Source organism: Microbacterium sp. 70-16 (assembly GCF_001898315.1).
Classification (GTDB): Bacteria; Actinomycetota; Actinomycetes; order Actinomycetales; family Microbacteriaceae; genus Microbacterium.
Genome location: NZ_MKTQ01000010.1, coordinates 1 through 57,671, shown reverse-complemented (window position 1 = coordinate 57,671; position 57,671 = coordinate 1). Strand labels below are relative to the sequence as shown.

The 57,671-nt window shown below is 68.6% G+C and carries 47 protein-coding genes and 1 tRNA gene (1 of these 48 running past the window's edge); 15 read left to right on the top strand and 33 right to left on the bottom strand.

The features are described 5' to 3' along the window. The 4 genes in view from cobA to BGO46_RS03130 are tightly spaced (at most 26 nt apart) and all read left to right on the top strand, a layout consistent with a single transcriptional unit that may run on beyond the window. Positions 1-738, top strand: partial view of a uroporphyrinogen-III C-methyltransferase gene (gene cobA, locus BGO46_RS03145; protein ID WP_292673459.1) — the 3' portion only. The gene continues 165 nt to the left of window position 1, outside the view; 738 of the gene's 903 nt are visible here — the last part of the coding sequence; the start codon falls outside the window, past its left edge; its stop codon occupies positions 736-738. Between the two features lie 26 nt (positions 739-764). Next, positions 765-2,150: an FAD-dependent oxidoreductase gene (locus BGO46_RS03140; RefSeq protein WP_292673561.1), complete on the top strand. Its 1,386-nt coding sequence runs from the start codon at positions 765-767 to the stop codon at positions 2,148-2,150. Then, positions 2,147-2,473: a ferredoxin gene (gene fdxA / locus BGO46_RS03135; protein WP_292673461.1), complete on the top strand. Its 327-nt coding sequence runs from the start codon at positions 2,147-2,149 to the stop codon at positions 2,471-2,473. The genes BGO46_RS03140 and fdxA overlap by 4 nt, the downstream gene beginning before the upstream one ends. After that, complete coding sequence (locus BGO46_RS03130; RefSeq protein WP_292673464.1) at positions 2,466-3,485, top strand: NAD(P)/FAD-dependent oxidoreductase; 1,020 nt, start codon at positions 2,466-2,468, stop codon at positions 3,483-3,485. The genes fdxA and BGO46_RS03130 overlap by 8 nt, the downstream gene beginning before the upstream one ends. Positions 3,486-3,730: 245 nt before the next feature. On the opposite strand, the gene BGO46_RS03125 is transcribed toward BGO46_RS03130, so the two are convergent. The 15 genes from BGO46_RS03125 to BGO46_RS03055 form a co-directional block, all read right to left on the bottom strand. Then, positions 3,731-4,630: a PfkB family carbohydrate kinase gene (locus BGO46_RS03125; protein WP_292673466.1), complete on the bottom strand. Its 900-nt coding sequence runs from the start codon at positions 4,628-4,630 to the stop codon at positions 3,731-3,733. Then, positions 4,627-6,090 (bottom strand): glycoside hydrolase family 32 protein, encoded by a 1,464-nt coding sequence (locus BGO46_RS03120; RefSeq protein ID WP_292673468.1) that lies wholly within the window; start codon positions 6,088-6,090, stop codon positions 4,627-4,629. The genes BGO46_RS03125 and BGO46_RS03120 overlap by 4 nt, the downstream gene beginning before the upstream one ends. Further along, positions 6,087-7,580, bottom strand: a complete 1,494-nt coding sequence (locus BGO46_RS03115; RefSeq protein WP_292673470.1) for a glycoside hydrolase family 32 protein — start codon at positions 7,578-7,580, stop codon at positions 6,087-6,089. Before BGO46_RS03115 ends, BGO46_RS03120 begins: the two co-directional genes overlap by 4 nt. Further along, the gene (locus BGO46_RS03110; protein ID WP_292673472.1) at positions 7,577-8,617 is read right to left on the bottom strand and encodes an ABC transporter ATP-binding protein; all 1,041 of its coding nucleotides are present in this window, start codon (positions 8,615-8,617) and stop codon (positions 7,577-7,579) included. The genes BGO46_RS03115 and BGO46_RS03110 overlap by 4 nt, the downstream gene beginning before the upstream one ends. Continuing rightward, positions 8,614-9,531, bottom strand: coding sequence for an ABC transporter ATP-binding protein (locus tag BGO46_RS03105; protein WP_292673474.1), 918 nt, complete (start codon positions 9,529-9,531; stop codon positions 8,614-8,616). The genes BGO46_RS03110 and BGO46_RS03105 overlap by 4 nt, the downstream gene beginning before the upstream one ends. Next, positions 9,528-10,499 carry an ABC transporter permease gene (locus BGO46_RS03100; RefSeq protein WP_292673476.1) on the bottom strand — a complete coding sequence of 324 codons (972 nt, stop codon included), beginning with the start codon at positions 10,497-10,499 and terminating at the stop codon, positions 9,528-9,530. Before BGO46_RS03100 ends, BGO46_RS03105 begins: the two co-directional genes overlap by 4 nt. 12 nt (positions 10,500-10,511) lie before the next feature. Beyond that, positions 10,512-11,489, bottom strand: coding sequence for an ABC transporter permease (locus tag BGO46_RS03095; protein WP_292673477.1), 978 nt, complete (start codon positions 11,487-11,489; stop codon positions 10,512-10,514). A 61-nt stretch (positions 11,490-11,550) separates the two neighbouring features. Further along, the gene (locus BGO46_RS03090) at positions 11,551-13,218 is read right to left on the bottom strand and encodes an ABC transporter substrate-binding protein (RefSeq protein WP_292673479.1); all 1,668 of its coding nucleotides are present in this window, start codon (positions 13,216-13,218) and stop codon (positions 11,551-11,553) included. A 62-nt stretch (positions 13,219-13,280) separates the two neighbouring features. Continuing rightward, entirely contained in the window at positions 13,281-14,267 is a 987-nt protein-coding gene (locus BGO46_RS03085; protein WP_299985261.1) for a LacI family DNA-binding transcriptional regulator, read from the bottom strand. Positions 14,268-14,641: 374 nt separating this feature from the next. After that, positions 14,642-15,247: a dCTP deaminase gene (gene dcd, locus BGO46_RS03080; protein WP_292673483.1), complete on the bottom strand. Its 606-nt coding sequence runs from the start codon at positions 15,245-15,247 to the stop codon at positions 14,642-14,644. A gap of 118 nt (positions 15,248-15,365) precedes the next feature. After that, the gene (locus BGO46_RS03075; RefSeq protein WP_292673486.1) at positions 15,366-16,433 is read right to left on the bottom strand and encodes a glycosidase; all 1,068 of its coding nucleotides are present in this window, start codon (positions 16,431-16,433) and stop codon (positions 15,366-15,368) included. Between the two features lie 27 nt (positions 16,434-16,460). Then, positions 16,461-17,297: a carbohydrate ABC transporter permease gene (locus tag BGO46_RS03070; RefSeq protein WP_292673488.1), complete on the bottom strand. Its 837-nt coding sequence runs from the start codon at positions 17,295-17,297 to the stop codon at positions 16,461-16,463. Further along, positions 17,294-18,205: a sugar ABC transporter permease gene (locus BGO46_RS03065; RefSeq protein WP_292673490.1), complete on the bottom strand. Its 912-nt coding sequence runs from the start codon at positions 18,203-18,205 to the stop codon at positions 17,294-17,296. The genes BGO46_RS03070 and BGO46_RS03065 overlap by 4 nt, the downstream gene beginning before the upstream one ends. Positions 18,206-18,267: 62 nt before the next feature. Further along, complete coding sequence (locus BGO46_RS03060) at positions 18,268-19,602, bottom strand: extracellular solute-binding protein (protein ID WP_292673493.1); 1,335 nt, start codon at positions 19,600-19,602, stop codon at positions 18,268-18,270. Positions 19,603-19,731: 129 nt separating this feature from the next. Further along, complete coding sequence (locus tag BGO46_RS03055; protein ID WP_292673495.1) at positions 19,732-20,775, bottom strand: LacI family DNA-binding transcriptional regulator; 1,044 nt, start codon at positions 20,773-20,775, stop codon at positions 19,732-19,734. A gap of 149 nt (positions 20,776-20,924) precedes the next feature. Between BGO46_RS03055 and BGO46_RS03050 the strand changes: the two genes are divergently transcribed. Next, positions 20,925-20,998 (top strand) — tRNA-Gly (locus BGO46_RS03050). Positions 20,999-21,041: 43 nt separating this feature from the next. On the opposite strand, the gene BGO46_RS03045 is transcribed toward BGO46_RS03050, so the two are convergent. The 3 genes from BGO46_RS03045 to BGO46_RS03035 all read right to left on the bottom strand — a co-directional run bounded on the left by BGO46_RS03045 (position 21,042) and on the right by BGO46_RS03035 (position 23,696). Further along, positions 21,042-22,343: a HipA domain-containing protein gene (locus tag BGO46_RS03045; RefSeq protein WP_292673498.1), complete on the bottom strand. Its 1,302-nt coding sequence runs from the start codon at positions 22,341-22,343 to the stop codon at positions 21,042-21,044. A 1-nt stretch (position 22,344) separates the two neighbouring features. Next, positions 22,345-22,575 (bottom strand): helix-turn-helix transcriptional regulator, encoded by a 231-nt coding sequence (locus BGO46_RS14610; RefSeq protein WP_366246785.1) that lies wholly within the window; start codon positions 22,573-22,575, stop codon positions 22,345-22,347. A 122-nt stretch (positions 22,576-22,697) separates the two neighbouring features. After that, positions 22,698-23,696, bottom strand: coding sequence for a LacI family DNA-binding transcriptional regulator (locus tag BGO46_RS03035; RefSeq protein ID WP_292897734.1), 999 nt, complete (start codon positions 23,694-23,696; stop codon positions 22,698-22,700). A gap of 111 nt (positions 23,697-23,807) precedes the next feature. On the opposite strand from BGO46_RS03035, the gene BGO46_RS03030 reads away from it, so the two are divergent. Then, entirely contained in the window at positions 23,808-25,100 is a 1,293-nt protein-coding gene (locus BGO46_RS03030) for an MFS transporter (RefSeq protein WP_292673503.1), read from the top strand. Further along, entirely contained in the window at positions 25,097-26,410 is a 1,314-nt protein-coding gene (locus BGO46_RS03025; RefSeq protein WP_292673506.1) for a carboxylesterase family protein, read from the top strand. Before BGO46_RS03030 ends, BGO46_RS03025 begins: the two co-directional genes overlap by 4 nt. Before the next feature lie 172 nt (positions 26,411-26,582). Here BGO46_RS03025 and BGO46_RS03020 read toward each other — a convergent pair whose 3' ends face one another. Together BGO46_RS03020 and BGO46_RS03015 are read right to left on the bottom strand one after the other, a co-directional pair. Continuing rightward, positions 26,583-33,020: a DUF4011 domain-containing protein gene (locus tag BGO46_RS03020; protein ID WP_299985253.1), complete on the bottom strand. Its 6,438-nt coding sequence runs from the start codon at positions 33,018-33,020 to the stop codon at positions 26,583-26,585. 2 nt (positions 33,021-33,022) lie between these two features. Continuing rightward, positions 33,023-36,205, bottom strand: coding sequence for a type I restriction endonuclease subunit R (locus BGO46_RS03015; RefSeq protein WP_292673511.1), 3,183 nt, complete (start codon positions 36,203-36,205; stop codon positions 33,023-33,025). An 87-nt stretch (positions 36,206-36,292) separates the two neighbouring features. Between BGO46_RS03015 and BGO46_RS03010 the strand changes: the two genes are divergently transcribed. Together BGO46_RS03010 and BGO46_RS03005 are read left to right on the top strand one after the other, a co-directional pair. Next, on the top strand, positions 36,293-37,123 hold the full coding sequence (locus BGO46_RS03010) for a hypothetical protein (protein ID WP_292673514.1): 831 nt from the start codon (positions 36,293-36,295) through the stop codon (positions 37,121-37,123). Beyond that, a complete protein-coding gene (locus tag BGO46_RS03005) occupies positions 37,120-37,992 on the top strand; it encodes a DUF3037 domain-containing protein (RefSeq protein ID WP_292673516.1) in 873 nt (290 codons plus the stop codon). The genes BGO46_RS03010 and BGO46_RS03005 overlap by 4 nt, the downstream gene beginning before the upstream one ends. 64 nt (positions 37,993-38,056) lie before the next feature. Here BGO46_RS03005 and BGO46_RS03000 read toward each other — a convergent pair whose 3' ends face one another. From BGO46_RS03000 to BGO46_RS02975, 6 genes are all read right to left on the bottom strand, one after another. Continuing rightward, positions 38,057-39,205, bottom strand: coding sequence for a GTPase (locus tag BGO46_RS03000; protein WP_292673519.1), 1,149 nt, complete (start codon positions 39,203-39,205; stop codon positions 38,057-38,059). A 16-nt stretch (positions 39,206-39,221) separates the two neighbouring features. Further along, positions 39,222-39,884, bottom strand: a complete 663-nt coding sequence (locus BGO46_RS02995) for a hypothetical protein (protein WP_292673521.1) — start codon at positions 39,882-39,884, stop codon at positions 39,222-39,224. 145 nt (positions 39,885-40,029) lie between these two features. Beyond that, entirely contained in the window at positions 40,030-40,536 is a 507-nt protein-coding gene (locus tag BGO46_RS02990; protein WP_292673522.1) for a hypothetical protein, read from the bottom strand. A 47-nt stretch (positions 40,537-40,583) separates the two neighbouring features. Continuing rightward, positions 40,584-41,657, bottom strand: coding sequence for a restriction endonuclease subunit S (locus tag BGO46_RS02985; RefSeq protein ID WP_292673525.1), 1,074 nt, complete (start codon positions 41,655-41,657; stop codon positions 40,584-40,586). 118 nt (positions 41,658-41,775) lie between these two features. Further along, positions 41,776-43,437 carry a class I SAM-dependent DNA methyltransferase gene (locus BGO46_RS02980; RefSeq protein ID WP_292673527.1) on the bottom strand — a complete coding sequence of 554 codons (1,662 nt, stop codon included), beginning with the start codon at positions 43,435-43,437 and terminating at the stop codon, positions 41,776-41,778. An 8-nt stretch (positions 43,438-43,445) separates the two neighbouring features. Continuing rightward, positions 43,446-45,449, bottom strand: a complete 2,004-nt coding sequence (locus BGO46_RS02975; RefSeq protein WP_292673529.1) for a hypothetical protein — start codon at positions 45,447-45,449, stop codon at positions 43,446-43,448. Positions 45,450-45,647: 198 nt separating this feature from the next. On the opposite strand from BGO46_RS02975, the gene BGO46_RS02970 reads away from it, so the two are divergent. From BGO46_RS02970 to BGO46_RS02960, 3 genes are all read left to right on the top strand, one after another. Further along, positions 45,648-46,280, top strand: coding sequence for a hypothetical protein (locus BGO46_RS02970; protein WP_292673531.1), 633 nt, complete (start codon positions 45,648-45,650; stop codon positions 46,278-46,280). Between the two features lie 93 nt (positions 46,281-46,373). Then, entirely contained in the window at positions 46,374-47,423 is a 1,050-nt protein-coding gene (locus BGO46_RS02965) for a TM2 domain-containing protein (RefSeq protein ID WP_292673533.1), read from the top strand. A 102-nt stretch (positions 47,424-47,525) separates the two neighbouring features. Beyond that, a complete protein-coding gene (locus BGO46_RS02960; RefSeq protein ID WP_292673535.1) occupies positions 47,526-47,924 on the top strand; it encodes an arsenate reductase ArsC in 399 nt (132 codons plus the stop codon). 132 nt (positions 47,925-48,056) lie between these two features. Here the strand turns inward: BGO46_RS02960 and BGO46_RS02955 are convergent, their stop codons facing one another. Both BGO46_RS02955 and BGO46_RS02950 read right to left on the bottom strand, forming a co-directional pair. After that, positions 48,057-48,944: an EamA family transporter gene (locus tag BGO46_RS02955; RefSeq protein WP_292673537.1), complete on the bottom strand. Its 888-nt coding sequence runs from the start codon at positions 48,942-48,944 to the stop codon at positions 48,057-48,059. After that, complete coding sequence (locus BGO46_RS02950) at positions 48,941-50,164, bottom strand: serine hydrolase domain-containing protein (protein ID WP_292673539.1); 1,224 nt, start codon at positions 50,162-50,164, stop codon at positions 48,941-48,943. The genes BGO46_RS02955 and BGO46_RS02950 overlap by 4 nt, the downstream gene beginning before the upstream one ends. A 214-nt stretch (positions 50,165-50,378) precedes the next feature. Here BGO46_RS02950 and BGO46_RS02945 point away from each other — a divergent pair, with 214 nt between their 5' ends. Beyond that, positions 50,379-50,690 carry a DUF2470 domain-containing protein gene (locus tag BGO46_RS02945; RefSeq protein WP_292673541.1) on the top strand — a complete coding sequence of 104 codons (312 nt, stop codon included), beginning with the start codon at positions 50,379-50,381 and terminating at the stop codon, positions 50,688-50,690. Between the two features lie 86 nt (positions 50,691-50,776). Further along, the gene (locus BGO46_RS02940) at positions 50,777-51,430 is read left to right on the top strand and encodes a biliverdin-producing heme oxygenase (RefSeq protein WP_292673542.1); all 654 of its coding nucleotides are present in this window, start codon (positions 50,777-50,779) and stop codon (positions 51,428-51,430) included. Positions 51,431-51,699: 269 nt separating this feature from the next. Here the strand turns inward: BGO46_RS02940 and BGO46_RS02935 are convergent, their stop codons facing one another. Continuing rightward, positions 51,700-53,103, bottom strand: a complete 1,404-nt coding sequence (locus BGO46_RS02935) for an AAA family ATPase (protein WP_292673544.1) — start codon at positions 53,101-53,103, stop codon at positions 51,700-51,702. A gap of 35 nt (positions 53,104-53,138) precedes the next feature. Here BGO46_RS02935 and BGO46_RS02930 point away from each other — a divergent pair, with 35 nt between their 5' ends. Beyond that, the gene (locus tag BGO46_RS02930) at positions 53,139-54,263 is read left to right on the top strand and encodes a hypothetical protein (protein ID WP_366246780.1); all 1,125 of its coding nucleotides are present in this window, start codon (positions 53,139-53,141) and stop codon (positions 54,261-54,263) included. A 24-nt stretch (positions 54,264-54,287) separates the two neighbouring features. On the opposite strand, the gene BGO46_RS02925 is transcribed toward BGO46_RS02930, so the two are convergent. The 4 genes from BGO46_RS02925 to rpmG form a co-directional block, all read right to left on the bottom strand. After that, positions 54,288-56,276: a cytochrome c oxidase assembly protein gene (locus BGO46_RS02925; RefSeq protein ID WP_292673546.1), complete on the bottom strand. Its 1,989-nt coding sequence runs from the start codon at positions 56,274-56,276 to the stop codon at positions 54,288-54,290. Positions 56,277-56,442: 166 nt separating this feature from the next. Continuing rightward, positions 56,443-56,721 (bottom strand): HU family DNA-binding protein, encoded by a 279-nt coding sequence (locus BGO46_RS02920; protein WP_292856178.1) that lies wholly within the window; start codon positions 56,719-56,721, stop codon positions 56,443-56,445. Between the two features lie 503 nt (positions 56,722-57,224). Further along, complete coding sequence (rpsN, locus tag BGO46_RS02915) at positions 57,225-57,530, bottom strand: 30S ribosomal protein S14 (protein WP_005051773.1); 306 nt, start codon at positions 57,528-57,530, stop codon at positions 57,225-57,227. 4 nt (positions 57,531-57,534) lie between these two features. Next, positions 57,535-57,671 (bottom strand): 50S ribosomal protein L33 (gene rpmG / locus BGO46_RS02910; protein WP_299985354.1); only part of this gene is annotated, 137 nt, incomplete at its 5' end.

Below are 57,671 nucleotides of genomic sequence, written 5' to 3'. Positions count from 1 at the left end.
CGCGCCCTCGAGGCGGCCGACGTCATCGTCGCCGACCGACTCGGCGCGCGCGGAGTGCTCGATGGGCTTGCCGCCGAAGGCATCCATCTCACAGCCGACATCGTCGACGTCGGCAAGCTGCCCGGGCACCACGCCGTGCCGCAAGACGCGATCAACGCCCTGCTCGTCCAGCTCGCGCAGGACGGCAAGACCGTCGTGCGGCTCAAGGGCGGCGACCCGTACGTGTTCGGCCGCGGCGGCGAAGAGCTGCACGCGTGTCAGGCGGCGGGCATCGCGGTCGAGGTCGTGCCCGGCATCACGAGCGCCATCTCGGTGCCGGCGATCGCGGGCATCCCGCTCACGCATCGCGGTGTCGCGACGGCGTTCACGATCGCTACGGCACACGACCAGATCGCCGCGCTCGGCGGCGCGCGCGACCACACCGTGGTGCTGTTGATGGGCATCGGCACCCTCGCGCACTCCGCGATCACGCTCGCGCGCGGCGCGCGCGGCGAAGACTGCCCCGTCGCCGTCATCGAAGACGGCTACGGTCCGCGCCAGCGCGTCACGGTCGGCACGCTCGCGACGATCGCGCACCAGGCGGCCGAGCGCGGCATCCGTTCGCCCGCCGTCGTCGTCATCGGCGATGTCGTGCGTCTCAGTCCCTACGCCCCGGCATCCTTCGCCATCCTCGACCTCGAGAACTTCGACCCGCTCGCCGCCCCCGGCGGCACCACCCGGAAGGCCCCCGCCCTGTGACCTCCTCCACCTCTGCGACCTCGACCCTGCAGAACCTCCGCGTCGCGATCGTCGGCGCCGGCCCTGCCGGAATCTACGCGGGCAACATCCTCACGAATGCCGTGGTCGAGGCCGGCGGCGCGGTCGCGATCGACCTGTTCGAGTCTCTGCCCGCGCCGTATGGCCTGATCCGCTACGGCGTCGCGCCCGACCACCCGCGCATCAAGGGCATCGTGAACTCGCTGCACGAGATGCTGGATGCCGGCACCACGCGCTTCATCGGCAACGTCGAGGTCGGCCGCGACATCTCGATCGACGACCTGCGCGAGCGCTACGACGCCGTGATCCTGGCGACCGGCGCGATCCGCGACGCCGACCTCGCGATCGGCGGCATCGACCTGCCGCGCTCGTTCGGCGCAGCCGACTTCGTCGCCTGGTACGACGGGCACCCCGACGTGCCGACCGATTGGCCGCTCGATCAGCGCGAGGTCGCCGTGATCGGCAACGGCAACGTCGCGCTCGACGTCGCGCGCGTGCTCGCCAAGCACGCCGTCGACCTGCGCCCCACCGAGATCGCCGACAACGTGCTGGCCGGGCTCGAGGCATCCGCCGTCACCGACGTGCACGTGTTCGGACGCCGCGGCCCCGCCGACATCAAGTTCACGCCGATCGAGCTGCGCGAACTGGGCGAGGTGCCGAACGTCGACATCGTCGTGCACGACGAGGATTTCGCCGACGCCGATCCCGCGAACGCCGCCAACAACCAGCTGAAGGTGATGCTGCGCGTGCTGAACAGCTGGCGCACGCGCGAGTCGACGGGAGCGTCGCGGCGCCTGCATCTGCACTTCTACCACTCCCCCGTCGAGGTGCTCGGCTCGCCTGAGACCGGCGTCGAGGGCATCCGCTTCGAGCGCACCGAGCCGATCGGTGACGGTCGCGTGCAGGGCACCGGACAGTTCCGCGAGATCGCGGTGCAGCAGGTGTACCGCGCCGTCGGCTACTTCGGCTCGCCGATCATCGACGTGCCGTTCGACGCCGCCGCCGGCGTGATCTCGAACGTCGAGGGGCGGGTGCGGGATGCCGCGGTGTCGGGCGACCCGTCGACTCCCGTCGTGGCGGGCCTCTACGCGACCGGCTGGATCAAGCGCGGCCCCGTCGGCCTCATCGGACACACCAAGTCGGATGCCATGGAGACGATCGCGCACCTGGTCGCCGACGTCACGTCGGGCGCGCTCATCGCGCCGACCGTCGATGGCGACGTGCTCGCGCTTCTCGACGAGCGCGAGGTCGAGTACACGACGTGGGACGGGTGGCTCGCCCTCGACGCGCACGAGCGCGAGCTCGGCGCGACGCACGAGCACACGCGTGAGCGCGTCAAGGTCGTGCCGCGCGACGAGCAGGTCGCGATCTCGCGTGGAGCGCTCGTCTCGTGACGTACGTGATCGCGCTTCCGTGCGTCGATGTGAAGGACCGTGCCTGCATCGACGAGTGCCCCGTCGACTGCATCTACGAGGGTGAGCGCTCGCTGTACATCCACCCCGACGAGTGCGTCGACTGCGGTGCGTGCGAACCGGTGTGCCCCGTCGAGGCGATCTACTACGAAGACGACCTGCCCGACGAATGGCAGGACTACTACACCGCCAACGTCGAGTTCTTCGACGACATCGGCTCACCCGGCGGTGCCGCCAAGACCGGCGTGATCCCGAAGGACCACCCGCTGATCGCCGCGCTGCCGCCGCAGGCCCAACATGGCTGAGTCGGCATATACCGACGCGGCAGGTTCGACCGGGGCTGGGTCAGCACCGTTTGCGCCCTCCGCGGTCGATGTCGTCGTGATCGGCGGCGGGCCGGCCGGACTGTCGGCTGCGCTGAATCTGGGCCGGGCGCGGGCATCGGTCGTGCTCGTGGATGCCGGTCGCCCGCGCAACGCGGCGACGCTGCGCTCACACGGATACCTGACGCGCGACGGCATCCCGCCCATCGAGCTGCGCAAGCTCGCACACGCCGAGCTCGCCCCCTACACCAACGTGCGGGTGCTCGACCGTACGGTCGCGACGCGTGTGTCACAGGTGGATGCCGCAGACGGCATGCGCTTCACGGTGGCACTCTCCGGGCGCGGCGCGGCGACGCTCTCCGGCGGCGGCGCGGGGGCACCGGTCGTCGCCGCCCGTGCGGTAGTCATCGCGACGGGGCTGCGCGAGACGCTGCCCGACATCACGGGCATCCGCTCGTTCTACGGCATGTCGCTGTTCAGCTGCGCCGCGTGCGATGCGTGGGAGCTGCAGGGGCGACGCCTCGCGCTCATCGGCGAGACGCCCGATCTCGCGTCGCGGGCGCGGCTGATCGCGCGATGGACCGATCACCTCACGGTGTTCACGAACGCTGCGCCTGTCATCGACGCGGCCGACGAGGCTGAACTGGTCGCGTCGGGGGTCACCGTCGAACGCCGAGCCGTCGCCGAGCTTGTCGGCGAGCGCGGCGACCTGAGCGCGGTCGTGCTCACCGACGGGGGTCGCGTCGCGATCGAGGGCGGGTTCGTACGGCCGCACTGGGAGCCGGCGCTGGACTTCCTCGACACCATCGACGTCGACCGCGACGAGGCTGGCCACCTGCGAACCGACCGGTCGGGTCGCACGTCGGTGCCGGGACTCTACTCGGCAGGCGATGCGTCGTCGGGGCCGCAGCAGCTCATCGTCGCCGCAGGCCAGGGCGCGCGCGTCGCGGCCGTCCTCGTGCACGACCAGGTCGGCGTGACGACCTCCCACTGAGCCGGCCCGGGCCGCTCTCTCGACGGCTTCTCTCCGCTCGGGCCCCGGCGGCTGCAGCACGCCGCCGCAATAACTCAGGAGTCGCGCGCCTCGCGGCGCGCGACCGCGCCGTGTTTCCGCGGCGCGCCAGCCCGCCGGGCGTCAGGACTCCTGAGTTATTGCGGCGCGAGCGCCGGGAGCCCCCTCGAGTCGCGCCCGCCGGTCGCCGGCGCGACCGTCGCGAGACGACACGCCGGATCCACCCGTCAGGCCCGGAGGGCCGCGGCGACTTCGTCCACGCGCGGAAGGTCTGCGCCGACGCGCTGCACGGTGAGGGCGGCGGCAGCGGCCGCGTACGCACCGATCGTCGCCAGCCGCTCCGCGGTCGGCGCCCCGAGCACGTCGGTGGTTGCCAGTACCTCACGGATCAGCGCGGCCATGAACGTGTCGCCCGCCCCAACCGTGTCCTGCACGCGCACGACCGGTGCAGCAACGTCGACGGTGACCCCCGCCGCATGCAACAGCGCACCTGCTCCGCCGCGCGTGACCGCCACCAGCCGAGGCCCGCGCTGCGCGACCTCCGCGATCACCTCAGCGAGCGATGCGCCCGGGTAAAGCCAGGAGGCGTCCTCATCGCTCAGCTTGACGACGTCGGCCACCGCGGCCAGTCGTTCGAAGCGGGCGACGGCCTCGCGGCGATCGGGCAGCAACGCGCCGCGGATGTTCGGATCGAACGAGACCAAGGTGTCCGTCCCACCGAGGACGTGCTCGACGACCGACGCTCCGGGCTCGAGGAAGGCGGCGATCGAGCCGACATGCACGAGCGTGGCGTCGCCCACCCGCGGAGTGACCGGCAGCGCCCACTCGAGATCGAACGTGTACCGCGCCGCACCATCCGCGGCGATCTCGGCGAGGGCGGTCGATGTCGCCGCAAGTGACCAGGATGCCTCGACAAGCTCGACGCCCTCGCCCCTGAGCTGAGCCGCGATGCGAGCGCCGCGCTCGTCACGGGCCAGCGCCGTGTGGAATCGCACTGCGACACTCTGGCGCGCGAGGCCGAAGGCGACGTTCGCGGGCGATCCTCCGACGACTTCGGTGACCGTCCCATCTGCGCGCTGCACGATGTCGATGAGGCTCTCGCCGATCACGAGCACGTCCGCCGTCATCGCGAGGCTCCCATCGGTGTCGACAGCTCGCGGACCGTCACGTCACGGAATCGCGCTGCCGTGCCGCGCGCAGTGAGGCGGATGCCCTGGTCGCCGGCGATCGGGAACACCCGATGCGATTGCACGTCGTCACCGACGAACAACTCCACGCTCGTCCGGTCGACCAGCACCCGGATCGCAACGTGACCTGCCGATGGATCGAACGGCAGCTGCGTGACGCCGCCCGTGGGACTCACGGTCGCCGTCCGATCAAGACGTACGAGCTGTCCAGGCAGGTCCAGTGTCGCCGTCACTCTTCGGGTGCCGCCGCGCGCACGGCACACCTCGACGCCGATCTCACCGATCGTGGCATCCCACTCGATCTCACACGTCAGGTCGTACGCTTCGGCCCGCACGTCGAGATCGACCTCACCGTCGACCGCAATGTCTCCCAGCCGGTGCGTCTGTGTGACGTAGTCGGCGAGCGCAGCCGTCGGTGCGGATGCCAGGCGGTATCCGTCGACGCCCCGCACCAGACGTAGATCGCGAACGATCATGTCGTCGCCGTTGTAGCCGTCAGTGACGATGGTCGGGGTGTTGTGCGGGTAGTCCCAGAAGTTCGCCCAGCCGATCGTGTGCCGCAGCGTCGGATCTTCCGCTCCGGAGTCGTCGTGGTGCGGGTAGGTGACCGCGCCGTAGAAGTCGAGGCCCCCGTCGAGCCATCGGGGCTCGTGCTCGTCGGGTACGAACCCGCTGCCGTCGAACGCGCCCGTCCAGTACGCGTACGTCGCCGGCAGTCCGCGCGCCTTCGCGTTCGCGCTCACGCCGAGCACCCAGTGCCGTGTTCCGTCGTCGGCCGTCATCTCGAAGATGTCGGGGCATTCCAACAGACCGAGATCGTCGCGGGCGTACTCTCCGACCTTCGTCCACGTGCGCAGCTCGGGCGACACATAGAAGCCGAGCCGGTCGCCCTCCGCGAGGGCCATGAACCAACGCGCGCGACCGGCGTCCCAGATCACCTTCGGGTCGCGGAAGTCGGGCCGATCCGGATCGGCCAGCACCGGCTCATCGCCGCCCGATCGGAACGATCGCCCGCCATCCGTGGAGTACCAGAGGAACTGCGCTTGGCCGCCCTCGGGCACCCTGTCGACGGTCACCTGGGTGACCAGCGCGATGACCGCCCCGCGGCCATAACCGGCCGTGTCCTCGGTGTCGACCACGAGCGAGCCCGACCAGCAGTCGCCGTTGCCGTTCGTGAACTTGCCGATCGCCTCGCCCTGGTCGTGGAACACGACGTGATCCCGGGTCGTTGCCCGGCGCCACGATGTCCCGAGGCCGCCATCGAGGTAGTCGGCGTTGTAGAGGTAGTAGTAGTGGTACTCACCGTCGACGAAGATCGGCCGCTGCGGGTCGTTCTTCCAGTTGTCGGGAACGCTGAAGTGGAATTTCGGACGCATGCTCGGCACGGTGTGCACGCTCATGCTCCCGGGGCCCCGTGCCGACCGGCCCCCGCCATCGCCCACGCGCGAACATCGGCGCGCGCCGCATCGCCCGACAGCCATACGCCCAGCGCGTCGCGGCGCGTCGGGTACACGCGTGCGGTAAGCGGGATGCCTCCGGCGAAGACCTCGAGTGCGGAGTGATCGATCAGGATCCGGACGTCGATCGCGCCGTCGCCCCCGACCGGCACGGAACCCGCGCGCGGGTCCGCGTCAACGGCGGCATCGAGGCTCGCCCGGCTGCGGTCGAGGCTGAGTTCGGCCGTCCGCCCCGTGCGGCGCAGGCGCAGCAGGGTCTGCTCGGCGCCGTCATCGGTCGCGCGTACGGCAATCGTCGCCGCCGCGCCGTCGGCAAGCACCAGCCGCAGCTCGATGTCGAGTTGGTCGCCCGCGGTGATGTGCTCAGGCTCCTCGTCCAGCACCACCGCCTTGTCGAGGAGCAACTCGGCACGAAGAGCGTCGACCTCGGGGGCCGGTGACTGCCCGATCGATCCGTCCGGCGCGGCGGTGACCACACGCGGCAGCGACATGACACCCGACCACCCTGCCTCGACGGCGGCGCTGTCCGGCCGCCCCTCCTGCAGCCATCCGAACAGCAGACGCCTGCCCGACTCGTCGCGCATCGACTGCGGCGCGTAGAAGTACCGGCCACCCAGATCCAACCGGTGCAGCGCGGACGGGGCGAACCGGTCGCCTTCATAGCGTCCCGACCAGTACAGCGGGTGATGCGTGACGCCGTCGTCCCAGGCGGAGAAGATGAGGATGTCGCGGCCCGCGGCGTCGTCATCGCCGATGCGGAACATGTCGACGCACTCCCACATCGTGCCGGTCCAGTCCGGGGCGCCGGGCTCGCCGTCGCTGCTGTCACCGACCAGCAGCGGGCCGACGTAGGTCCAGGCGCGCAGGTCCGGCGACTCGTACAGGAACGCTGTTCCACCCTGACCGCGGATGCCTGAGCCGATGAGCTGGCGCCAGACGTCGCCTTCGCGCCACACGCAGTGGTCGCGGAACGCCGTGACGTCGACCCCCGCCGGGGGCGCGGCGATCACAGGGTTCGCGGGTTCCTTCGTCCATTCGACGAGGTCGGCGCTACCGGTCGCGACGCACGGCAGTTCCCGGTCGCCGTGGCGACCGGAGTACACGATGGTCGGCACCGCGCCGTCGTAGACGAGCACGCCCGACCAGCAGCCGTCCTCGTCGGGACCGGCGCTCGGCGTCAGCGCGATCGGCAGATCGCGCCAGTTCACGAGGTCGGTGCTCACCGCGTGACCCCAATGGATGCGGTGGTGCACCGGGGCATCCGGATTGAACTGGTAGAAGAGGTGGTACTCGCCATCACGCTGCGTGAGCCCGTTGGGGTCATTGAGCCATCCGGCGGGAGCGGTGAAATGGAAGGCGGGTCGGTGCGGGTCGCGCGCCGCGCGAGCGGCGAGCTCGGCGGAGACGAGTTCGAGTGCGGGGAGCGCGGTCATGCTGCGGGACTTTCCTGGGCTGCGTGCGGAACATCGGGGACTTCGAGTGCGGTGCCGGGAGCGTCGGACGGCGGGGCATACCGGCCGCATCGCACCCAGTGCTCCGGGCTCTCGCCGATCGCGTGGAAGACCGCGTGGTCTGTCGCGCACGGGGTGTCGGTCTGACCCTCGAAGGCGCACGACGTCGGGTGCATGACCTCTCGACGCAACTCCGCACGCTCGACGGGGTCGAACGTTCCTCGCCGCGTCGGGTCGGGCACGGCCGAGATGAGCAGACGGGTGTAGGGATGCCTCGGCTCTGCGAGCAGCGTCAGGGCCTCACCGCCTTCGACGAACTCACCCGCGAACATGACGACGATCCGGTCGGCGAGGTAGCGCGCCGACGCGAGATCGTGCGTGATGTAGAGCATCGAGATGCCCTGCTCTTCGCAGAGGCTGCGCATGAGGTTGAGCACGCCGATGCGCACCGAGACATCGAGCATCGACGTCGGCTCATCGGCGAGGATCAGACGCGGATCGACGGCGAGCGCACGAGCGATGGCGATGCGCTGGCGCTGCCCGCCGGACAGCTCGTGGGGGTAGCGATCGAGAAGTTCGGCCGGCAGGTCGACCTTCTGCATCAGGCGACGCTTGGCACGCTCGATGTCGGCGCGACCACTGGCCGCGTCATGCAGACGCAACGGGCGCTCGAGGAAATGGCCGACACGGTGGACGGGGTTCAGCGACCCGAACGGGTCCTGGAAGATCATCTGCACAGCCGAGCGGTACGCCTTGCTGGCACGCCGCGGCTCTTTCTTGAGGATGTCCTGCCCCTCGAACAGGACGGTACCCGCCGATGGCTGCTCGAGCCGGGCGAGGCAGCGCGCCAGGGTGGACTTGCCGCTGCCGGACTCGCCGACGAGCGCCACGATCTCGCCGGGCGCAATGTCGAGGTCCACGCCACCGAGGGCACGGACGTGATCGCGCGAGAACATGCCGCCGATCGGGAAGGTCTTCGCCAATCCGCGGATCGACATCACGGGAGTCTGTGTGCTCATCGGGTCACCTCGGCAGAGAGAGCGTCTTCGCCAGCTGGCGCGACCCAATGGTCGGGGCCCACGGAGACGAGGTCGGGGATGTGGTGGAAGCGCACGCCTTCGCCCAGGCCGCGCAGAATGGTGCGCGGCCCATTCATCGGCGGGAAGGCGTTCATGAGCGCGCTCGTGTAGGGGTGTTGCGGCTGCTCGAAGATCGTCAGGGCGGGGGCGGTCTCGACGAACCGGCCGGCGTACATGACGGCCATCCGGTCGCTGAGTTCGACCATGAGCGACATGTCGTGCGTGATGAACAGGATCGCGAACCCGAGCTCGCGCTGCAGATCCTTGATCTGGGCCATGATCTCCTGCTGCACGACGACGTCGAGCGCCGTGGTGGGCTCGTCCATGATCAGCAGCGGGGGACGCAGCGCCGTCGCCATCGCGATGACGACGCGTTGCCGCATGCCCCCGGAGAGCTGGTGCGGATATGCGCGCAGGCGATCGTGCGGGATGCCGACGAGGTCAAGCAGCTCGTCGCCGCGGCGCAGGGCCTGCTTCTTGGTGAGCCCCTCGTGGGTCGTATAGATGTCGGCGATCTGGTCGCCGATCGTCATGACGGGGTTGAGCGAGTTCATCGCGCTCTGGAACACCATCGCCACCTGCCGCCAGCGGAACGCACGCAGTTCGTCCGGGCTCAGCGCGAGCACGTCTGTGCCGCGGAACCGGATCGATCCACCCGCGATGACCGCCGGGTCGCGCAGCAGCCGCAGGACGGCGTTCGCGATCGTCGACTTGCCGCAGCCGGACTCTCCGGCCAGGCCGAACACCTCGCCCTCACCGACGGTGAAGCTCACGCGGTCGACGGCGCGCACCGTACGGGCATCCGTCACGTATTCCACCGAGAGGTCGGCGACTTCGAGCAGGGGAGCACTCATCGGGCATCCTCCTTCGTCGTGCCGGTCGCGGTGACCGGGCGGCGCCGTGGGCGGCGCAGGCGGGGGTTGGTGGTCTCGTCGACGCCGTAGTTGACCAGGGCGAGCGCGAAGGCGACGAGGGCGATGCACAGGCCGGGCGGGACGAAAACCCACCACGAGCCGGTCAGCAGCGCGCCGTCGTTGCTGGCCCAGTACAGGTTCGTGCCCCAGCTGACCGTCGAGATGTCACCGAGGCCGAGGAACTCCAGGCCGGCCTGGGCGCCGATGCCGAAGATGACGCACGCGAGGAGCGTGCTCATCACGATGGATGCCATGTTGGGCAGCATCTCGCGGAACATGATCCGCAGCGGCGACTCTCCGGTGACCTGCGCGGCCGCGACGAAGTCTTTGCCGCGGATCGACAGCGCCTGCGAGCGCAGCACGCGCGCCGACCCCGCCCACCCGGTGATGACCAGAACGATGATGACGGTGCCGATGCCCTGCGGCAGGAATGCCGCGAGGATCACGAGCAGCGGCAGTCCCGGCAGCAGCAGGAACACGTTCGTGACGAGCGACAGCAGGTTGTCGACGAACTTGCCCAGGTAGGCCGAGGCGAGGCCGACGAGAAGTCCGACGAGCGTCGCGAGGATGCCGACGGTGAAGCCGACGAACAGCGACGAGCGCGCACCCCAGATGTTGAGGGCGAGGACGTCCTGCCCCTTCGCCGTCGTGCCGAGCAGGTGCTCAGCCGACGGGGGCTGCGCGCCGAGGCCCTGGATGAGCGTCGGGTCACCGGGCGCGAGCATGGGGGCCAGCAGCGCGACCGCCGCGAAGACGACGAGGATGATGAGGCCCGCGACGGCCTTGCCGTTGCTGAGCAGGCCGCGCAGCAGCCCGTCGCGCCCGGCGCGTCGGCGCGGAGCCGGGTCACCGGGCTCTTCAGCCAACTCGAGTTCGGCGAGAGCCGTGGGGTCTTGAGCGAGAGACATGACGGCTCCCTTTCAGCTGACGCGCACGCGCGGGTCGAGCCGCACGTACACGATGTCCACGAGGAAATTGGCCACCAGCACGGCGGTCGTGATGGTGAGGAACAGCCCCTGCATGAGGGGATAGTCGAGGTTCTGCACGGCGGAGAGCAGCTGGTAGCCGACGCCGGGATAGGCGAAGACGACCTCGGTCAGCAGCGCACCGCCGACGATGAAGCCGAGTGACATGCCGAAGGCTGTGACCGACGGCAGCATCGCGTTGCGCGCCGCGTAGGCGAGCATGATGCGGTTCGGGCGCAGGCCCTTCGCCTCGGCCATCGTGATGTAGTCCTCGGCGTTGGTGGAGATCATCGTGTTGCGCATGCCCAGCATCCAGCCACCGATCGAGACGAGGACGATCGAGGTGGCGGGCAGGAACAGGTGATAGGCGACGTCGCCGATGAACGCGAGCGAGAACTCGGGCGTCGACCCCACAGAGAACGCGTGCCGCAGAGGGAACCAGCCCAGCGTCACGCCGAACAGGTAGAGCAGGCCCATCGCGAGCCAGAAGTACGGGAACGATCCGATGAAGACGAGCACGGGCGGCAGTACGGAGTCGAGCGCACTGCCGCGGCGCCAGGCGGCGAGGATGCCAAGCAGGTTGCCGATCAGGACGGCGATGATCAGCGAGGTCAGTCCGAGCAGGATCGTCCAGCCGATCTGGGTTGCGATCACCTGCGTCACGGGCGTCGGGAATCGCGAGATCGAGAACCCGAAGTCGCCGGAGAGGATCTGCCCCAGGTAGCGGAAGTACTGCTCCCACAGCGGGGCGTCGTCGAGGCCGAACGAGCGGCGCAGCGCTTCGATCTGATCGGGGCGGATCGAGCCCTGGAGCCTTGCGACCATGCGCGTGACGGGGTCGCCGGGCATCAAGCGCGGAAGCATGAAGTTCAGCGTGATCGAGACCCAGAAGGCGGCCAGGTAGAAGCCCAGGCGCCGAAGGATGTATCCCATGGTGTTCTCCTCGGCGGCACATCGGGCCGCCCACGCGGGGCGGCCCGATGGCCGTCGTTGATCAGCCCTTGACGGGCTCGAGGGTGGTGAGGATGAGAACCGCGCTGCGGGCGCGGACCGCACCGAGCGAGGCGTACGGGTTGTCCGCGTCCGGCCAGCCGGTGAAGCGCAGCGTGCTCGCCGCACCGAACTCCGGCCCGGGGAACAGCGCCACAACGGGTGCTTCCTCGGCGAACAGTGCCTGAAGATCGTTCATGATCGACTGCTGCTCGGCTTCGTCGGAGGTCGCCGCGAACTGTGCCAGCAGGGTGTCAGCCTCGGGCACGCCGAACCGGTGGTAGTTCTCGAAGGCCTGCTCGCCGACCGGCTTGACCGTCTCGGTCGACATGATGCCGCGGTAGAACTGGTACGGGGTCGGGGCGTTGTTGCTCCACACGATTCCCGAGTCGAACGTGCCGTTCTCGTAGCTCGACACGACTTCGGCCCAGTCACGCGCCGCGACGTTGACCGTCACGCCGATCTCGGCGAGGTTCTGCGAGATCACGTTGCCGACCGACACCCAGTCGCTCGAGGTCGTCCCGACCGAGAAGTCGAACGCGAACGGCGTGCCGTCGGGCAAGACGCGCTTGCCGTCGGCGCCGAGGGTGATGCCCGCGGCATCCAGCAGTGCGCCGGCGGCATCGAGGTCTCGCTTGGTCCACGTGCACGAGTCGACGACGGCCTGATCGCGCCACGTGTCGTAAGCGCCCGACAGGCCGGTGCAGTCGGCCGGCACCGTGTAGCCCTGCATGCCGATGGAGGTGACCTGATCGCGGTCGACGGCCATCGACAGTGCCTTGCGCACGTTGGCGTCGTCGAACGGCGCCTTCGTCGTGTTGAACTGCCGGCTGACCATCGAGCCCGTCGTCGGGAACCAGAAGAAGCGGTGCTCCGGGTCCTTCGCGACGAACGCTTCTTCGATGTTCGGGATGAACTGCGGCGACCAGTCGACGTCGCCGTTCGCGGCGGCGAGGTTCGCCCCGTCGTTGCCCGCGAAGGCGAGCATGCGGATGCCCTCGATCCTCTGCTTCTCGGGCTGCCAGTAATGCGGGTTCTTGAGCAGGTCGAACGACTGCGCCTGGAAGTTCGTGACCTCCGTGTACGGTCCGGTGCCGACGGGCTCGGGGTTGGTAAACTTGGAGGGGTCGTCCTGCGCGTCCCAGATGTGCGCGGGTGCGATGACCTGCTGGCCGACATCGAGCAGCGCCGGCGAGAACGGCGTGTTGAAGTCGAACTCGACCGTCAGATCGTCCACGGCCGTCACGTTCTCGATGTAGTCGAAGCCGCCGCGGATCTCGCGTTGCAGGGCGAAGCTGGTGACGACGTCATCGGCCACGAGCGGCTCGCCGTCGGACCACTGCACGCCGTCGCGCAGGTGGAAGGTGATGCCGGTGCCGTCTGCCGCGACGTCCCAATCGGTCGCCAGCCACGGCGTCGTGGTGCCGTCGGCAGGGTTGAACACGAGCATCGACTCGTAGATCGCGACCTGGGTCATCGGGAAGTCCGGGTTGGAGAACGGGTTGAAGTTCTGGTCGAACGTGCCCATGTCCTCGCGCGGGATCGTCAGCAGCTGCGTGCCGTCGAGTTCTGTCGTCGAGGTGGTGCCGCCGCCCGAGCAGCCGGCGAGGAGGATCGCCCCCGCGGCCGCGATGGCCGTGATGACGGCCATCCGTCCTCTGTGAAGTGCCATGATTGGTGCTGTTCCTTTCTTCTGCGTTGAAGCCGAAGGTCTGCTCGTCGAGAGATGTCCAGTCACACCGACGAGCGTTCGAGGAGCGGGCAGTCGACCGTCACGATCTTCGTGTCGGTCGACTCTCCCGCCGTGATTGCGGCGAGGATATCCACGCCGAGGGCGCCCATCTGTTCGAAGGGCAGTGCAACCGTGGTCAGCCCCGGCCTCAGGTAGCCCGCGATGAGCTCCTGATTGTCGAAGCCGATGACGGCGACATCGTGAGGAATGCGGAGGCCGCGCTCCTTGATCGCGTCGTACGCGCCCATGGCCATGCGGTCATTGGCGCAGAAGATCGCGGTCGGCGGCTCGGCGAGGTCGAGCAGCTGCTGCGCGGCGTCGAACCCGCTGTCGGCGGTCGCGTGACCGCTGACCTCGAGCTCGTCGTCGACGGTGATCCCCGCTTCGCGCAGGACACTGTGGTAGCCCTCAGCCCGCCCGATCGCCGCGGGGATGCCCGGGTCGAGATTGATGAAGCCGATCCGGCGGTGGCCCGCCGACAGCAGCCGCTCAGTCGCGCGTCGACCGCCGGCCCGCTCGTCCGGGACGACGGCGGGGAACCGGCCCTCGACGTCGAAGCAGTTCACCAGGACGGTGGGCACCTCGCGCGCGATCTCGGGGACGACGACGCCGCGGTGCCAGGTGGCGGCGTAGATCAGGCCTTCGACGCGCTGTTCGAGCAGGCGCTCGATGGCCGCGGTCTCGGCCGCGGCATCCGACTCCGTCGACGCGATGAGCAGGTACTTGCCGTCGTCCATCGCGCGGTCCTGCGCGCCCTTGATCACGTCGACGGCGAACGGTGCCGTCACGATCTCGGTGACCAGTCCGTACCAGTCGCTGCGCTGCTGGGCGAGGGCGCGTGCACCCGCGTTCGGGCGATAGCCGAGCTCGGCCGCGGACTCGAGCACGCGGCTGCGCGTCTCTTGCGCGAGAGTGACGTCGTGTCGGTCGTTGAGCACGAGCGAGACCGCCGTGCGAGAGACGCCGGCGTGCTCTGCGACGTCGCGCATCGTCACCGCTCGTGCTCTCGGGGTCTGCTTCGACACGGGGGTCCTCATCTTCGTCGATTCACACCTAACCCGCGTTAGGTCATGACGGGATGATGCTAACGCGGGTTAGGACGGTGCGTCAAGCACCAACTTCGCGCGGGCGCGTCACCACGTGGCCACTGCAACAACTCAGGAGTCGCGCGCCTCGCGGCGCGCGTCGACCCCGGTTTTCCGCGGCGGGGCGGCGCGCCGGGCGCCAGGACTCCTGAGTTAATGCGGTGCGGGGGTCGAGAGCCACCACGAGCCGCCCCGGTCAGGCGCCCGCGCGAGCGCGGAGCGGCGCGGCAACGCCCGCCGGGCGCCCCCGGCGAGCGCAGCGAGACGAAACGCCGGCGTCAGGCCCCGCGGGCTCCCGCGTCGGTCGAGCCGACGTCGGTGCGGTGGAAGTTCTGGAACGAGCGGGATGCCGTCGGGCCGCGCTGCCCGTGATAGCGGTTCAGGTACGGTCCTGTCCCGTAGGGGTTCTCGGCCGCCGACGACAGCCGGAAGAAGCACAGCTGCCCGATCTTCATGCCGGGCCAGAGCTTGATCGGCAGGGTCGCGACGTTGGACAGCTCGAGGGTCACGTGTCCCGAGAATCCCGGGTCGATGAACCCCGCGGTCGAGTGGGTCAGCAGCCCCAGGCGCCCGAGCGAGGACTTGCCCTCGAGGCGCGCGGCGATGTCGTCGGGCAGCGTCACCTGTTCGAACGTCGAGCCGAGCACGAACTCGCCGGGGTGCAGGACGAACGGCTCGTCGGGCGCGACCTCGATGAGGTGCGTGAGGTCAGGCTGGTCTTCGGCGGGATCGATGAACGGGTACTTGTGGTTGTCGAACAGCCGGAAGTACCGGTCGAGACGCACGTCGACACTCGACGGCTGCACCATCGACGGGTCCCACGGGTCCAGGCCGACTCGGCCAGTGGAGATCTCGGTACGGATATCGCGGTCGCTCAGCAGCACGCGGCCAGCCTACTGGTCGGCGGGCGCCGATCCACGGCCGCCGTCACAGAGCGACCCCGGGCCGCCAAGCTCCAAGCCGCCAAGCCCCGAGCCCCAAGCCCCAAGCCGCAAGGGCGGCTCACACCGTGCGCACGAGCCGCGCAACGCCGATCTTCGAGTCGGCCATGCCGTAGAACACGAAGTCCTCGCCGTCGATCCGCTCGATCGCGGTCGGGAAGACGACGTTGCCCACGGTGCCGACGACCTCCTCGGCGGTCTCAGGTGCGATGAGCGGCGCGTCGGTGCGCGCCAGCACCCGCGCCGGGTCGGCCGCGTCGAGGATCATCGCGCCGGCGGAGTAGAACACGGTGTTCTGCGGCGTGAACGCGCTGCCGACGACCTCGCCGCTGACCCCGTGGTGGATGAGCAGCCAGCCCTCGTCGACGCGCAGCGGCGCGGGGCCGGCGCCGATCTTGAGCCTCTCCCAGTCGTACGCGGGGCCCGCGACGAAGCGGTGCCCGATCGGCCGAGCCAGCGCCGCGAGGTCACGCTCGACGTCCGCCACGGGCATGTACGAGATCCAGATGCTCGCCCGGTCATCGGTGACCCCGGCCGGCAACGGCGCGCGCTCACCCGCTCGCGCGAACTCGAGGTCCCACATGGGCCGGTGCAACAGCGCGAACGCCGGCTCCCCACCCGGGCCGGGCACGGGCTCGGGAAACAGCAGCACGTCCTTGTTGGGGAACAGGTTCAGGTCGGTGTCGAGGGCATCCTCGTACCCGAACTGGATCGGCCCGAGCCGCCGCCACGACCGGGCATCCTCCGACACGGCGAGGGCAGGCCGGGGCCCGAGCGGCCCGAACGCGACGTACGTCATGACGTGCAGGCCGAGGGCCGGGATCGTCGTGATCCGCGGATCCTCGACTCCACCGTGCGAGGTGCCATGCTCCCAGCCCCGGTCGGCTTCGAGGACGACGCCGAGTCGCTCGACGCCAGTGGGGATGCCATCGGCAAGCTCCACCCGGCCGATCCCGATCCGCGACACGTTTCCGGCCGAGACCAGCCTCGGATAGATGTACAGCTCGCCGTCGGCGCCGCGGGCGGTCGCGGGATTGAGCACTCCTTCGATCTCGAGCGGGTTGCCCGGCTCGGGGCTCATGATGACGCCGAGCCGTTCCAGAGCGAACGGGAAGGGGGTAGTGGTCATGGGGACCCTCCTGGGGGATGCGGGCGTTCAGCCCTTGACGGCGCCGAGGACGCCGTTGACGAGGTAGCGCTGGATGAAGATGTAGCCGACGATCAGAGGCGCGGCGACGATGAACGTGGCGGCGGCGAGCAGGGGCCAGTTGTTGGAGTACGTGCCCTTGAAGGCGTACAGCCCGACGGTGACGGGGAACTTCGCGGGGTCTGCCAGCAGAACGGTCGCGAGGATGATCTCGTTCCAGATCCAGACGGCCTGCAGGATGAACACCGTCGCCAGCGCGGGCTTGGCCAGCGGGAAGACGAACCGGAACAGATATCTCCAGTAGCCGATACCGTCGAGCGCCGCGGCCTCGTCGAGTTCGTACGGGATGGACTTCGCGAACCCGCTGAACAGCAGCGGCCCGATGCCCACGCCGACGCCCACCATCAGGATGTAGCCGAGGCGGTTGTCGTACAGCCCGAGCCGCAGAAGCAGCTGGAACTGCGTGATCAGTGCGTTCGGCAGGAACAGGACGACGACGAACAGCACCGTCCAGAGCCTGCCGCCGGCGATGTAGCCGCGCGCGACCGGGAATCCCATCACGAGAGCGATGAAGGTGCCGATTGCGGAGCCGACCATCGTGTACAAGACGCTGTTGAGGATGTAGGCGCCGAAGTTGCCCTGGTTCCACGCTTGCAGGAAGTTGCCCCACTGCGGATCCGTGACGATGCCGACCGGGTCGGCCGCGAACTCGGCGGTGGTCTTGAGGGCCGTGTTCAGGAGGTACAGCAGCGGGAACAGGAAGACGACCAGCAGGACCGCCGCACACACGTAGGCGCCCCACGGCACCCGCATCGGCCCGCGGCCGCGTCGCAGTATCGAGCTCACAGCTTCGCCTCCCGTCGGCGCAGGTACCAGAGCGCGACGATCGTGACGACCCCCACCAGCAGGAACTGGATGATCGAGATCGCCGCCGCGTAGCCCTGCGACTGCGACAGGGTCGTGCCCGACTTTCCGCCGAAGCCCTGCACGTAGATCAGCAGGCTCAGCACCTGCGTGGACTTGTTGTTCGGGCCGGTCAGCACGTAGGTGAGCTGATAGCTCTGCAGCGCATTGACGATACCCAGCAGCACGTTGGCCGTGATCGAGGGAGCCAGCAGCGGAATCGTGACGTTGCGGAAGCGCTGCCAACCGGATGCCCCGTCGATCGCGGCGACTTCGTAGAGTTCGGCGGGGATGGCCTGCAGCCCCGACAGGAAGATGATGACGGAGATGCCCATCACCATCCAGATCTGGACGATGATCACGAGCGCCAACGCCAGTCGTGGGTCACCGAAGAACGCTGAGCTCGTCCCGAACCAGCTCAGCACGGCGGCGGCAGGACCACCCGTGACGTTGAACATCAGCGACCACACGAGGCCGGTGACGGTGACGCCCAGGACGGTCGGCATGAACACGACCGCCCGATAGAAGTTGCGGCCGCGCAGGCGCAGGTTCAGCAGCAGGGCGACGCCGAGCGCGAGCACGATCTGCACGGTCGTGCTGACGACGGCGAAGACGATCGTGTTCCACAGCGCGTTCATGCTGTCGGCGCGCTTGGCCGGCGAGAAGAACGAGATGTAGTTGTCGAGTCCGACCCAGTTCACCGGCAGGTAGGGCAGCCCGCGCAAGTCGGTGAACGAGACGACGAAGACGGCGACGGCGGGAACGAGCCCGAAGACGGTGAGCAGGATGAGCCCGACAGCGAAGCTCACCCGCACCGGCGCACGGCCGGGGAACGGGAATGTCTGTGCCACGTGAGAACCTCAGTGAGATCCTTCGCCGCCGCAGATCGCTGCGGCGGCGAAGGATGGGTCGGTCAGAATGCCGCGGCCCACGCCGACTGCGCGGCGTCTGCGGCTTCCTGCGGGGTGCTCGTGCCGAGCGGCGCGAGCGCGGGGTAGTTGAACGGGTACACGGCATCCTGCCCGGCGTCGTTGTTGGCGATCCAGACCTGCTCCCACGCGGGCTGGAACTCTTCCGTGTACTGGGCGATCGAGTTCAGGAAGTCGGTGCCCTCGATGCCCTGCTGGGCCGGCGAGAAGCCGGAGTCGGCGACGAACTGTGTGTACGTTGCCGGGTCGGAGAAGAAGTCCAGCCACGCCAGCGCGGCGGCCTGGTTCTTGCTGGAGGCGGCGACACCGAGCTGCAGCTCGATCTTGCCGTTGAGGCTGGCGTTGTCGGCGGCATCGTCACCGCCGGGCAGCGGGAAGTACCCGAACTCGAACGCGTCGCCGACCGCTGCCGCGATCGTCGGCGAGTTCCACGTGCCATCGGGCGTCATCGCGAAATCGCCCGCGGCGAAGCCTGCGGGGATCTCGTCGTAGCCCGCGCCGGCGAAGTTGGGCTGTGCGTTGTCGAACACCTCTTGGGTCTTCTGCAGGATCGTCAGCGGCACACCGCTGTCGAGCGTCGCCGACTGGTCCCAGAGCGCCGCGGCGAGGTCTTGCTTGTCGGCCGTCGTCGGCAGTTCGCCGCCCGCGACTCCCAGCATGACCAGCCCGCCCGGCCAGCCGTCCTTGCCGCCGATTCCGAACGGGGCGATGCCCTCGGACTTCAGCGTCGTCATCACGTTCTCGAGCTCAGACCACGTCGTGGGCACGTCGAGTCCCGCGTCAGCGAACATCTGCTTGTTGTAGTACACGCCGGTCGAGTAGCTGAGCCCGGTCGGCACCGCGTACTGCTTGCCGTCGATGGCTTGCGCATCCAGCACGGACGGGGTGTAGTTGCTGAGGAACGACTCTCCGGTGAGGTCGAGCAGGCCCCCGGAGCGCGCGAGCAGCACGTCATCCGAAACCGAGTCAGCCGCGTAGTCGGGCGCCTCGGTGAGGTTCTTCACGACGAAGACGTCGACGTTGCCTGCGGTGAGCCGAGAGGACTTCGTCGCCGGATAGTTGTCGTTCGACACCGACGACAGCACGACATCGACATTCGGATACTTCTTCATGAACGCGTCGTTGACCGCAGCGAACGCCGCGTCCGACGCCGCGGCGCTCGACACGAGGATCTGCAGCTCGCCGGAGATCCCGTCGCCGGTGGGCTGTTCTGCAGCGTTGCCGGAGCACGATGCGAGGGAGATCATCGCCACGGCGAGCCCAGCCGCGGCGATGGTACGACCGATGGTGCGCGTCGAGCGCAACTTCTTCGTTGCCATGTGAGATTCACTCTCCATTGAGGGCGAGGAACGGGTTCCTCGCGGTGGGGTTCGGCGAAAGCCGTAACCGAAACGTTTCGGTTGTTGCAGTCAAGCACGTCTGCGCCGGTGATGCAAGAGATGGATGCCTCAGAAAGAGCGGGTCGAGTCGCGCAAGACCAGTTCGGCGGGCTCGACATCGGCATCCTGTGCCGTACCCGACTCGATCGTCGCCAACAGCAGCCGCGCGGCTTCGTACCCGATGCGGCGCGGTGCTGTCCGCACCGTCGTCAACGCTGGGTGGACATACTCTCCCAACTGGATGCCATCGAACCCGGCGACCGACACGCGGTCCGGGACGCTGATGCCACGGCGTTCGAGACCGGCGATCAATCCGAGCGCTGACAGATCGTTGGCGCAGAAGACCGCGGTGCTCGCAGCGTCCGCGGCGATGGTGGCCGTGGCCGCGAGGCCGCCTTCGTAGGTGAACTCGCCGGACACCAGTGCGCCCTCTTCGAGCCCGAACTCGCGCAGCGCCGCACGCCACGCGTCAACGCGCTGCACCGCGTGCAGGTAGTTCATCGGTCCAGACACGTGGGCGACGCGACGGTGACCGGTCGACGCGAAATGGCCAATGAGGGCGCGGATGGCGGCGCCGAAGTCTTGCCGGACCGCGGGCACGGGGCACTGCGCCGAGGGATTGACCGCGACGGCAGGGAGTTCGAGCTCGCGGACGAGGTCGGTGCGCGGATCGTCGACCTCGAGCTCGTTGAGGAAGACGCCGTCGACCCGTCGGTCGCCGGCCAGGCGCCGGTAGCGGTCGAGCGTCTGCGCGGCATCCGCACTCATCTGCAGCACCAGCGCGTAGTCGCGCTCATCGAGGTAGGCCTCGACGCCACCGATGAAGGCGCCGAAGAAGGGGTCGAGCTCGAGTACATCGGGGTTGCGCTGCACGACAAGACCGACCGCGTACGCGCGCTTGCCGGACAGACTCTTGCCTCGCAGCGACGGCGTGAACCCCAGCTCCGCCGCAGCCTCGACGATGCGCAGTCGCGTCGCCTCCGACACCCCCGGGCGGTTGTTCAGGGCACTGGACACCGAGCTGATGGCGACACCGGCGCGTTCGGCGACGTCGACGATCGTCACTCGCTTGCCGCGAGGCGCTCCGGGGCCAGCGTCGCTTGTCGTGCCCATCCCGCTAGCGTAGGCGCTCGACCGGCGCGGGTGAGGTCACCGGGTATGCTGGGACACGGTTCGATCAGCGATCTGAACCGACAATGTGTATCGCTATGTGTACACCAGGCCTTGCGGGGAGTCCGACTCCCCAGTGTTTTCAAGGCCTCGGGGCTGTAGTTCAATGGCAGAACTTCTGCTTCCCAAGCAGACAGCGCGGGTTCGATTCCCGTCAGCCCCTCCACTGACACTTCTCTCGCACGTTGAGCAGCCGCCCCGCCTGGGGCTTATCGACCTTTCGCGCGGCCATTCGGACACTGCCACGCGCCGGCGCCCTGCGCGTGCGGCATTGGTTGCGGTCCACGCTCCGGGTCATCACCGGATACCGTGCGTGCGTTCAGAAGGTTGTCCGTGATCCTCATGATCTCGTCCTGCAGCCCCGGGTGAGCAGCGGCGTGCGGGCGTTCAGCCTCGGCGACTTGACGCACGATGGTCAGTGTCTCCTGCACGACAACGGACGCCATCTCCTCAGCGATGCCCCACGACACCGCTTCGGTAACGATGTTGCCGGAGTGGATGGCGCGGTGCTCCGCGACACCGTCGACGTACAGCGCTACTTCACCGTCCATGTCGGTATAGAAATGCTGCGGCACGATGTCGTAGGCGTCGGCGAGGCGCGCGTGGTTGCCCTCATGGATGAGGGAGATGTTCTTCAGGTGCAGGTCGAGGTTCCCGACAGCCACAGACAAGGTGACCAGCCGCAACAGCGAAAGCGTGTCCGCCTCCCCCAGGGCTCTCGCAACGTCGGCCAGGCCGCGGCCGCCGTACACCTCGTACTTCTGAAGGCCAGCGGTGCCGAGAATCTGATTGAAATCCTCCTGATGCACCCGGCCGTCGGGCGTGCTCTCAGACCGGTCGTAGCGCTCGATGACAAGGGCCGTGGTCCCCGCGAACACGTCAAGGTACGTCTCGAAGCGCGCCAGCCCCAGATGTCGCGCGAACCGAGACCCGTACTCTTCATCGAAGATCATGCTCGGATATTTCCCGACGACAGGTTTGAGGATGTGCGTGGAGGGGTACCCGTCCAGAACTCTCATCCAGGCGTCACCGTCGCGTGCGAGGACGATCTTGCTCTGGACGCCAGCGAGCGAGGTCTTGCCGCCCCGGCGGGGGCGGTTGCCGAGCGGGGAGGCCCTCACGTCTTGGAGCATGGCGGATACTCCCCGCTCGTCAAGCTGCTCGGTCCTCGGCGCTCGTGGCTCACCTGGGGCTTCGGGGTCCCACGTCTGGACAGCGCCGGCGACGTCGCGTCCGTATTCGCGCAACATCGCGATGACATCTGCCGGGTCGACCCGCGCCTCCTGGGCGAGCCTTGTCCGGGCGTCACCTTCGGGGAGCAGCTCAGCGAAGAAGTTCCGCCGACGGTCGCGGTCGCGGGCGGGGGCGGATGCAAGCAGCGGCACGGCGAGGGACAGCGCCGAACTGTTCAGGCCGTACTCACGGATCGCTTCGGGAGCGGCCACGAAATCGAACCCCGACGACATCACTCGGAGCGTGCCGACCCGTAGACCATGGAGTGTGACGATCAAGTCACCCATGGTGCTCCCCCGGCTCCGGGACGTCGACCCGGACGGTCACCCCGAGATGCGCGAAAGCCGCGAGGATGCGAGTAAGGGCCGGAGAATCCTTGCCAGCTTCGAGCTCCCAGATGTACCGCTGGGACACACCGATAGCGACGGCAAGGTCACGTTGGCTGAGTCCCTGCGTGACCCGAGCCTGTTGCAGGGCAACGCCGAGGTCCGCCGGCGTGTGTGCTGGCATCGAATACATGACCCTCCTGACTACCTCAAGGTATTCAACGGTACCTGACTACATCTAGGTAGTCAACTGTGTGCGAATACGTCTCTGTAGTCAGATGGACTCGGCAGAGCCGGGCACATCCGTCAGGCGCTCTGCCGGATCACGACGGTCGGGTGCATCGGGGGCGTCTCGGGCGGGGCATCCCCGCGGATGCCGGCGCCGATCACCTGCGCGAGGTGGGCGACCACGACCTCCTGCTCGTGGTCGATCGTCGTCAGCGGAGGGTCGGCGAACAGCCCGAGCGGGATGTCGTCGGCGCCGATCACGGCGAGATCGTCGGGGGCGCGCAGCCCCTGCTCCCGCATCGCGCTGAGCAGGGCGAAGGCGTAGTCGTCGCTGTACGCGCACACCGCCGTCACTCGATCTCCGGCGTCAGAAGCCCACCATCCCTGCAGGGCGGCCCGGATGCCTTCGGGAGTGAGCTCCGCGCTCTGCACCTGCGGACGATCCAGACCCAGGTCCAGGCACGCCGCTTCCGCACCCTCGATGCGCAGGCGGCTGAACAGCTGATCGTGCGCAGCACGCGGCGCGAGGAACCCGATGCGTCGATGCCCGGTCGCCGCGAGGTGCTCGACCTGCAACGCGCCGACGAGACTGCCCCTGGCGAGCACCGGGTTGTCGTCGTGGTCCTCGTCCCAGAGCAGTCCGTGCGCGACGAAGACGCCAGCCGACTGCATTGCGGCGCGCTCCCCGCGCCCGACGTCGTCGAGCAACAGGATCGCCGCGGGCATGATCGACTGCCACAGGTCGCCGACCGGCATTCCCTGCTTCAACCGGCGGATGACCGGCTGCAGCTCCATCTGCTCGAGATGATCGGTGAGCCGGTCGATGAAGCCGGACATCGCGTAGCCGAGCGGCCAGTCCGGCAGCACGATGAGCACGAGGTTCGAGCGCCCGAGTCGCAGCGCCCGCGCAGCGGCGGACGGCGCGTAGTTCAGCTCGCGGGCCGCCTCCAGCACGCGGCGCCGGGTCTCCTCCGGGATGCGCCCGTGCGGCTTGTCGTTGAGAACGTAGCTGACGGTCGCCTGCGACACCTGGGCCAGCTTGGCGACCTGCATCGCCGTCACCCGTGGAGTTGCCATTGCGCGCCCTGTCACCGTGTTCGTCCTGTGCAGATCCTACCCAGCGAGACAGATCGGATGCCGCGAGGTCTATAGTGTGCTTATACGTATCAGCACTCCAATGAGAGAACCATGACCCGCACGCCGCACGACTCGCCCGCCTTCGCCTCCGCACCGGACGGTGGGTCCGTCACCGCACCCGCTGAGCGTGTGGGGCCCTGGTTCATCCTCGTCTACGCGCTCGCGTCGTTCGGCGCCCTGCTCGTGCTGCTGACGCCGTCGCTGGAGAGCCTCGCGCTGCGCATCAACACGATGGCCTCCGCGGACGAGGCCCCGAGCGTCCTCGGCTCCGTGCTGACCACCGGGTTGCTGCTGCAGGTCGTCGCGCTCCCCATCGCCGGCCGGCTCAGCGACCGCACCCGCTCGCGGTTCGGTCGCCGTCGGCCGTGGATCGTGATCGGCGCAGCCGGACTCCTCGTCGGCGGCGGCGTGATGGCGTTGGTCCCGGGGCTCGCCGGTCTCATCACCGGCTACGCGATCGTCTCGGTCGCCGGCAGCGCCTGCGTCGCCTCGCTGCTCGCCGTGCTGTCCGACCGGGTCCCCGTCGCGCAGCGCGGCTCAGTCTCGGCGTTCGTCGGACTCGGCACGGTGGCGGCGCTGGTCGTCGGCTCGATCATCATCGCCGCCGTCCCGCACAACTCCGACGCCATGTTCCTCGTGCCCGCGATCGTCGGTGCGTTCTTCCTGCTCCTCTTCGTGGTCGTGGTGAAGGAGCGCAGCTCCCGCGACGATGCACCCCTCCCCGCGCAGGGCATCCGCGACATCCTCTCGACGTTCTGGGTGGATCCGCGTCGGCATCCGGACTTCTTCTGGGCCTACCTCAGCCGCTTCCTCCTGCAGCTCGCCTACGCGTTCCTCACCACCTACCAGGCTTATTACCTGATCAGCCACCTCGGCATCGCCGCCGAGGACGTCGCCGGCCAGGTGCTCATCGGCACCCTCCTGCTGGCCGCGGCGACCGTCGTCTCGAGCGTGCTCGCCGGACGCTTCTCCGACAAGCTCGGGCGCCGCAAGGTCTTCGTGATCACCGCCGCGTTCATCACCGCGGGTGCCCTGCTGCTCACCGCGGGAGCCGGCGATCTCACCCTGTTCTTCGCGGGGCTCGTCATCGGCGGGATCGGCTACGGCGGCTACACCGCGGTCGACCTCGCGCTCGCGACCGATGTGCTGCCGAATCCGGAGGATGCCGCAAACGACCTCGCGATCTTCAACACGGCGGCCACCCTTCCGCAGGCCCTGGCGCCGGCGATCGCACCGGTCATCCTCGCCATCGCCGCGCAGTCGTATCCGGTGCTGTACATCGTCGCGGCCGCCGTCGCCGTCATCGGCGGGTTCGTGATCTTCCGCGTGCGGAGCGTGCGATGAGCGACCCGCGCTTCGACGCGCCGAGCGGCGCGGTCATCGGGCGGCGGGACGGGGCCGTGCTGCGCGCGACCGGCATCCCGTATGCGACCGCCGCGCGCTTCGGCGGGCCCGCGCCGGCCGCCGATCGCACGGAGCCGTTCGTCGCGCACGACTGGTCACCGCAGGCCCCGCAGCCGGCCGACCCGATCGCCGACACCATGTTCGGCGTCGACCCGCGCGGCCGCGCCACCGACGAGCACTGCCAGCACCTCTCGATCACGCTGCCCGCAGCCCCGGCATCCACACCGCGACCCGTGCTGGTCTGGGTGCACGGCGGCGGCTTCGTCACCGGCGCCGGCGACCTCGCCATCATGGATCCCGCTGCGCTCGTCACCGAGCAGGATGTGGTCGTCGTGACCGTCACCTATCGGCTCGGCCTGCTCGGGTTCATCGAGACCCCGCACGGGCCCCGGGCGAACCTCGGGCTGCTCGATCTCATCGAGGCGTTCCGCTGGATCCGCCGCAACATCGCCGCGTTCGGTGGCGATCCGGCATCCGTCACGGCGTTCGGGCAGTCCGCCGGCGCCCAGGCGCTCGTCGATCTCATGGCGACGAAGGATGCCGCGCAGCTGTTCACGCGCGCGGTCATCCAGAGCGCTCCGCTGGGCATCATGCGTGGGCGCGCGGCGCTCAACCGCGCGCTCGCGGCGGCCGCCGCACCGCTGGGCGCATCGTCGACGCTCGCCGACGTGGCTGCTGTCCAGGAGCAGGTCGTCGCCACCGGCGCCCGGTTCGGGCTCAAGGGCGCGATGCCGATCGCCCCGCAGTACGGCTGTGCGCCGCTTCCGCCGGAGGCGGAGGTGGATGCCGCGCTGGCATCCGTCGCCCCCGCCATCGACGTGCTCATCGGCAGCACCACGGAGGAGGCGCGGCTGTTCCTGCCGTCGCTTCCCGGGGTCGACACCTGGTCGCGACTGCCGGTCGTCGGCGGGATGCTCGAGCGCCTGGTCGTCTGGTTCTGCACCTGGGCGGTGTACACCCGCGGCGTGCGGCGCTTCGCCCGCCGGCATCGCCGGGCGGGCGGCCTCGTCAGCACCTATGCACTGTCGTGGGCTGCGCTGGGCAACCCGATCGGCGCCGCGCACACGATCGACCTCCCGCTGCTGCTCGGCGACCAGACAGCGTGGGCGGATGCCCAGCTGATCGCGGGAACTCCCTACGCCGAAGTCGCCGCGGACGGGCGACGGATGCGCGCGCTCTGGGCGCGCTTCGCGCGGGGCGAGCAGCTCGGCGCCGGAGACTCGCTGGAGTTCCTCGCGCTGCGCGGGTGAGCGCGGCGGCGGGTCTGCGCCTCGGGAGGAGATTTCCGTTCGGGAGGATGCCTCGGCGGCATCCGTCCTCCCGAACGGAAATCTCCTCCCGAGCTGCGCGCAGTTCGACTCGTGGATGCCGCCCTCGAAGATGGCCCCCACTTTCGCGGAGGCCATCTTCGGGTTCGTGCAGCTACGGCAAACGCACGGCGCGATACAGCCCCCGCTCGTCGCGCTCGATGCGACCTGTCGTGAGGCCGCACTCGAGCCCGGCATCAAGGAGCGCCGCCACGCCCTCCGTCATCCGCTTACCGCCAAAGAGAGCCAGGGCCTGGCGTTTGAGTTCGTCCTGCTGCATGCCGCCGCCGAGCTCCGCAACGACGGCCATCGCGTTGGCGATCTCCTCAAGGGGCACATGTTCAAGGTTGCGTCCGTCGCCAGGCAGGCTGCGCCGAACTTCTCGCCATTCGGACGGGTCCATGCCTGTCGGCCAGGCACAGGATTTGTCCGACCGTCGAGAGTACTCCGGCGGGAGGCAGCGAAGTATGGCATCCGCACGCGCGGCAGCGACCCGACTGAGTCCGAACGACTCGGCCGCAAGCCGCGCCAGCCTCAGCTTGTGGACGGGGCCCTCTTTCTGCACGATCTCCAACAACACAGCACGGACTTCCTGCGTCGCCCAAGAGCCCGGTAGACCATCAAGGATGTCCACAGTGCCGTGTGCTCGCGGCTGCCACGGTGTGTACTGCCGCAGGTGCGAGTGGCTCAGCTCGGCAGACGCGACTGATGGAGCAAGTGCAGACCTCAAGGCGATCCGCGGATCGTCCGGTTGCGCAGCGGGCACCGGTGCGGGCGCCGGCTGCTGCTCCCCTGCACTCTGGGGCTGCACACTCGTGGGCTGCGGCTCGACAGTCGACCGCTGCAGCGCGGCCCGCGCCTCCACCACGGCATCACCCAACCGGCTGAGCGTCTGCTCTCGTTGCTGAAGCCACTCAGGCAACCAGACCCGCTCGACGCCAGGCCACCGCATCAGCCCCTTCAGCACGTCCACCGGCAGCCCGTCGCGATCCGCGACTGTGCGCCGCGCGCGCCAACTCTCACCGTCAAGCAGAACCGCAACCAGGGGCTGGTCGGGATCGGCGGCGTCCGCCACCGAGATGTCGACACGGAAGTCGGAGAGTCCGAGATCGGCCTGAACAGCGAATCCTCGAGTGCGAAGCTCATCGGCGATGTCATCACGGTGCCGGTCGATGAGACGCTGCCGCTGCGTGCCGTCAGTCTTCGATTCCACACCCACGGCGGCGAGTTCGAGATATCCCTTGAGGTGCTTGATACCCAGTGAGGCGGTCTCCTCTGCCCGCAACTGAGACGGATCGAAGCTCGCGAAGAGGACGACCTGCCGCCTCGCGCGCGTGATCGCGACATTGAGCCGCCGCTCTCCACCTGCACGCGACAGCGGCCCGAAGTTCAGGGGGATCACGCCACGCTCATTGGCGCTGAACGCCACCGAGAACAGAATGCAGTCGCGTTCGTCGCCCTGGACGTTCTCAAGATTCTTGACGAACAGTCCGTCGCGCTCGTCAAGCGCCAGAGCGATGCGCGCGTCTCCCGACTCTCGGAGCAGACTCTCGACCAACGTTCGTTGCTGCGCATTGAATGTGATGATCCCGAGCGACGGAGTCTCCGCGGGCGACGCCGCGAATCTGCGCTCAACCTCGCGGACGATGGCCTCCGCCTCCGCGGCGTTGGTTCGCAGCTCGCGGCCACGGCCAGATCGGTTGAAGTGCCCGTCGACGCGAACGAGTGAGATGCCATGATCGGCATCTCGTCCGCCCGATGTGGACGGCCACGGCGCTGGGAACGATGACAGCCGGCTGTCGTAGTACGCGTGATTGCTGAACGAGATCAGCGCCTCGTCCTGGCTTCGGTAGTGCCATGACAGCCACTTCCGCGGCACCCGCGCCTGCACACATTCGGTGAGGATCGACTCCTCGTCCAGAATGACATCTGCTGACGAGGACGCGTCCGCGTCGATATCGCTGTTCACCTCGGCAAAACTCGATGGAGGCATCTGCTTGCTGTCGCCGACGACGACAACCGACGTCGCACGCCCCATCGCCCCGACGGCATCGGCGACGCGAATCTGCGACGCCTCGTCGAACACGACGACGTCGAACATCTTCGCCTTTGCCGGGAAGAACCGAGCCACTGACTCGGGGCTCATGAGCACACACGGCGCGATCTGCGTGATGAGGTCGCCGTAGCTCTCGAAGAGTGCGCGAACACTCATCCCACCCCGTTGGCGCGAAAGCTGTCGTTTCAACTCGCCCATCATGCCGCCCTCGTAGGAGGGGTTGATCCGCCGCTTGCCGATGATCTCGGCGGGGATCCACGCGGGCATCGCGCTCCGAATGGCGGCGGCGCTCGACGTGAACCGATCGATCGTGCGATTGTGTGCGCGCACATCGAACCCAGCCATCGCCTGAGAGTCACCTCGCTCGGCGATCGATGTCTCGGCGATTCCCTTCTCCAGGGCGAGTGATGCGAGATCGGCGGGTCCCTCCCCCGCCAGCAGGGCATTGTGCGCCTCGGTCAAGCCCAAGCGGCGCAGCGGTTCCAACTGCAGGTAGAAAGCGATCCACCGGTCCAACGTCACGGGTGCTGCACTCGCGAGGTTTCGTGCCGTGGCCGTCGACCGCCACGCTGACAGAAAGTCGTTGTCTCGGGCCCAGGCGACGAATGCGCTGTCATCCTTCTCCACGGAATCACCGAGTCCGCACGCCACGGCGAGCGCCCTCCACGCCGCCGCAACGCGCGTCAGCGCTTCCGCGAGGCCATTGTCCGGAGAGCTCGTGGCGTAGTAGTTGCGGAGTTCCGCCGCGCCCTGGCCCGCCGACAGTGCAGATCCGACCCACACGGCCCATGAAAGCGTGGACTTCGCAGGTTCGATGCCTTCACGAAGATAGGGGTTCCAATCGGCCGGGACGACCGCGACGGGAAGCGTCAGAAGAGCGCTGCGGAGCGTCCGGATCTCGTCGCTGGCCCGCTCGATGTCTGCGGCGAGTGCCGTGACGTCGCGTGCGGGGAACGCACGCGGGTCGACACGAAGCGCCGCACCGTATCCGGCAAGCACAGCACGTTGTCGCTTACGTCGGCCGAAGAACCCGGATGCATCTGCGCCCTGCGCCGCGGTGTGGACTGCATGCGGATCGCCGTCGAGTGCTTCCGGGCCGACCGCGGCAAACCACGGAAGTTCCGCCGCGCTACCGTTCAGCCGTTCCTGCAGTGCGGGAATCTCGCCCGCCAGCGCCCTCGCATGCACAGCATCGACCGCATCGAGCGGGAACCGCGGTGCGGTCGCGAGTGTCGCCCACCGATCAAGCAGAGAGGGGCTTGTCACGCGGGCGAGGATCGCCTCGTCCGTGGGCCGAGACAGCAGGTCGGCGAGGGCGGTGTCGAACTCGCGCGCTGCGGCCTGCAGCGCCGCACTATCCGGAGTCTTGGCCGCCGACGCGGCGACGAAGCCCCACGGATGCAGTGGTGACGGGTGCGCGAGGTCGGCGGTCTCGGGCAGATCGCGCAGCGCTCGGCGCAGTTCATCCAGTTGGTCCTCCGTGCCCGTCGCGACGAGGGCGGCAGGCACCTCCAAAGACTCGATGTCGTCCGCCATGGCGAGCAACTGCTCGCGGGCCGTGTACATCGACAGGCCGGCCATGTTGGGTTCATGGAGCCGCTGCGCATAACGCTTGAGTGCACGGCGGCTTGAGGCCGCCTTCTCGGTGTTGGACTTGAGCGAGGCGCCGTCGGGCCGAGCACCGGCATCCATCGCGGCACGAATCTGGGCGCGCACGGCGTTCGGGCGCGCCCCCTTGTCGTGCAGGTCCAGCGAGAACGGTCCGAGTCCGACCGAGTCCAAGCGGTCCTTGACCACGTCGAGGGCCGCGCGCTTCTCCGCGACGAAGAGGACGCGCTTGCCATTCGCCAATGCGTGAGCGAGCAGGTTGGTGATCGTCTGCGACTTCCCGGTTCCGGGAGGGCCTTCCAAGACAAATGTCCGCAGCGCCTCGGCCTCAGCAACCGCCTCCAGTTGAGACGAATCGGCGGGGACGGGAACCGCGTTATTCAGCGCATCGAGATCAACGTCTGCAGGCGCTTGGAACGGATCGACGAATTCATTGGTCGGCGTGTGCACGAGATGCCCGACGAGAGAGTTCGTCGCCAACTCCTGCCAGTTCTCGTCGAGGTCTTTCCAGAGCCGGTACTTTCCGAATTGCAGGATCGACAGGTCAACGGTGTCCTCGACGGTGAATGACAGCCGGGCACTGGCGACCGCCCGACGCGCGGCCGCGAACGCCGCTGGCAAGTCGATGCCAGCATCGTCCTTGGCGGGGTTGGCGAGACCGGGGATCTCGAGTCCGTAACTCACTCGCAGCTTCTCGAGAAGACAGTAGTTCGGCGTGGACTCGCCGGCCTCATCGATGCTGATGCGGAACGATTTGCCGCCAGCTGTGGCCTCGAGCACAACGGGGACGAGGACGAGCGGCGATCGGAGCTCACGGTCGTTGAACGTCCACCGCAGCATGCCGAATGCGAGGTAGAGGTTGTTGGCTCCGGTCTCTTCCACGATGGTTCGCGCCTTGTAGGCAAGCGCCCGGAGTCGCGTCGTGTACGTGGCGTCGGTGACGCCGACGAACACCTGCTTCCGTTCAGCGAGCATCGACGCACGCGCCGTCTCCGGCAGGTCCTGCCCGAAACGGATGCCGCGGCTCGTGTCGACAGTGGGGATCCGATCGTTGGGGACCAGGCTGACCGCCGTGCCCGCGTTGATCATGTCCTCGAACGCCGCGAGCGAGGGCTGCGGCACCGCGAGCGGGTAGCCGGAGTTCTCGCCGTAGTTGATCAGTCGATTACGCAGACTCAGGTCGAGAAGCGCGTTCTTCCACAGCGTGACTCGTGCCGGGATGCCCCGCGCGGGATCACCCGCGATCGCGGCCTCGGTCGGTGCATAGTGCAGCGCCTCGGGCGCCTGTGCCACCGCGTATTCGTGAATCGTCACCTCGCCAGACTCGGACAGCGTGCGACTCGGGAGAGGATAGATCTGAGCGAGGCGCGCCTGCATGACGTCGGCGACGCCGCGAACGGACGACGCTCCGGCGGCGAGCGTGCTGAGATGATGGTGCCGGCGCGCATCAGCGAACGGTCGTGATGTCGTCCCGCCCGTCAGCGACGTGGTCTCCACGACCTCGAGCTGGCCCATGCCGACGTAGTTCGCCGCCTCGGCCGCATCCATAAGCGCGGGTCCGTCAAGACTCGCTTCGTCGCGCCAATATCCGAGGAAGATGTGGCCGTCTTGAAGCCACAGCGTGGAATTGATCCCCACTTCCTCTAGCGCCGCCGCGAGCGTGACTGTGGTGTCGAGACAGGTACCCAACCGACCATCGAGGACTTCCGCCGGCGTCCGCACTTTCTGCCCGTTGAGCCCCCAACTGGCAGGCGGTTCGGCGTAACGGATATCGCGTGCCCGCATGCTCTCGTAGATCGCCTCGACGATCGCGTCCACTCGCTCCCGGGAGCCTTGTTGGTAGGCGTCGAGCCTAGAGTTGCCTGTCGCTTGCTGGAGCCGGTCGGATGCCTCGACCAACAGCGGCGCGATGGCAGGGGAGTTCGGCTGCACAAACGACGCGAGGAGTTCGAGGCTGAGCTGCGGCGGGTTCGCGAGCCACTGATTGGCCGCCAGCACCGTCACCGGGGTGTCGCTGTGCGCGATGACACTGCCGTCGGCGTCACGCAGGGTGGCGCGAATCACCCCGTCCGACGGGTGCTCGACTGCGAGCATGCGCACGGGGTCCAGAACAAGATCGGCGTTGCGCAACGAAGTCGGCGTGGTTCCGTCGAGGTCGACGATCACCACCTTCGGGTCGCCGAGCGAGCCGAGCCGCGAGATCGCCTCGATCTCGACAGACGCGCCGCGCAACTCCTCGCCGCGATAGTCGATCGTCACCTCGTCGACGATCTCGATTGCATTTCGGGCGTGGGCATAGCTGACAACGGGGAGCGCGCTGATAGAAATCGCCACGTCGGCGGCCGACCAATCCGCATCCTCAGACGGGAACACCGGTCCCCCGATGGTCGTCGGGGCTACTTCGGACGCGGGTCCAACGGCCGCCATCTCGGGTGCAGATTCAGTCGTCATCTTCGCGAGCACGGTCCGCTTCTGCTCACGTATCGTGTCCGCCGCCTCGTGTGCTCCGACGGCGACAAGCAGCATCTCCGCTGAGTCGAGGGCACGGTAGACCTCGGCGACGGAGAAGTCCTCGTTGTGCGCCCATCTGTTCCTGACATCGCGCAGCTCACTTGCCCAATTCTGTGCCTGTCGACCGATTCGACTCGAGAAGATGTAGCCGAGCGACCCGAACGACTCCGTGAACGCGCGGAGGATCAGGGAGATGTCGCGAGCGTTGTATCGTGCGAAAGCACGCCCGGCCTGGCTGTCCTTCTGCGCGAGGATGTCGGTCCAGTCCTCGATCGCGGGTGCGACCTCTCGAAAGCGTGCAGCCACGACGGGCGCGAGGCCTTCACCCAACGAAGTGAGCGCTCTCTCGATGTGGTCTCGCATCTCAGACGCCGACATCGTCACATCCCTCTCTCGCCCGCATACCGCGGCGCCATCGATTCCATCTGGTCCATCACGAGCTTGATCGCCTCGGGCTGCTTGTCGGGCGGGTACTTGTACTTGACGAGCAGTCGCTTGATCGAGGATCGCAGCTTCGCGCGCACATCGTCGCGCACGGTCCAGTCGGTGCGCACGTCGCGGCGCATCACGGCGACGAGTTCGCGCGCGATCTGCGCCAGCACGTCCTCCCCCTGCACCTCGATCGCCGACTCGTTCGCGGCGACGGCGTCGTAGAACGCGAGCTCGTCGCTCGATAGCGGCGGCGAGAAGGTCGAACCGCGGGATGCCTCGTCAGCGACGTCCTTCGCCAGTTCGACGAGCTCGGCGATGACCTCGGCCGACGTCAGCTGCTGGTTCGTGTAGCGGTTCATGATCTCGGCGATCCGCTCCGAGAACGCCCGCTGACGGACGAGGTTGCCGCGCGTCGCGCTCGACCCGGCATCCGTCAGCGACTTGCGCAGCGCTTCGATCGCGAGGTGCGCATTCGGCGCCGCCTGCGCCTTCGCGAGGAACTCGGGCCCGAGATCGTCGAGTGCCAGCCGCGGCAACCCCGCCGCGTCGTAGATGTCGAGCACCTCGCCGGGGGCGATCGAATCGGCGACGAGCGTTCCGAGCAGACGCGAGATCTCCTCCGGAATGGGCTCGTCGCGCGCCTGCCGCTCGGCGGCGTCGAACTTCGCCATCCACACGCGGACCTCTTCGTAGAACGCGATCTCGTCGTGCAGCTCGGCCAGGCCCGCGCGCCCCGACGCGAGCGCCCAGGCTCGCGCGAGCTTGCCGGTCGCCGCCCGATACCGCGCCGCCAGCCGCTCGGCGCCGAGGTCGGGCGCGTTCAAGGGGCTCGTCACGTCGCGCAAGAAGTTGGTCGCGGTGGTCGCCGCCCTCCGCCACGCCCGAGAGCCGCCCTCCTCGGCGATCGCCCGCCAGTCGCACCCCGCGAGCATCTCGCGGATCTGGGCGACGAGTTCCGTCGCGATCGCCACGGCTTCGGCGACGTCGCGGCCGATCGGTTTGTTCTCGCGGTCTGACACCGTGTACTCCGACAGCGCCTCGGCGAGGTTGTCGGCGAGCGGTGCGTAGGCGACGAGCAACCCGTCCTGCTTGCCCTCGAACGTGCGGTTCACGCGAGCAAGGGTCTGCATGAGCAGCGCCCCCTTGAGCGGCCGGTCGAGGTAGAGGGTGTGCAGCGGCGGCGCGTCGAAGCCGGTGAGCATCATGTCTTTGACGATCACGAGTTCGAGCTCGTCGTCGGCGTTCTTCAGCCGCGCCTTGATCGCCTTGTTCTCCGAATCGCGGCGCACGTGGTCGCTCACCGGAGGCTGGTCTGACGCCGATCCCGAGTAGACGACCTTGATGCGCCCGGCATCCAGGGCATCCGAATGCCAGTCGGGTCGCAACGCGACGATCTCGGCGTACAGTCGCGCACAGATCTCACGGGTACCGCCGACGATCAGCGCCTTGCCGGGCGTGCTGAGGAATGGCGTCATCCGCTGCCGGCGCTCTTCCCAGTGCCGCACGAGGTCGGCCGCGAGCGTCTCGATGCGCTCCGGCGCACCGTAGACCGCGTTCACGACGGCGACGGATGCCTCGAGCCGCGCCCGCTCGGTGTCGTCGAGCCCGACCGTGTACTCGTCGGCGGCGCGATCGATGTCTTCTTCGCTCGCCTCGGCGGCGAACGCGACCTTGATGAGACGCGGCTCGAAGTAGACCGGCACGGTCGCCCCGTCGTCGACGGCGCGAGTGAGGTCGTAGATGTCGATGTAGTCGCCGAACACGGCGCGGGTGTCGCGCTCGGCGAACGAAATCGGGGTGCCCGTGAACGCGATGAGTGTCGCGTTCGGCAGCGCGTCGCGCAGGTGCCGGGCGTACCCATCGAGGTCGTCGTAGTGACTGCGGTGAGCCTCGTCGACGACGACGATCACGTTGCGGCGGTCGGTGAGCAGCGGATGCTGCGTGCCCGCCTGCTTCTCGGCATCCGTCAGCCCGAACTTCTGCAGCGTCGTGAAGTAGATGCCACCCGTGATGCGGTTGCGCAGTTCGTCGCGCAGCTGCGCACGCTCGCGCACCTGCACCGGCTTCTCAGCGAGCAGGAGGCTCTGGTCGAACGTCTGGAACAGCTGCCCGTCGAGCTCGGTGCGGTCAGTGACGACGACGACGGTGGGATTCTTGAGTTTGGGATGCCGCGACACGAGGTTCGTGTACAGCTCCATCTCCATCGACTTGCCCGACCCCTGCGTGTGCCACACGACGCCGGCCTTGCCGTTGGTTTCGACCGCCTGCACGGTGGATGCGACGGCCTTGGTCACTGCGAAGTACTGGTGCGGCTTTGCGATGCGCTTCGTGAGTCCGTCGGCGTTCTCGTCGAATGCCGTGAAGTTGCGCACAAGCTGCAGGAATCGCTCCTGGTTGAACAGGCCGTCGAGCGCATCATCGATCGGTTCGACCGAGGTCGCGCCCTCGAGCCGCGGCTGCTGCAGCGGCGCGCCGTCATCGTCGACGTTCCAGGGCGCGAAGTGGTTCAGCGGTGTGAAGGGCGTGCCGTACTTGGCCTCGAGCCCGTCGCTCGCAAGTGTGAGCACGCAGAAGCGGAACGCCATCGGGAACTCGCGCAGATACGTCTGCAGCTGCGCATGGGCGGGGGCGACGCCGGTGGATGCTGAGCCGGCACGCTTGAGCTCGATGATGACGACCGGCATCCCGTTGACGAAGAGCGCGATGTCGAGGCGGCGGTGCAGGTCGCCCTGACGCAGCGTGAGCTGGTTCACCGCGAGCCAGTCGTTCTCGCTGGGGTCTGTACTCAGAAGACGCAGCCGCGGGTTCTGCTCGACGCCGTCGGGGTCGATGTAGCTGAGCGGGTACCCGCCGACGAGGTACTGGTGGATGCGATGGTTCTCGGTGATCGCGTCCTGCGATTTCGGCGCCGCGATCTCGGCGACAGCCTGCTGCAGGTACTCACCGGGCACCGCGGGGTTGAGGCGCCGCAACGCCTCGAGCAGTCGCGGCCGGATGAGCAAGTCATCCCACGTGTCGCGCTCCCCTGTGCCGGGCGCGACCTCTTCGCCCTTGGCCGGCCGCCACCCGAGCGGCTCGGCGAGCGTCTCAAGGGCGTCGTTCTCCCATGCAGATTCGGGTAGCGCAGTCACTTCATTGCTCCTTCGGCGGGGCTGTGGTGTCGCGTCGCTTCGTCGCGCCTCGACATTGCTTGGGAGCTGGCTCGATAGTGTCGCGCCATGGCCACTCCTGACGACATCTCCTGGTGGCGGGGTCGGCTTTCGAATCGCATCCCACCGACGGCGACCACGAGCGTGCGTGCACCGCGTGAGCGTGCGCAATCCTCAGGTGCTGGCGCATTTCTCGCGCTCGCCGACGACGGGCGGCAGTACTGGGTCAAGGTTCCCGGTAATGAGCAAGGCAACCAGGTGCTCGTGAACGAGGTCATCGTGGGTGAGCTCGGGCGGCTGCTGGATGCTCCGGTGAGGGAGCGGGTGCTCATCACTATCCCGGCGGCCATCACAGGCTGGGCCGAGTTCCCGATCCCATCGAGTGCGCGGCCCCTGCTGGCGCACGGGTCACTCCACCTGCCGAATGCAATCGACGCCGATGAACTGCGCCACACGCGACGCGGCCAGAACACAGAACGACAGGCAGCGCTCGTCGGCCTCTGGGACCTCTGTGTCGGCGAAGACCCGCAGTGGCTGTACGAGACGAGCGCCGCGGATGCCGTCTGGTCATACGACCACGGGCTGTGGTTCACGACCGGTGAGGGCGACTGGGATGAGGCCGTGCTTGCCAAGCTGCTCGACGTGGTGGCGACGCTGCCGAACATCCCTCGGGCAGTCGACGGGCCTCGGTTGCGCGCGATGGCTGCGGACATCCGCGGCCTGACGCCGGAGGCGCTCCTATCCGTGATGTCGGCGGTGCCCGTAGAATGGGGGACCGACGACAGGGACCTCGAAGCGATGGCCTGGTTCCTCTTCCGCCGTCGCGGGCCGGTGGCCGACCGGCTCGAACGACGTGCTGATGACCGCTCGGATCGACAATCGACAGGACGAGCATCATGAACGGCGCATACCTCTACTGGCTGGTCCGGTACGTGCCTGATGTCGTGCGCGGAGAGCAGGTGAACGTCGCTGTCATCGTCGGGCAGGACGGGGGCGACTGGGCGATCCGTGTCGCGCCCGACTTGCGGCGCGCAAGCCGGCTGGGCGGCGATGCCGGCGCACTGCGCCCCTGGCTCGATCAACTCGCGCAGGCGATCCACGACTACGAGCACCCGGCCCTGCAACTCTTCGCTCCCACGGACGAGGTGAGGGTCAGCAGAGCCTGGCTCGAACTGCTCTCGCACCGCTTCAACAATGTTCTCCAGGTGAGCGCTGCGACGCCGGTGATCGCCCACTCGGCAACCGAAGGTGCTGACTTCCTCTTCCCTCTGCTGGTCGCCACGCCTGCGCCGATTGCGCGATCGCGCACGCGCGCACGACTGGTGCACGATCTCGGGCAGCTGTACGAACGCACCGCAAGTCTTGAGACCGGCGGCTCGCTGCTGCGCGCGCCGCGCGCCCACATCGGCCGCCAGCGTGGCCGCTTCGATTTCGCCGTCGTCGACGGCAGTGTCGACCAGTTGTCGCACGCGTTTGCGTTCGATGTACGCGACACCGACGCGCTCGAACGCGAGTTGCAGTCGTGGAACTTCATCGTCTCTCGCCTGCGCAACGACGGCGGGGTGATCACGCAGGGTGGCCGGTCGCTCGACGCGGCGGGAGATGTCGCCGTCGCTGTCGCCTTCCAGGAGCCGACACGACGCGAGCCACGCGTGGCAGACGTGTTCGAAGCGGCGCTCGAAGCCTGGTCGGGCCTTGGCGTGAGCGCGGTCCCGAGCACCGAGCTCGACGTCATCGCACGCGACGCCCTGCACCTCGTCGGCGCCTGAGGGCAGGCCAGCGGCCACGTTTATACTCCTTTAGATTTCTTCTGTCGTCTGCACACGGCTTGGCTCACTTCCCCAGCCGCTGCGTCGCCATCTTGCGGATGACGTCGAGGAAGCCGGGCACGTAGTCGCCCCAGGCCTCGTTCATCTGGTCGAGGTCGATCTTGCCTGTGTGCACCTGCTCGCACAGGCGCAGCCAGCCCTCGCCGGTGGCTCCGGTGAGCGCGGCGGCGACACCCGCGTTGATGACGCTGCCCGCGCCGGGGATGAGTTTGATCAGACTGCTCGCGAGTGCGCGACCCGCGAGCTGTGCGCCGAGGTTCGCGAGGGCGCTCGTCGACAGTGCGGTCTTCATCTCGATGTCGTAGATCACCGAGATGCGGGCCATCATTCCGAGCTGGATCGGCGCCAGAGTAACGGCATCTGCGACAGGGAGGGGAACCGCAGCCGCTCCCGCAGCGGCTGCGGCTGCGGCGCTGATGATGGGTCGGGCGAGCTCGCGCTTCCAGGGGAGGTTGAGTCGTTGTGCGATGCGAAAGGCATCCTTCTCGTCTTCGGGCGAGAGGGTCAGAGTCTCCGCGACGAGTTCACCGAGCCCGTGCCCCTTGCCCTTTCCGTGCTTGTCGCTGGTCGACGTGAGGATGACCCGCTCGTAGCCGATCGCGATCGGCTGGCCGTTCTCGTCGACGGGGTTATCGAGCCAGTCGACGAACTCTTCGACGCTCTTCGAGACGCCACGCTGACCGGTGATGGGGTTCTTCGACCAGTCGACCTTCGTGAGCACGAGGATGACGGGGAGCCCCGCGCGACTCAGCTCGCCGATCATCGCGACGTCAGCCGGCGTCAGGCGGTCATCGTTCGACTTGACGCAGTACCAGACGACCGAGATCTGCTGGTTCTTGGGGTGCCGGGCGATCTCTGCGAGGTGTCCGCGAAGCTGCTCGGCCGGCGGAACCGTCGAGCCGATCTCGAACCCCTCGATGTCCCAGATGCCGAGCGAGTCGTCGCTGTAGTACTGCACGCCGCGCGTGACGGGCAGCCCCTTACCGACCTTCGCCAGGTTGCGCCCGAAGACTGCGTTGATAAGCGACGACTTGCCGACTCCGGTGCCGCCGATCACGGCCAGGTTGAACCGGCCGTAGCGCGACTTGGCGTTCGCGGTTCCTTCGATGAACGGCGTCTCGTCGATCCGCGACGGTTCGATTTCTTCAGTCATGGTGTGCTCCTGTGCCTCACTCTGCGAACGTGAACTCGAGGTCGATGTCGGGATCGATGGCCGTCAGGATGTTCGTGTAGAAGATCCGTGCCTGCTCCTCGAGCACCGGTCGAGCCCCCTCGATGGTCTTCGCTACGGAATCCTCACTGAGGACTTCCTTCACGATCGCGAACTTGTCGATCTCGGGCGTGATCCAACTGAGAACGCCGTTGCTCTCGCTCGCGACAGAGATCTCGGGGTCGTCGGAGCCGAGGTAGATGAACTCGGGGATCGTGAGGTGATACGACCCGTCCACCTGCCGCTCGATCTTGACATCCTTGCCTTCGATGCCGATCTTGGCGTCGAAGTCGTAGCGGATGAGCATCTGCCGTTCGCTGCCGGGCACATCGAACTCCCACGTGCCCAGCCCCGGGATCAGGTCAAGACCCGGGATGGTGATCGACAGCCCGTCGGCGCTTTCCTGCTTCAGGTCGGCCACTCCCGCAGTGAGCAGCACGACCTGCTCTTCGCGCGTGATGGATCGGATGACCTGCACATCACGCTCCTCGGTCGCCCCGAGCGCCTTACCCACGGAGAGTCCGCCGAAAGCGGCTGCGCCCACGAGAAGCAGGACAAACAGAACGAGAAGGATCTTCGCCCACACCGGCGTTCTGCGGCGCGGAGCGGTGGTGCTGGTCATGCGAGTGCTTTCTATACGGGGGGGGGAATAGCGCTTGGGTGATGCGGTGTCAGAGGCCGACGGTGGATGCCATGGCTTCAGCATCGCGCACGTGCGAGCCGTACAGCGTCAGCGACGGCAGCGCTTTTGTCGGTCGCGAAACGATCTACCGGCTCCTCAGCCAGAGAAATCCGACGCCGAGGATGATGACGGTTAGGACAGCAGCTGCGGTCGTCGGAACCCACGATGCAAACCGCTGCAGAGCGTCGTTCGCGGCACCGAAGAGCAGCCCGAGGCCCACGAGGGAGGGTGCAAGCCACCGTAGCCACCCGGGCTCACGGGAGATGAAGATCAACGCGATCGCTCCTGCTACCCACCCGATCACCACCCACCACACGTTCTCGTGTGCTTGAACGTGACGCATCATCGTCCCGGGCAGCACGAGGAGCGTGTATGCCGCCGCCAGTGCCAACACCGCGAGCATGATGAGGCCAGTGACGATGACGGCTCCGGATTCGGAGCGGCCGATCCAGTCCCACAGTGGAACAAACGTCAGTGCGATCGCGATCGCGACGACCCCGAGGGCGCTGGCGCCGATCCACCACCAGAGGTCCCAGTCCTTGTCGTATTCGATCGCGACGTCGAGCGGGGTGAGCAATGCGAGTGTGTACATGGTTTCCTTTCCGCTGATAGGAGTCGGCTCGGGCGGCTTTCGTACATTCAGATGACGGCGGATGCCAGCGTTTCGGCATCGCGTACGCGGAGCTTGCCGGACATCAACTGCGGCAGCAACGCGTCGCGCGTCGCGGCGAGGGTGCGGTTCTCCCGCGCATGCGAGGCGACCAGTTCACGGAGTGGCGCCGCCTGCGCCTCAAACGCGCGGATGTGATCGGCTGGCAGATCCGGAACGGGAGCCTCGAGGAAACGATCCGCGCGTACGGCGGGATAGGCACTACCTTCGGCGACGTTCTCAAGGTAAGCAGTGAACTCCGGTCGCCGACTTGCCTCATACAGGTATGCGAATCCGACCTCGCGCGGCGAGAGAACGGCCAGCCCCGTAGACGCGACGAGCAAGGCATCATTCTCAAGATTCAGCGCGTGCGAGCGACGGTTCGGCCGAACGGTGGACCACATCGTGTCCCCCATGGCGAGCCCACGCCGAGCACGCCCGGGGGCGTCGCTCCACGCGGTGACGTCGGGATACTCGAAACTGCCCGTGGCGACTGACGCAATGTCGACATAGCGAAGAATGCCGTCGGCAACCGGCTTGACCGAGCGCGCATTCACGTCCGCTATCGAACGAAGCGTGGTTGCAGTAACGCCGGTCGCCATCTCGTCGAGCAGAGCCGCGAGGTAGCTGTCCACGGTGGTCGCGAAGGCGGTGTTGGCGGCGATCTTGTCGTCGAGGGCGCCCAGCACCTCGGCGATCGCCTGCTGCTCGGGGCGGGGTGGGACATTTAGGGGCAAACGGCCAAGAATCGTGGTGTTGAGATTGAGCATGTTGGTCCCGACTGCATTGCCGAGAAGCCAATCGCGAGCGTCCGCCGTACCGAGTAGATATGACAGAAACTGGGAGTCGACTGCGCTTCCCGGTCGAACGCGCAGGCACCCAGTCCCACACAGCCATTCGGCGCTGTCCTCGCGCACCAGCGCACGCCGCGTTACATCACCTCGGCGAGAGAACACGATGTCGCCAGTCGCCAGGCGATGACGCTCCAGCCGTGCGGCAACAGTTGGCGGGACGCGCGCGATCTGCACAGTGGTGATCGTGTTCTCGCCGATGTCTTGAGGCATCACAACGGGCACCCCGGCTGCCGAGTACTCCTCTGCGTGCAACTGGCTACCGAACGGGCCTGTCTGAATTGAGCCGCCACCGGCTGCGCAGAGGGCACCGAGCGTAGTTCTCATCCACTCAGACATCGACCCGCCCCAGCTGCTCACGAACGACTTCAGCCAACCGCGCGGACTCGGCGAACTGGGCCTCGAGCTCGGCGCGCAGGCGCGCGAGCTTCTCTTCGATGGGCTCGCCGTCGTCCTCGACCTCGGCGGCGCCGACGTAGCGACCCGGAGTCAGGGCGTAGTCGGCGGCCTTGATCTCGGCGAGCGTCGCGGAGTAGGCGAAGCCGGGGGTGTTCTCGTAGGGGGCGACCGGTCTCGATACACCGTCGCTGTGCGACGGCACTCGACCACCGACAGGGGAGGCATCCGCCTCACGCCCGAGCCAGGAGTGGTAGGTATCCGCGATCTTCGCGATGTCTTCGTCGGAGAGGGCTCGCTCGGCGCGGTCGACCATGTGGCCGAGGTTTCGGGCGTCGATGAACAGCACCTCGCCGGCACGCGCGCCCTTGTCTTTGGCGAAGAACCACACGCACACCGGGATCCCGGTCGAGCGGAACAGCTGCGTCGGCAGCGCCACCATGCATGACACGAGGTCGGCCTCGACGATCTCGGCGCGGATCTGACCCTCGCCACCCGAGTTCGACGACATCGAGCCGTTCGCCATGACGACACCGGCCTGCCCACCGGGCGCGAGCTTTGAGAGGATGTGCTGGATCCACGCGTAGTTCGCGTTGCCCGCCGGCGGCACGCCGAAACGCCAACGCGGGTCGGACTCGTTGCGTGCCCAGTCCTTGATGTTGAACGGCGGGTTCGCCATCACGAAGTCGGCCTGCAGGTCAGGGTGCAGGTCGCGCGCGAACGTGTCGCCCCACCGCGGGCCGAGGTTGCCGGTGAGCCCGTGGATGGCGAGGTTCATCTTCGCCATGCGCCACGTGCGCTCGTTGAGCTCCTGCCCGTACACCGAGATGTCGCTGCCCTCACCGTGGTGCGCGTCGATAAACTTCTCGGCCTGCACGAACATGCCGCCCGATCCGCACGCCGGATCGTACACGCGCCCGTGGGTGGGCTGCAGCATCTCGACCAGCACCCGCACGACACCGGCGGGCGTATAGAACTCGCCACCCCGCTTGCCCTCGGCGGCCGCGAACTTCTCGAGGAAGTACTCGTACACCTCGCCCAGCAGGTCACGCGCGCGGCGCCCGTCTGACCCACCCTGGCCCTGCGTCGTGAACCGCGCCGAGTTGAACAGGTCGATCAGTTCACCGAGTCGCCGCTGGTCGACGTTGTCGCGGTTGAAGATGCGCGGCAGCGTGCCCGACAGCTGCGGGTTCGCCTGCATGACGGCATCCATCGCTTCGTCGATCAGCGCGCCGATCGACTTCTCCGGGCTGTCGGCCGAGGCGCCGATCCCCTTCGCGTTCTGCGCCAGGAACTCCCAACGCGCGTGCGTCGGCACCCAGAACACGCCGCGCCCGGTGTACTCGTCGGTGTCATCGATGAGCTCGGCGATCTGGTCGTCGTCGTAGCCATCCGCGGAGAGTTCGGTGCGGATGCCCGTGCGGCGCTCGTCAAAGGCATCCGACACGTACTTCAGGAACACCAGCCCGAGGATGACGTCTTTGTACTGCGACGCATCCATCGACCCGCGCAGCTTGTCGGCGGCCTTCCAGAGCGTGTCCTTCAGCTCTTTCATCGTCGACGGCGCCTGCGCGGTCGCTTTCGGAGTGCGGGCCATGTGCTTCCTTACTTCGGGGTGGATGCCGGGGCATCCGGTTCGGTGAGCGTGACGGCGCCGGCAGCCACAGCCGACGTCAGGGTATCGATGTAGTGGTCGAGCCGAGCGATGCGACCGGTGAGGCCTGCGCGCGCGGCGGCGAGCTCGGCGAGCGCACGGCGCAGCGGTGCGATGGCGGCCGGAGCGACGCGGCGCAGCATCCAGCGCTTCCACGCGCCGGGGCCGCCGGCCTGGGTCGCGATGTCAGCAGCCACCAGTTCGGGCACGAGCCCACCCGGGTCGGCGGTGGTGATCCGCAGCACGCGCGCCGGGTAGGCGACGACCTTCGAGCCATCGTGGTCGACCCACGCCGCAGCGGTGGGCCCCGTGCGGAAGATGACGTCGCCGGGGCGCGTCAGCTGCGCGGACGGATGCCGCTGCGCGAACGCCATCGGGTCGACCCGCCGACGCGCGATCTGCTCGGGGGCATCGAGATCGCCGGCCGTGACGACGACAAGGCCTGCTCCGTCTGCGGCGTCGAGCGTGAGGCGCGTACCGGCGACGACGCGGGCATAGCCATCGGCGATCAGGTCGGCGAGCGCAGCGGCGGGGACCATCTCACCCCCGCCGGGAACCGGCGCGATCGACGCGGGGACGTCGTGCTGCGCGTCGCGTGCCGCGGCATCGAGGTGCGCTGCGAGTGTGGCGGCCCGGGCCGGTGAGATCGCAGCCGCGGCGCGCGGCGCGACGAGCTCACCCGAGCGGGCCAGGATCGACGCGGTGCGCACAAGCCGCGCGAAGCGGAAGGTGCGCGCGCGGACGTCGGCGGCGCTGCCCATCCCGGCGACGACGTCGCTCACGAGATCAGCGCGCGTCGCGGCGGTGAGCTCGCCGTCGATGACGTCGGCGATCGCCGTGAAGCGCTCACCGAGCGCGACCTCGCCCGTCGGCGGGCCGAGCACCCAGAGCGCGAGAGGTTCGCCGACCGCCGCGGTGACGAGTCGGCGCGGCAGTCGCACGACCGCTCGAAGACGTCCCGACCGCAGGATGTCGTCGCGCACCGTCCGCGCACGCGCGGGCAGCACGTCGATGAGGGCTCGCGCCGCGCCGATGATGACGGCGACGTCGTCATCGCGAAGCGAGAGTACGACGTCCTCGGCATCCGCCAGCATCTGCTCGACGTCGTCACGAGGGGCGGCCGGCACGCGCGCGACCCGCAGGGCGGCGCCGGCGTCGGCGTGCTCGTCGAGCCACACACCGGCAACGTGCAGGTGGCGCCGGATGCTGCGCTCACGGCGCGCGGGCGTCACCGTCACCGCGGAACCGTCACCGAGTGCGGCGGCGATGCGCAGCGCGATGCGCTCGTCGATGCCGCGGTCGACGACCACTTCGCTCGCACTGAGACGCGCCGCCAGCGCCTGCGCGACATCGAGCACGAGGTCGAACGCGCCGTCGGCGAGCGCGCCCGCGGAGCCGTCGCCGGCGGTGGTGGCGGCGTGACGGGCGCGCGAACGCTCGAGCGCTCCGGTCGGCGAGTAGGCGGCATCGATCAGTTGATCGGTGAAGCCCGTCCAGTCGACCCCGCGCACCGAGTACGCCCTGATCTCGCGGGCGAGGAAGGCATCCGGCCCATCGACATCGCCGGCAGCGCGCACCAGGTCATCGGCGCTGAGCCCGGTGATGCCGTCGAGGTGCGCTGACAGGCAGACCAGCGCATCGAGTTCGGCGACCATCTCGGCATCCGACCAATCGAGGTCGTCGGGCGCTGCGAGCGCGGCGGCGTCAGCCACGGCGTCGAGATTGTTGCCGTGGCCGGTGCGGGCGAGCCACTCGGCGACCTCGCCGGCATCGAACAGCGGCGACCCCGACACGCTCGCGATCGGTGCGGGGAAGGCGTCACCACCCGACGCGAAGCGCGTGCGCCACATCGACGCGACCGGTCGGCGCACACCCGCGAGCTCGGCGACGCCCGACAACGAGAGCCGCAGCGGCGCGCGGCGCTCGGCGTGCTCGGCAGCCGTCGTGGTGGTCATGAGCGAAACCGTATCGGGTGGGTGCGACACAGCGCCACCGACTTAGGCGATAAGGGGTGTTATCAGCGCCTTTCGCACTCAGCGATGCGGCGGGCTCATAGCTTCGGTCGTGGCGGACGGAATCGTCCCGCCGGAGCGGACGGGTCTTGCTGGGGATGTGCCCGTCCGCTCTCCCCCAGCATCCCGAGGAGACAGACGATGCGACGCTCACTCACACTCACTTTGGCCCTTGCCGTTCCGCTGCTGCTGGCCGGCTGCTCATCCGCCGCGGTGCCGGATGCCGACCACCTGCCCGACACGGCGCCGGTCGCGACCGCAACGCCGACGCCCACACCCACCCCGACCGCTGACGACGACGCGGCGGCGACGTACGGCGAACGGATCGTCAACGATCGTGGCTACATCGTGAAGGAGATTGGGCAGCTCGCCGGCATGTCCTCCGGCGAGGGCGACGACGCCACCGTCGCCCAGTTCGCGGTCACCGACATCGTCGTCGACGTCGCGTGCACCGCCGAATACGCGGAGCCCGCGAAGAACGGGCATCTCGTCGGCATCCATCTCAATGTCGAAACCACGCCCGAGCTCGCGCAAACCACGGTGCCGAGCGTCTCGTTCAGTGAGTGGGGGTGGCAAGCGTTCGACGCCGACGGCAAGCGCGTGAACGACCCGATCGGCACCGGTTCGTGGTGCATGGACAGCGGCGATCAACTGCCTGGCGACATCGGACCCGCCCAGAGCGTGTCGGGGTGGATCGTCCTCGACCTGCCCTCCGACCACGGGTCTGTCGCGCTGACGATGGGCTACACCACCGGCTGGGAGTGGACGTACTGAGCCAGCTCGCCTCCCCCTCTCGCCCCCATCTAGACCCTTCGTCCAGCACCCTCACTAAGACCTTTCAGTCAGACCCCACCAAGGAGAATCACCATGTCCCACCCCACCGCGCCGGTTCCGCCGGCCATGCCGTACCTGCCGGCACCCGTGCCGGCCGCGCCGTATTCGCAGACGCCCGCCAAGTCGTTCCTCGCGACGTGGCTGTTCGCCTGGCTACTCGGCGTCTTCGGCGTCGACCGCTTCTACCTCGGCAAGGTCGGCACCGGCATCCTCAAGCTCGTCACTTTCGGCGGACTCGGAGTCTGGGCGCTCGTCGACCTCATCCTCGTGCTCGCCGGCGCGACGCGCGACAAGCTCGGTCGGCCGCTCGACGGCTATTCGAAGCACCGCGTCATCGCATGGATCGTGACCGGCGCGGTCATCATCCTCAGCATCACGGTGGGCGCCGCAAGCGGGAGCAACGGCGCGAAGGATGCCGTCGACGTGCCCGCCGTGCAGCAGACTGACACGGCGATCGACGAGGCGGAGCCCGTCGAGACGCCCGCCGAGGAGGTTGCCGAGGAGCCTGCGGAGGAGCCGGCCGCGACGGCCGCGACCTGGGCCAACGCACGGTGGGGCGAGTTCGCCGCCGTCGAGCAGTCCGGCACTGGTGACAGCCTCATCACGCTGCCTGAGGGCGCCACCGGCGGAATCGTGACCGCCACCCACAGTGGGCAGCGCAACTTCGCGATCTCCGTCCTTGACGCATCCAACGCGTCGACGGGCGAGCTGCTCGTCAACACCATCGGCGCCTACTCGGGTACCACCGCGTGGGGAATCAACGCCCTCGGCGAGGGCGCACGTCTGCAGGTCACCGCCGACGGCGACTGGACCATCACCATCAGCCCGATGGGCGCCGCTCCCATGCTCGCCTCGGCAGGCACAGGCGACGCCGTGTTCCTCTACGACGGCGGCGCCGCAGCACTCGCCGCGACCCACGACGGCCAGAGCAACTTCGCGATCATCGAAGAGACCTCCGAGGTGTTCCACATGGGGCTGCTCGTCAACGAGATCGGCGCCTACTCGGGCACGGTTCCGCTCGCGGCCGGCCCGTCGGTCATCGAAGTGACCGCCGACGGCAACTGGACCCTCGCCGTCCAGTAGGGCGCGGACCGCGGGGCGGGGCGGGGATGCCGGGCATCCTTGCCCCGCCTGTTCGTGTGCCTCCGGCCCTAGGATCAGTCACACCGACCCGAGGAGGACCCCATGACCACCCCGATGGTGCTGTTCGTGTGCGTGCACAACGCGGGCCGCTCGCAGATGGCCGCGGCGTTCCTGCAGCAGCTCGCCGGCGACCGCGTCGACGTGCGCTCGGCGGGATCGGAACCCGCCGCCACGATCAACCCGGCAGCGGTTGCGGTCATGGCTGAGGCGGGCATCGACATCACGGCGGGCGCACCGAAACTGCTGACGACGGATGCCGTGCGTGCGGCCGACGTCGTCATCACGATGGGCTGCGGCGACGCGTGCCCCATCTTCCCCGGCAAGCGCTACGAAGACTGGGAACTCGACGACCCCGCGACCCTCGGCCTCGACGGCGTGCGCCGCGTGCGCGACGAGATCCGCGGGCGCGTGGAGGGCTTGATCGCCTCGCTCGAAGGGTGACCCGCGCTGCGGTTCGCGAGGAGATTTCGGTTCGCGAGGATGCCTGGGCGGCATCCGTCCCCCTGAAGTGACATCTCCTCCCGCAGCGCGCGCGCACCCGGAGCGCGCCTCGCGCGCGTGCGTGCGAGGGCCCTACCCGACGGGCTCCACCACCTCGCGAGCGTGCCGCCCCGCGGCGCGGACGGCGCCGATGGATGCCACGATCACGAGGGCGATCCCGACGAGCTCAAGCCAAGCGAGCTGCTGACCCAGCAGGACGAACCCGGCGAGCGCCGCCGTCGCCGGGGCGAGGCTCATCAGGATCGCGAACGCCGACGCGGCGAGCCGCCGCAGCGCGATCAGCTCGAACGCGTACGGCAGGGTCGAGCTCAGCACGGCGACGGCCGCGCCCAGGCCCAAGATCTCGGGGCGCAACAGCGCAGCACCGGCATCCGCCACCCCGAACGGCAGTGAGGCCACAGCTCCCACGGCCATCGCGAGCGCCAGCCCGTCGAGCTTCGGGAACGCCGCACCGACCCGCGCCGACGACAGGATGTACAGCGCCCATGTCGCCGCCGCGCCCAGCGCGAACGCGACGCCGAGCGGGTCGAGCCGGTCCCACCCGCCGCCGCCGAGCGCCACGACGCCGAGCAGCGCGAGGCCCGCCCACAGCCACGCCGACGCGCGGCGGCTCGCGATGATCGACAGCGTGAGCGGCCCGAGCACCTCGATCGTGACGGTGACGCCCAGCGGCAACCGCTCGAGCGCGAGGTAGAACAGCCCGTTCATGCCGGCCAGCACCAGCCCGAACACGACGACGGCGCCCCAAGCGCGCCCGCTGTGGCCGCGCAGGCGCGGGCGCGCGATCGCGAGCAGGATGATCGCCGAGAACGCGAGCCGCAGCATGACCATGCCGAGCGGACCCACCTGATCGAACAGCAGAACAGCGATCGATGCGCCGACCTCTTGGCAGGCGAGCCCCGCGACGACGAGCGCGACCGCCGAACCGGCGAAGCCCGCGCGCGGCGTGGGGTGCGTCACGGCAGGGGGCAGACGGCCGCGGCATCCACTTGCGCGCCCATGTCCTCCGCCGTCCACGGCAGACCCGCGTCGGGGGCGGTCTGACCCGACGCCGCCGGCGTCTTCGAGGCGATCGACGCGAGCTGCCACGCGAGGCTGCGCACGAGCGTCGCGGATGCCCGGGAGTTGTTCAGCGCCACCACGATGGTCATGCCCGTGTTCTGATCGGCGAAGGCCGCCGTGAGGTATCCGGGGATCGAACCGTACTGACCGATGAGGGTGCCTGCCTGGTAGGTGCCGCCCTTCGCGGTGAACCACGACGGGGCATCGCCCGACGCCGGCATCGGGTCGGCGAAACGCGACACGACGTCGTAGGGCCGCGCGCCGGTGGCGAGCGCCTGCGTATAACGGCCGAGGTCGGTGAGGTCGGAGATGACGCCGGATGCCGTGAACCCGACGCTCGGCGACAGGTCGGTCACATCGGTCGGCGCGTCGCACGCGACGCTGCCGTCCTCGGCGTTGGCCGAGTACAGCCCGTTCAGCTGCGCCGTGCTCGTGTCGGGCAGGGCGCTGGCGGTCATCCCCAGCGGGCCGAACACGTACTTCTCATACAGTTCGGATGCCGACAGCTTCGACGCGCGCTCGAGCGCGATGCCGAGCAGGGCATAGTTGGTGTCGGCGTCGGCGAACGTCGTACCGGGAGTGACGTCCTTGGCTGTCTCGATGCCGTAGCCCACGAGCTCGCGCGGGTTCCACACGCGCTCGGGCACCGCCGCGAAGCGCGAACTCAGCGCCGTCGAGTACGACCCGAGGCCCGTCGTCGAGTCGCACAGCTGGCTCAGCGTGAGGTCGGCCAGGTCGGTGAGCCCGGGGACGTACTCGGTGACGCTGTCGTCGAGTGCGACGACGCCGTCGGCGGCGAGTCCGTACAGTACGTCGCATGTCATCGCGCGCGTGACGTAGCCCGCCTTGAACGTGGCATCCGCCGACGTGTTCGAGCCATCGGGCTGCACCGAACCGAGACCCGTGACCCAGGTTCCCGCCCACGGCACCCACACGCCCACGACGGCGCCGGATGAGCCCGACGCCGCGATGGCGCGCTCGACGGCCGCCTGCAACTGGGCCTGCGTGTCGCTCGGGAGCGCCGCATCGACCTGTGCCGGAACATCGAGCGTGACCGCCTCTTCGGGCGAGCACGCGGCCAGCCCGACGGCGAGGGCGGCGGCGCAGGTAAGCGCCACAAAGCGTCGCGTTCGGCGCAGTCGCGGCATTCCTCACCCCCCGGTGTCCTATAAATCGTAGATCACAGCCTCGCACGAGCCCGACCACGCGTCGGACTGCGGCAGATGAGAGCTTCGCCATGAACGGGGCATCCGGATGCCTCGTCGAGCGGATGCCTCGTTTTCACATGCCCTCTCGCGCATGCCCGGTGGCGCATCTGCCTAAAGTGGGCTCATGCCGCACATCTTCGACGACGCCGCGCTGACCGGCGTGCTCGGTCACATGAACAACGACCACGCCGACGACAACCTGCTCATCGCACGGGCGTTCTCGCCGCTGCCCGACGTCATCTCGTCGACGATGACGACCTTCGACGGCGCCGCGGGCCAGTGGCACGTCGTGACCGCAGACGGCACGGAAGACGTCATCGCGGTGCCGTGGCCCGGCGGCGAGATCACCGAGCGCCGCGAGGTGCGCCGCGAGATCGTCGCCCTCTACGACGCCGCGTGCGCACGCCTGGGTGTTCCCGCCCGCCCGCACGACTGACGGCGGCTGCGCTCCAGCGCGTTGCTGGTCGTTTCACAACCAACCTTCAGTTTAGGTGAGCCTTAGTTTCAGCTACACTGAGGCTCATGACCGACGTCACGCCGTTCTCCACCGCCCTTCGCGAGCGCTCGCGCTCTGCCCACTCCGGCAGCGAGCACGCCGGCTTCATGGCCGACCTCATGCGCGGCAACGGGACCCGCGACGACTACGTCGCCCTCGTCGCGCAGCACTGGTTCATCTACGCCGCGCTCGAGGCCGCGGCCGACCGTCTGCAAGGTGACCCGATCGCGGCGCCGTTCATCACCTCGAAGCTCACGCGCCTGCCCGCGATCGAGGCCGACCTGGCCTACCTGATCGGCGACGACTGGCGTGACCGCATCGAGGCCGTCCCGACGACGCAGCGCTACGTCGAGCGCATCAACGAGATCGCCGAGTCGGGCTGGGCCGGCGGCTTCGTCGCGCACCACTACACGCGCTACCTCGGAGACCTCTCCGGCGGCCAGTTCATCGGCAAGATCATGTCGCGCCAGTTCGAGCTCGGGTCGAACGGCATCGGCTTCTACGTCTTCGACGAGATCGCCGACCCGACGGCGTTCAAGGAGGTCTACCGCGAGCAGCTCGACGCCGCGCCGTGGGATGACCTGGAGGCCGAGCGCGTCATCGACGAAGTCCTGCTGGCGTACCAGTTCAACACCGACCTGTTCGTCGACCTCGCCGACGCGAAGGCCGCCGCGGCCTGACCCGCCTCAGGGGTGCTGCAGGTACCCGCCGCGGCGCCGGGCTACCACCGCGGGTGCCGGGCTGGCCGAGCGCCGGGCCCCGACGCAATAACTCAGGAACCGCGTCGCCGAAACAGCCCGGGTCGGGCGTTTTCCGCCGAAATCAGCCGAGATCTCCTGAGTTCTTGCGGCACGGGCCGGGGAGGCACCTGCGGCACGGGCCGGGGAGGCACCCGCCGGCGCGCCGCCGCGGGCCGCAAACTCGCCGACGCGCCGACGCGCGCGACCGGCTAGAACCCCGAGGCGCGGACGGCGGCCATGAAGCGGCGCACGTCGGGGTCGACCAGGATGTCGCTCGGGCGCAGCGGGCGGGTGAGGTACAGCCCGTCCAGCGAGGTCAGTCGCGACAGCGCGACATAGGTCTGGCCGGGCGCGAAGGCGCCCGAGCCCAGGTCGATGATCGCGCGGTCGTACGTTTTGCCTTGCGACTTGTGGATCGTCACCGCCCACGCGAGCCGCAGCGGAAACTGCGTGAACTCCGCGACGATGTCGCGCGACAGCTTGCGCGTGCCGGGGTCGTACGCGTAGCGGAACCTCTCCCACACGGTGGGCTCGACGTCGTGCTCCTCACCGTCGATCTCGACGCGCACCGTGCCGCCCGCGATGCGGGTCACGGTGCCGATAGACCCGTTGACCCACCGCGGCCCGTCGCCGCCGTAGCCGGCCACGTCGTTGCGCAGGAACATCACCTGCGCGCCGACCTTCAGCTGCAGCTCGGCGTCAGCCGGGTACCCCGCCTCGCCTCGGCCGAAGTCGCCGCTGATGTCGGCGCGCGCCGTCTGCACGGCACCGGGCAACGCGTCGAGGTGGCGCTGGTTGATGCGGTTCACGATGTCATTGCGGGTCGCCAGAGTGATGATCGGAGGTTCGCCGTCGACGGGCTCGGGCACCGGTCGCGCACCGGCCGCGTTCAGCGCGCCCGCGATCTCGGCCGTGACGACGCCGTAGCGCACGGCGTTGAGCATGTGCTTGAAGTCGGAATCGGACTGGCGGTGGATCTCGCGCAGCTCACGGATGTTCAGCGGCGCCCCCACCCGCCCGAGGTCGAGCAGGCCATCCGACCGGATCGCACCACCGCCCAGAGCAGACGAGTCGGCCCGCGGCCCCGCCCACACCTGCGCATCGAAGAACCAGAACGAGCGGTAGTGGTCGTTGATGTAGCGCAGTTCGTCGCCCCGCGGCGGCACGGGCGAGAGCTGGTACGGGTCGCCGAACATGACGATCTGCACCCCGCCGAACGGCTCGGACCGTCGCCGCCGCGCCTGACGGAGCGAACGGTCGATGGCATCCATCAGGTCGGCGTTGACCATCGAGATCTCGTCGATGACGAGCGTGTCGATCGCGTTCATGATCTTGCGCGCGGGCTCAGACTGCTCGAGTTCGCTGTCGGCGATGAGCCCGATCGGCAGCCGGAACAGCGAGTGGATCGTCTGCCCCTCGACATTGAGCGCCGCCACGCCGGTCGGCGCACAGACGGCGATCTGCTTCTCGGTGTTCCAGGCCAGGTGCTGCAGCAGCGTCGACTTGCCCGTGCCGGCGCGCCCCGTCACGAAGACGTGCTCGCGGGTGTCTTCGATGAGACGAAACAGCTCCTCCTGCTCGGGTGATAGAGGAGGGGTGCTCACCAGGTCCATGCTAGCTATCAGGGTCGCTTTCCTAGACTGAGTCTGTGGAGACTGCGACGGATGCCGCGCGGGGGGATGCCACGCTGCCGCCCCCGCCCACCCAGGAGCCGGGGACGACCCCCGCCCCCGGGCGCCGTCGCGCGCGCACGCTCGGGTTCGATCTGACGGCTCTCGCTGTCGTCGGCATCCTGCTCGCGGGCGCTCTCGGCGTCACCGGCGTGTACCTCTACCGCGAGCTGTACAGCCCGTCGGCGTTCGTCACGCGCTACCTCGATCTGCTCAGCCACGGCCAGGCCGCCGAGGCGCTCACGGTGCCGGGCGTCGCGGTCGACTCGACCCAGCTCGAGAAGGCGGGTCTGCCGGTGGATGCCAGTGAGGCGCTGCTACGCTCGGCCGCCCTCGCGTCACTCACCGATGCGACCGTGCTGAGCGCCGAAGAGGATGCCGACGGCGTCACAACCGTCACGGTCGGGTACAAGGCGGGCCCGCACAAGGGCACGACGAAGCTACGCGTCGAGCAGGCCGGGTGGGTCGGCGTCGCGCCGACGTGGCGGTTCGAGCAGAGCCCGCTCGCCGCGATCGAGCTCACGGTCCGCGGCGCGCGGCAGTTCACCGTCAATGGCTTCGAGATCGACACGCGCCAGGTGGCAGCCGCCGGGGTGGATGCCGATCCGCTGGATCCCGTCTCGCTGCTCGTATTCTCACCGGGGCTGTATTCGATCTCGGTCGACACGGCGGTCTCGGCCACTCCCGGGGTCGCGGTGCTGTCCGACGAGCCGCAGGCGAACATTCCGGTCGACGTGCAGGCGATGCCCACGGACGAGTTCACGGCCGCGATCCAGAGCGAGGTCGAGTCGTTCCTGACGACCTGTGCGACCCAACAGGTGCTGCAGCCCACCGGGTGTCCGTTCGGTCTGGTCGTGCAGAACCGCATCGTCGAGCCGCCGCAGTGGTCGATCGAGCAGCAGCCGACCGTGTCGCTCAGCCCCGACGGCGCGAACTGGACGATCACCCGCACGCAGGCTGCCGCGCACATCATCGTCGACATCAAGTCGATCTATGACGGCAGCGTCCGCCACCTCGACGAGGCCGTGCCCTTCAACCTGGGGGGAACGGTGACGATGCTCGCCGACGGCACGGCATCCATTCAGATCACCGACGGCAACTGACCGCGGCAGGCGGATGCCCCGGGCTCACTCCCCGCGGCGGGCGTCGCGGTCGGCGAGCGCCTGCAGGCGCGCGTTGTAGGCCTCGAGCTCGGCATCCCCGGTGCGGTCTGCCTGACGATCGCCGCGGCGCTGCGCGCGCTCGTCAGAGCGACTCCACTGGATCGCGACGGTGATCGCCAGGATCAGCGTCGGGATCTCACCGATCGACCACGCGACGCCGCCGCCCGTGTACTGATCGACCAGCGGCAGGTCGCCCCACGTGCGCCCCATCGCGCCGAACCAGTCGGCGACGAACAGGCCGGATGCCATCATGATCGCGATGCCGAAGAATGCGTGCATCGCCATGACGGCGATGAGGGTGACAAGCCGGAACGGGTAGGGGAACCGGTACGGCACGGGGTCGATGCCCACGAGCGACAGCACGAACAGGTACCCCGAGATCAGGAAGTGCACGATCATCCACTCGTGCCCGAGATGGTCGTACAGACTCCACCGGAACAGGTCTGAGTAATAGAACGCCCACAGCGACCCGATGAACATCGCCGCCGCGAACAGCGGATGCGTCACGACGCGCGAGAACGGCGTGTGCACGGCCCACAGGATCCACTCGCGGCCGCCGCGGCTGCCGTCGGTGCGCTTCACGATGGCGCGGGATGCCAGTGTCACCGGCGCCCCGAACACGAGCAGCATCGGGATCGCCATCGACAGCAGCATGTGCCCGACCATGTGCATGCTGAACAGGTAGTCCTGGTAGGCGCCGACCGAGCCGGACGTCACCCAGAACAGGCTCGCAAGGCCACACAGCCACAGGATCGTGCGGTAGAGCGGCCAGCGGTCGCCGCGGCGGCGCAGCCGCCAGACGCCGGCGAGGTAGAAGAACGCGCCGAAGCCGACGGCGAAGGCCCACAGCAGATCGATGTCCCAGCTGGTGATCCAGCGGATCGGCGTCAGCTCGGGCGGCAGCGGCGCACCCGTGAGCACCTCGGCGGGGCTCGGAACGGCGGGCAGCTTCGTGTCGACCGGCGGCGGCGTGCGCGACAGCGCGACCGCGGCGCCGCTCGCGATCCCCATGAACGCCAGCTCGAGGGTGATCAGGCCCCAGAACCGGCGGGTGGCTGAGCCCGTGGCATCCGTGCCGATGCGGCCGATGAGCCCGCGGCGGTACCAGGCTCCGAGCGCGCCGATCGCCAAGAGCGCTGCGACCTTGACGGCAAGGATCGCGCCGTACGGCGAGAGCAGGTTCTGCCACGCGACGACGCCGACGACGGCGCGCGCGACGCCCGACAGGGCGACGACGACGAAGGCCGCGAGCGCGATGCTCGAGTACCGGCCGAGCACGACCGCGAGTTGGGTGCGGTCCAGTTGCGGTCGCAGCGCGACGAGCAGCAGCACGCCGCCGAGCCATACGGCGGCGCCGATGATGTGCAGTGCGAGCGCAACCACGGCGGTGTTGTGGTTCGCCTCGTCGCCGGAGTGACCCTGCGTCGCCATCGGGATCAGCGACGCCACGGCGAGCACCGCGACCAGCAGGGTCGGCGTCCAGCCGCGCACCGCGAACGTGAGCACCGTCAGGGCGGCCCCGGCGATCGTCGTGATCGCCCACGCACGACCGGTGTCGGTGTCGACGAGGAACCGGCCGAGCTGTTGCCCGAACTCGGCATCCGCACTGGGCGTCGCGTTGAAGATGTTGAGGAACGTGAAGAAGGCCGTGAGGGCCGACGCCACGGTGAACAGGGCGGCCGAGATGGATGCCACGTCCAGCGCCGTGTCGAAGGGTTTCGTCTCGGCTTCGAGCGCGAACAGCGCGAGCACGAGCGAGCCGATGAGGCCAGCCGCCGAGAGGTTGACCGCGAGCGTCACGAGCGGCAGGCCCCAGCGGACGACGGGGCCGGGATCGGCGATCAGCAGCGGGGCGGCGCCGCCGCCGTACGCGAGGCCGACCACGAGCGCGAGGACGGCCGCCGAGGCGAGCATCGCCGGACCCGCCAGGCGCGTCGCACGGGTCGGATTCACCCATCCAGCCTACGTCGCGGCGGGGCGCACTCTTTCGAGGAACGCAAATGGTCCTCCCCGGCCGCAGGTTGCGGCCATGTGCGCTCCTCGAACCACAATTGGGGCACCCCGCAACAACAAGAGGAGGGGATGCCGATCGGCATCCCCTCCTCTGCTGCAGCGAGAGTTACTTCGCGACGGCCTTCAGCTTCGAGCCGGCCGTGACCTTGACGCGCTTGCCGGCCGGGATGGCGATCTCGGCGCCGGTCTGCGGGTTGCGGCCCGTGCGGGCGGCGGTGGCGACCGTCTCGAACGACAGGAAGCCGGGGATCGTGACCTTCTCGCCCTTGGCGACGTTCTCGGAGACGGCGGCGAACAGACCGTCGACGACACGGCCGACGGTGGCCTGGCTCTCGCCGGTGGCGCTGGCGATGCTGGCGACGAGTTCGGTCTTGGTGATAGCCATGGGGTTCCTCCAGACGGCAGCGAGTGCCGCCTTCAGTTACATCGGACCGGGCGAGTGCCCGGTTTGGTCGGATGGACCGGTCCCGAATATACCCAGGAACCGCGGAATCTCGCGGATTTCCGGCGTTCCGGCGTCATCTTTCCCGGCGTGTCGCCCCGGATCGGTGACGGATGTGACTCGTGTGACCTTTGCCGCGCGTTCCCGCCTGCCCGCCGAGTGCGCAGCTTCGTGTCGAGAGCGCCGTGTGCGGCCTGACCCTTTCCGGCGCAGTCGGCACGAGCCGGCGCAGTCGGCGCTAGCCGGTAGAGCCGGCGGTCTCGTCGATGTCGACCGAGCGCACGCACCGCATCGTGAGCCAGGACGGCTGGGCGGAAGTCGTCGGCTACGCCCTCGAGTGGCGACGTCGCACGCGGCGTGAGCCCGCGCCCGCGCGCGAGCCCGCGGCCGCGCAACGCAAAGACGCCCGCCCCAGAAGGGAACGGGCGTCTTGTGAAGCGGGTGGCTTACCAGCTCGACTTGGTCACACCGGGCAGCTCGCCCTTGTGCGCCATGTCGCGGAAGCGCACACGCGAGATGCCGAACTTCGACAGGTAGCCGCGGGGGCGACCGTCGATGGCGTCGCGGCCACGCAGGCGCACGGGCGACGCGTTGCGGGGAAGCTTCTGCAGGCCGACGCGGGCGGCCTCGCGGGCCTCGTCGGTCGCGTTCGGGTCGACGAGGGTCTTCTTCAGCTCGGCACGCTTCTCGGCGTAGCGGGCGACGACCTCTTCGCGCTGGTTGTTGCGCGCGATCTTGCTCTTCTTAGCCATGAGATCAGCGCTCCTCTCGGAATTCGACGTGCTTGCGGATCACCGGGTCGTACTTCTTCAGCACGATGCGGTCGGGGTTGTTGCGGCGGTTCTTGCGCGTCACGTAGGTGTACCCCGTGCCGGCGGTCGAGCGCAGCTTGA

What these genes read in the sequence shown, in the direction of transcription:
- BGO46_RS03085 (WP_299985261.1), bottom strand. Translation starts at nt 14,267, where the DNA reads ATGCGCGACGTCGCAGAGCACGCCGGCGTCTCTCGCACGGCGGTCTCG.
- BGO46_RS02990 (WP_292673522.1), bottom strand. Translation starts at nt 40,536, where the DNA reads ATGTACACACTCGCATTGCTCACCCCGCTCGACGTCGCGATCGAATAC.
- BGO46_RS03090 (WP_292673479.1), bottom strand. Translation starts at nt 13,218, where the DNA reads ATGGCACTTCACAGAGGACGGATGGCCGTCATCACGGCCATCGCGGCC.
- BGO46_RS03005 (WP_292673516.1), top strand. Translation starts at nt 37,120, where the DNA reads ATGAACGGCGCATACCTCTACTGGCTGGTCCGGTACGTGCCTGATGTC.
- BGO46_RS02935 (WP_292673544.1), bottom strand. Translation starts at nt 53,103, where the DNA reads ATGGACCTGGTGAGCACCCCTCCTCTATCACCCGAGCAGGAGGAGCTG.
- BGO46_RS03095 (WP_292673477.1), bottom strand. Translation starts at nt 11,489, where the DNA reads ATGGGATACATCCTTCGGCGCCTGGGCTTCTACCTGGCCGCCTTCTGG.
- BGO46_RS03035 (WP_292897734.1), bottom strand. Translation starts at nt 23,696, where the DNA reads ATGGCAACTCCACGGGTGACGGCGATGCAGGTCGCCAAGCTGGCCCAG.
- BGO46_RS02940 (WP_292673542.1), top strand. Translation starts at nt 50,777, where the DNA reads ATGACCGACGTCACGCCGTTCTCCACCGCCCTTCGCGAGCGCTCGCGC.
- rpsN (WP_005051773.1), bottom strand. Translation starts at nt 57,530, where the DNA reads ATGGCTAAGAAGAGCAAGATCGCGCGCAACAACCAGCGCGAAGAGGTC.
- BGO46_RS03130 (WP_292673464.1), top strand. Translation starts at nt 2,466, where the DNA reads ATGGCTGAGTCGGCATATACCGACGCGGCAGGTTCGACCGGGGCTGGG.
- BGO46_RS03000 (WP_292673519.1), bottom strand. Translation starts at nt 39,205, where the DNA reads ATGACTGAAGAAATCGAACCGTCGCGGATCGACGAGACGCCGTTCATC.
- BGO46_RS02995 (WP_292673521.1), bottom strand. Translation starts at nt 39,884, where the DNA reads ATGACCAGCACCACCGCTCCGCGCCGCAGAACGCCGGTGTGGGCGAAG.
- BGO46_RS03010 (WP_292673514.1), top strand. Translation starts at nt 36,293, where the DNA reads ATGGCCACTCCTGACGACATCTCCTGGTGGCGGGGTCGGCTTTCGAAT.
- BGO46_RS03100 (WP_292673476.1), bottom strand. Translation starts at nt 10,499, where the DNA reads ATGTCTCTCGCTCAAGACCCCACGGCTCTCGCCGAACTCGAGTTGGCT.
- BGO46_RS03060 (WP_292673493.1), bottom strand. Translation starts at nt 19,602, where the DNA reads ATGGCAACGAAGAAGTTGCGCTCGACGCGCACCATCGGTCGTACCATC.
- BGO46_RS03020 (WP_299985253.1), bottom strand. Translation starts at nt 33,020, where the DNA reads ATGTCGGCGTCTGAGATGCGAGACCACATCGAGAGAGCGCTCACTTCG.
- BGO46_RS03115 (WP_292673470.1), bottom strand. Translation starts at nt 7,580, where the DNA reads ATGACCGCGCTCCCCGCACTCGAACTCGTCTCCGCCGAGCTCGCCGCT.
- BGO46_RS03030 (WP_292673503.1), top strand. Translation starts at nt 23,808, where the DNA reads ATGACCCGCACGCCGCACGACTCGCCCGCCTTCGCCTCCGCACCGGAC.
- BGO46_RS14610 (WP_366246785.1), bottom strand. Translation starts at nt 22,575, where the DNA reads ATGCCAGCACACACGCCGGCGGACCTCGGCGTTGCCCTGCAACAGGCT.
- BGO46_RS03110 (WP_292673472.1), bottom strand. Translation starts at nt 8,617, where the DNA reads ATGAGCACACAGACTCCCGTGATGTCGATCCGCGGATTGGCGAAGACC.
- BGO46_RS02965 (WP_292673533.1), top strand. Translation starts at nt 46,374, where the DNA reads ATGTCCCACCCCACCGCGCCGGTTCCGCCGGCCATGCCGTACCTGCCG.
- BGO46_RS02920 (WP_292856178.1), bottom strand. Translation starts at nt 56,721, where the DNA reads ATGGCTATCACCAAGACCGAACTCGTCGCCAGCATCGCCAGCGCCACC.
- BGO46_RS02970 (WP_292673531.1), top strand. Translation starts at nt 45,648, where the DNA reads ATGCGACGCTCACTCACACTCACTTTGGCCCTTGCCGTTCCGCTGCTG.
- BGO46_RS03055 (WP_292673495.1), bottom strand. Translation starts at nt 20,775, where the DNA reads ATGGGCACGACAAGCGACGCTGGCCCCGGAGCGCCTCGCGGCAAGCGA.
- BGO46_RS03120 (WP_292673468.1), bottom strand. Translation starts at nt 6,090, where the DNA reads ATGAGCGTGCACACCGTGCCGAGCATGCGTCCGAAATTCCACTTCAGC.
- BGO46_RS03105 (WP_292673474.1), bottom strand. Translation starts at nt 9,531, where the DNA reads ATGAGTGCTCCCCTGCTCGAAGTCGCCGACCTCTCGGTGGAATACGTG.
- BGO46_RS03075 (WP_292673486.1), bottom strand. Translation starts at nt 16,433, where the DNA reads ATGACCACTACCCCCTTCCCGTTCGCTCTGGAACGGCTCGGCGTCATC.
- BGO46_RS02960 (WP_292673535.1), top strand. Translation starts at nt 47,526, where the DNA reads ATGACCACCCCGATGGTGCTGTTCGTGTGCGTGCACAACGCGGGCCGC.
- BGO46_RS02975 (WP_292673529.1), bottom strand. Translation starts at nt 45,449, where the DNA reads ATGACCACCACGACGGCTGCCGAGCACGCCGAGCGCCGCGCGCCGCTG.
- BGO46_RS02945 (WP_292673541.1), top strand. Translation starts at nt 50,379, where the DNA reads ATGCCGCACATCTTCGACGACGCCGCGCTGACCGGCGTGCTCGGTCAC.
- BGO46_RS03025 (WP_292673506.1), top strand. Translation starts at nt 25,097, where the DNA reads ATGAGCGACCCGCGCTTCGACGCGCCGAGCGGCGCGGTCATCGGGCGG.
- BGO46_RS02980 (WP_292673527.1), bottom strand. Translation starts at nt 43,437, where the DNA reads ATGGCCCGCACTCCGAAAGCGACCGCGCAGGCGCCGTCGACGATGAAA.
- BGO46_RS02985 (WP_292673525.1), bottom strand. Translation starts at nt 41,657, where the DNA reads ATGCCTCAAGACATCGGCGAGAACACGATCACCACTGTGCAGATCGCG.
- BGO46_RS03125 (WP_292673466.1), bottom strand. Translation starts at nt 4,630, where the DNA reads ATGACGGCGGACGTGCTCGTGATCGGCGAGAGCCTCATCGACATCGTG.